Annotated in this window: 47 protein-coding genes, 2 tRNA genes and 1 pseudogene; 35 read left to right on the top strand and 15 right to left on the bottom strand. The window is 66.4% G+C overall.

Annotated features, from left to right (window positions below; translation table 11 throughout):
* The 4 genes and pseudogenes from B1A78_RS03845 to B1A78_RS03830 form a co-directional block, all read right to left on the bottom strand.
* Positions 1-885: pseudogene (locus B1A78_RS03845) on the bottom strand (acetyl-CoA acetyltransferase); the annotation flags it as partial.
* A 1-nt stretch (position 886) separates the two neighbouring features.
* The gene (locus tag B1A78_RS03840; RefSeq protein WP_077145687.1) at positions 887-1690 is read right to left on the bottom strand and encodes an enoyl-CoA hydratase-related protein; all 804 of its coding nucleotides are present in this window, start codon (positions 1688-1690) and stop codon (positions 887-889) included.
* 70 nt (positions 1691-1760) lie between these two features.
* A complete protein-coding gene (fsa, locus tag B1A78_RS03835) occupies positions 1761-2411 on the bottom strand; it encodes a fructose-6-phosphate aldolase (RefSeq protein ID WP_077145686.1) in 651 nt (216 codons plus the stop codon).
* Between the two features lie 47 nt (positions 2412-2458).
* On the bottom strand, positions 2459-3142 hold the full coding sequence (locus tag B1A78_RS03830) for a DUF4197 domain-containing protein (protein ID WP_077145692.1): 684 nt from the start codon (positions 3140-3142) through the stop codon (positions 2459-2461).
* A gap of 55 nt (positions 3143-3197) precedes the next feature.
* Here B1A78_RS03830 and radA point away from each other — a divergent pair, with 55 nt between their 5' ends.
* Genes radA through B1A78_RS03810 form a run of 4 tightly spaced genes read left to right on the top strand, consistent with a single transcriptional unit; the run spans position 3198 to position 7432 of the window.
* The gene (gene radA, locus B1A78_RS03825) at positions 3198-4559 is read left to right on the top strand and encodes a DNA repair protein RadA (RefSeq protein WP_077145685.1); all 1362 of its coding nucleotides are present in this window, start codon (positions 3198-3200) and stop codon (positions 4557-4559) included.
* A gap of 10 nt (positions 4560-4569) precedes the next feature.
* Positions 4570-5127 (top strand): CvpA family protein, encoded by a 558-nt coding sequence (locus B1A78_RS03820; RefSeq protein WP_144037673.1) that lies wholly within the window; start codon positions 4570-4572, stop codon positions 5125-5127.
* Positions 5124-5552, top strand: coding sequence for an iron-sulfur cluster assembly scaffold protein (locus B1A78_RS03815; RefSeq protein WP_077145683.1), 429 nt, complete (start codon positions 5124-5126; stop codon positions 5550-5552). The genes B1A78_RS03820 and B1A78_RS03815 overlap by 4 nt, the downstream gene beginning before the upstream one ends.
* Entirely contained in the window at positions 5549-7432 is a 1884-nt protein-coding gene (locus B1A78_RS03810) for a cation:proton antiporter (RefSeq protein WP_077145682.1), read from the top strand. The genes B1A78_RS03815 and B1A78_RS03810 overlap by 4 nt, the downstream gene beginning before the upstream one ends.
* Positions 7433-7454: 22 nt before the next feature.
* Here B1A78_RS03810 and aroB read toward each other — a convergent pair whose 3' ends face one another.
* Entirely contained in the window at positions 7455-8573 is a 1119-nt protein-coding gene (gene aroB / locus B1A78_RS03805) for a 3-dehydroquinate synthase (protein ID WP_077145681.1), read from the bottom strand.
* On the bottom strand, positions 8561-9151 hold the full coding sequence (locus tag B1A78_RS03800; RefSeq protein ID WP_083733804.1) for a shikimate kinase: 591 nt from the start codon (positions 9149-9151) through the stop codon (positions 8561-8563). Before B1A78_RS03800 ends, aroB begins: the two co-directional genes overlap by 13 nt.
* Before the next feature lie 147 nt (positions 9152-9298).
* Between B1A78_RS03800 and B1A78_RS23050 the strand changes: the two genes are divergently transcribed.
* From B1A78_RS23050 to B1A78_RS03790, 3 genes are read left to right on the top strand one after another with little or no spacing between them, the layout of a single operon-like run.
* Positions 9299-9433: a hypothetical protein gene (locus B1A78_RS23050; RefSeq protein ID WP_256837453.1), complete on the top strand. Its 135-nt coding sequence runs from the start codon at positions 9299-9301 to the stop codon at positions 9431-9433.
* Positions 9430-11238, top strand: coding sequence for a hypothetical protein (locus tag B1A78_RS03795; RefSeq protein ID WP_077145679.1), 1809 nt, complete (start codon positions 9430-9432; stop codon positions 11236-11238). The genes B1A78_RS23050 and B1A78_RS03795 overlap by 4 nt, the downstream gene beginning before the upstream one ends.
* 1 nt (position 11239) lies before the next feature.
* On the top strand, positions 11240-12142 hold the full coding sequence (locus tag B1A78_RS03790; RefSeq protein ID WP_144037672.1) for a tyrosine recombinase: 903 nt from the start codon (positions 11240-11242) through the stop codon (positions 12140-12142).
* Positions 12143-12163: 21 nt separating this feature from the next.
* Here B1A78_RS03790 and B1A78_RS03785 read toward each other — a convergent pair whose 3' ends face one another.
* A complete protein-coding gene (locus B1A78_RS03785) occupies positions 12164-12754 on the bottom strand; it encodes a DUF4291 domain-containing protein (protein ID WP_077145678.1) in 591 nt (196 codons plus the stop codon).
* Positions 12755-12952: 198 nt separating this feature from the next.
* On the opposite strand from B1A78_RS03785, the gene B1A78_RS03780 reads away from it, so the two are divergent.
* Both B1A78_RS03780 and B1A78_RS03775 read left to right on the top strand, forming a co-directional pair.
* On the top strand, positions 12953-13900 hold the full coding sequence (locus B1A78_RS03780; protein WP_077145677.1) for an acetyl-CoA carboxylase carboxyltransferase subunit alpha: 948 nt from the start codon (positions 12953-12955) through the stop codon (positions 13898-13900).
* Positions 13901-14031: 131 nt separating this feature from the next.
* Positions 14032-15522 (top strand): M48 family metalloprotease, encoded by a 1491-nt coding sequence (locus tag B1A78_RS03775; protein WP_077145676.1) that lies wholly within the window; start codon positions 14032-14034, stop codon positions 15520-15522.
* Positions 15523-15624: 102 nt separating this feature from the next.
* Here B1A78_RS03775 and B1A78_RS03770 read toward each other — a convergent pair whose 3' ends face one another.
* Both B1A78_RS03770 and B1A78_RS03765 read right to left on the bottom strand, forming a co-directional pair.
* Positions 15625-15792, bottom strand: coding sequence for a Flp family type IVb pilin (locus B1A78_RS03770; RefSeq protein ID WP_077145675.1), 168 nt, complete (start codon positions 15790-15792; stop codon positions 15625-15627).
* A gap of 147 nt (positions 15793-15939) precedes the next feature.
* Complete coding sequence (locus tag B1A78_RS03765) at positions 15940-16110, bottom strand: Flp family type IVb pilin (protein ID WP_077145674.1); 171 nt, start codon at positions 16108-16110, stop codon at positions 15940-15942.
* A 231-nt stretch (positions 16111-16341) separates the two neighbouring features.
* Here B1A78_RS03765 and B1A78_RS03760 point away from each other — a divergent pair, with 231 nt between their 5' ends.
* Entirely contained in the window at positions 16342-16752 is a 411-nt protein-coding gene (locus B1A78_RS03760; protein ID WP_372236864.1) for a (deoxy)nucleoside triphosphate pyrophosphohydrolase, read from the top strand.
* Between the two features lie 3 nt (positions 16753-16755).
* Here B1A78_RS03760 and B1A78_RS03755 read toward each other — a convergent pair whose 3' ends face one another.
* Complete coding sequence (locus B1A78_RS03755; RefSeq protein ID WP_077145690.1) at positions 16756-17607, bottom strand: methyltransferase type 12; 852 nt, start codon at positions 17605-17607, stop codon at positions 16756-16758.
* Between B1A78_RS03755 and B1A78_RS03750 the strand changes: the two genes are divergently transcribed.
* The 20 genes from B1A78_RS03750 to B1A78_RS03660 all read left to right on the top strand — a co-directional run bounded on the left by B1A78_RS03750 (position 17606) and on the right by B1A78_RS03660 (position 37005).
* The gene (locus tag B1A78_RS03750; RefSeq protein ID WP_256837452.1) at positions 17606-18520 is read left to right on the top strand and encodes a ComF family protein; all 915 of its coding nucleotides are present in this window, start codon (positions 17606-17608) and stop codon (positions 18518-18520) included. The genes B1A78_RS03755 and B1A78_RS03750 overlap by 2 nt on opposite strands.
* Positions 18521-18524: 4 nt before the next feature.
* Positions 18525-18785, top strand: coding sequence for a glutaredoxin 3 (gene grxC, locus B1A78_RS03745; protein WP_077145671.1), 261 nt, complete (start codon positions 18525-18527; stop codon positions 18783-18785).
* Positions 18786-18792: 7 nt separating this feature from the next.
* Positions 18793-19263 carry a DUF1178 family protein gene (locus B1A78_RS03740; RefSeq protein ID WP_077145670.1) on the top strand — a complete coding sequence of 157 codons (471 nt, stop codon included), beginning with the start codon at positions 18793-18795 and terminating at the stop codon, positions 19261-19263.
* A gap of 63 nt (positions 19264-19326) precedes the next feature.
* Positions 19327-19403: transfer RNA gene (locus B1A78_RS03735), tRNA-Arg, on the top strand.
* Between the two features lie 704 nt (positions 19404-20107).
* Positions 20108-20197: a potassium-transporting ATPase subunit F gene (locus tag B1A78_RS03730; RefSeq protein ID WP_077145669.1), complete on the top strand. Its 90-nt coding sequence runs from the start codon at positions 20108-20110 to the stop codon at positions 20195-20197.
* A gap of 13 nt (positions 20198-20210) precedes the next feature.
* The gene (gene kdpA / locus B1A78_RS03725) at positions 20211-21914 is read left to right on the top strand and encodes a potassium-transporting ATPase subunit KdpA (RefSeq protein WP_077145668.1); all 1704 of its coding nucleotides are present in this window, start codon (positions 20211-20213) and stop codon (positions 21912-21914) included.
* A 10-nt stretch (positions 21915-21924) separates the two neighbouring features.
* On the top strand, positions 21925-23961 hold the full coding sequence (gene kdpB, locus B1A78_RS03720; protein WP_077145667.1) for a potassium-transporting ATPase subunit KdpB: 2037 nt from the start codon (positions 21925-21927) through the stop codon (positions 23959-23961).
* Between the two features lie 10 nt (positions 23962-23971).
* Positions 23972-24562, top strand: a complete 591-nt coding sequence (gene kdpC / locus B1A78_RS03715) for a potassium-transporting ATPase subunit KdpC (protein WP_077145666.1) — start codon at positions 23972-23974, stop codon at positions 24560-24562.
* Complete coding sequence (locus tag B1A78_RS03710; RefSeq protein WP_077145665.1) at positions 24559-27231, top strand: sensor histidine kinase KdpD; 2673 nt, start codon at positions 24559-24561, stop codon at positions 27229-27231. The genes kdpC and B1A78_RS03710 overlap by 4 nt, the downstream gene beginning before the upstream one ends.
* Positions 27228-27938: a response regulator gene (locus B1A78_RS03705; RefSeq protein WP_077145664.1), complete on the top strand. Its 711-nt coding sequence runs from the start codon at positions 27228-27230 to the stop codon at positions 27936-27938. Before B1A78_RS03710 ends, B1A78_RS03705 begins: the two co-directional genes overlap by 4 nt.
* An 85-nt stretch (positions 27939-28023) precedes the next feature.
* Positions 28024-28170: a hypothetical protein gene (locus B1A78_RS22530; protein WP_179101968.1), complete on the top strand. Its 147-nt coding sequence runs from the start codon at positions 28024-28026 to the stop codon at positions 28168-28170.
* Positions 28171-28198: 28 nt separating this feature from the next.
* Positions 28199-28471, top strand: coding sequence for a hypothetical protein (locus tag B1A78_RS03700; protein ID WP_077145663.1), 273 nt, complete (start codon positions 28199-28201; stop codon positions 28469-28471).
* A 77-nt stretch (positions 28472-28548) separates the two neighbouring features.
* Complete coding sequence (locus tag B1A78_RS03695; RefSeq protein ID WP_077145662.1) at positions 28549-29220, top strand: TetR/AcrR family transcriptional regulator; 672 nt, start codon at positions 28549-28551, stop codon at positions 29218-29220.
* Positions 29221-29303: 83 nt separating this feature from the next.
* On the top strand, positions 29304-31634 hold the full coding sequence (locus tag B1A78_RS03690) for a TonB-dependent receptor (protein WP_077145661.1): 2331 nt from the start codon (positions 29304-29306) through the stop codon (positions 31632-31634).
* Entirely contained in the window at positions 31631-32617 is a 987-nt protein-coding gene (locus B1A78_RS03685) for an alpha/beta fold hydrolase (RefSeq protein WP_256837451.1), read from the top strand. Before B1A78_RS03690 ends, B1A78_RS03685 begins: the two co-directional genes overlap by 4 nt.
* Entirely contained in the window at positions 32614-33405 is a 792-nt protein-coding gene (locus tag B1A78_RS03680; protein WP_077145660.1) for an SDR family NAD(P)-dependent oxidoreductase, read from the top strand. Before B1A78_RS03685 ends, B1A78_RS03680 begins: the two co-directional genes overlap by 4 nt.
* A 12-nt stretch (positions 33406-33417) precedes the next feature.
* Entirely contained in the window at positions 33418-33936 is a 519-nt protein-coding gene (locus tag B1A78_RS03675) for a cupin domain-containing protein (RefSeq protein ID WP_077145659.1), read from the top strand.
* Complete coding sequence (locus B1A78_RS03670; RefSeq protein WP_256837450.1) at positions 33933-35024, top strand: zinc-binding dehydrogenase; 1092 nt, start codon at positions 33933-33935, stop codon at positions 35022-35024. The genes B1A78_RS03675 and B1A78_RS03670 overlap by 4 nt, the downstream gene beginning before the upstream one ends.
* Positions 35015-35521, top strand: coding sequence for a hypothetical protein (locus B1A78_RS03665; protein WP_077145657.1), 507 nt, complete (start codon positions 35015-35017; stop codon positions 35519-35521). The genes B1A78_RS03670 and B1A78_RS03665 overlap by 10 nt, the downstream gene beginning before the upstream one ends.
* Positions 35518-37005: a long-chain fatty acid--CoA ligase gene (locus B1A78_RS03660; protein ID WP_077145656.1), complete on the top strand. Its 1488-nt coding sequence runs from the start codon at positions 35518-35520 to the stop codon at positions 37003-37005. Before B1A78_RS03665 ends, B1A78_RS03660 begins: the two co-directional genes overlap by 4 nt.
* Before the next feature lie 204 nt (positions 37006-37209).
* Here the strand turns inward: B1A78_RS03660 and B1A78_RS03655 are convergent, their stop codons facing one another.
* Positions 37210-37662: an Lrp/AsnC family transcriptional regulator gene (locus tag B1A78_RS03655; protein ID WP_077145655.1), complete on the bottom strand. Its 453-nt coding sequence runs from the start codon at positions 37660-37662 to the stop codon at positions 37210-37212.
* A 122-nt stretch (positions 37663-37784) separates the two neighbouring features.
* On the opposite strand from B1A78_RS03655, the gene B1A78_RS03650 reads away from it, so the two are divergent.
* Entirely contained in the window at positions 37785-37997 is a 213-nt protein-coding gene (locus B1A78_RS03650) for a DUF6356 family protein (RefSeq protein WP_077145654.1), read from the top strand.
* Positions 37998-38050: 53 nt separating this feature from the next.
* Positions 38051-39199 (top strand): aromatic amino acid transaminase, encoded by a 1149-nt coding sequence (locus B1A78_RS03645; protein WP_077145688.1) that lies wholly within the window; start codon positions 38051-38053, stop codon positions 39197-39199.
* Here B1A78_RS03645 and B1A78_RS03640 read toward each other — a convergent pair.
* The 3 genes from B1A78_RS03640 to B1A78_RS03630 all read right to left on the bottom strand — a co-directional run bounded on the left by B1A78_RS03640 (position 39133) and on the right by B1A78_RS03630 (position 44760).
* The gene (locus B1A78_RS03640) at positions 39133-40494 is read right to left on the bottom strand and encodes a phospholipase D-like domain-containing protein (protein ID WP_077145653.1); all 1362 of its coding nucleotides are present in this window, start codon (positions 40492-40494) and stop codon (positions 39133-39135) included. The genes B1A78_RS03645 and B1A78_RS03640 overlap by 67 nt on opposite strands.
* Positions 40491-43994, bottom strand: a complete 3504-nt coding sequence (locus B1A78_RS03635; RefSeq protein ID WP_077145652.1) for an AAA domain-containing protein — start codon at positions 43992-43994, stop codon at positions 40491-40493. Before B1A78_RS03635 ends, B1A78_RS03640 begins: the two co-directional genes overlap by 4 nt.
* Positions 43995-44547: 553 nt before the next feature.
* Positions 44548-44760, bottom strand: coding sequence for a hypothetical protein (locus B1A78_RS03630; RefSeq protein WP_077145651.1), 213 nt, complete (start codon positions 44758-44760; stop codon positions 44548-44550).
* A gap of 196 nt (positions 44761-44956) precedes the next feature.
* Here B1A78_RS03630 and B1A78_RS03625 point away from each other — a divergent pair, with 196 nt between their 5' ends.
* The 3 genes from B1A78_RS03625 to B1A78_RS03615 are packed head-to-tail and all read left to right on the top strand — an operon-like array spanning position 44957 to position 47359.
* Positions 44957-45223: a DUF3489 domain-containing protein gene (locus tag B1A78_RS03625; RefSeq protein ID WP_077145650.1), complete on the top strand. Its 267-nt coding sequence runs from the start codon at positions 44957-44959 to the stop codon at positions 45221-45223.
* Positions 45223-45666, top strand: coding sequence for a DUF2924 domain-containing protein (locus B1A78_RS03620; RefSeq protein ID WP_077145649.1), 444 nt, complete (start codon positions 45223-45225; stop codon positions 45664-45666). Before B1A78_RS03625 ends, B1A78_RS03620 begins: the two co-directional genes overlap by 1 nt.
* Positions 45659-47359 carry a recombinase family protein gene (locus tag B1A78_RS03615; RefSeq protein WP_077145648.1) on the top strand — a complete coding sequence of 567 codons (1701 nt, stop codon included), beginning with the start codon at positions 45659-45661 and terminating at the stop codon, positions 47357-47359. The genes B1A78_RS03620 and B1A78_RS03615 overlap by 8 nt, the downstream gene beginning before the upstream one ends.
* 189 nt (positions 47360-47548) lie before the next feature.
* Here B1A78_RS03615 and B1A78_RS03610 read toward each other — a convergent pair.
* Positions 47549-47635, bottom strand: a tRNA-Leu gene (locus tag B1A78_RS03610).
* Positions 47636-48119 lie beyond the last annotated feature (484 nt).

The following is a 48119-nucleotide window of genomic DNA, read 5'->3' as shown; positions in this document are numbered from 1 at the left end:
CGTCTCCATGCTGACGCTGCCGTCGTAGCGGTCACGGTGGAGGATGCTCGCGGGCTCCTTCGCCGCGGCGCCCATGCCGACATAGATCAGCCGGTCCTCGGCGATGCCGCGGCGGCGCGCTTCGGCAAGGCTGGTGACGATGAAGCCAGCGCCTTGGTTCACCGACGAATTGGCGACCATCAGCTTCGAATAGGGAAAGGCGATCGGCCGGTTGCGCTCGTCGACCTTTAGGATGTCTGCGGGCGATGCGGGTTTGCGGATCCATGCGCCGTCGTTCGCGGCGGCAACTTCGGAGAAGCGCGACCAGATTTCGGCGCTCTCATATTGCGCGTCCTCAAGGCTCTGGCCCCAAGCGGCGCGCGTCGCATTTTCGTAGAGCGGATAGACGTCGACCGGCGCCGACAGGCCGTGGACCTGCGCATAATTGGGTTCGCGGCGGGTCGCGACCTGGCGGACGGCATTGTAGCTCTTGTCCTCGCCCTTCGCGGCCTTGGCGACGCGACCGGCGGCAGTGCGCAGTGCTTCGGCGCCGACGATGGCGGCGAGTTTGATTTCGCCCGCGCCGATGCGGTTCGCGGCCTCGTTCAGCAGGCGGATCGGGGTGTCGCCATGCGGGGCGTCGGACTGGTAATTGATCTTCGGGGAGGCGCCGATCGCGGCGGCGAGCGGTTCGGGCAGCTTGCCGAGACTGTGGAAGCTGATCTGGTCGACGATCGCGAGGCTCTCGATCTCGCCGAGCGACACGCCGGCATCCGTGGCCGCGACCTCAAGCGCCGCGACCATCAGCCCGAGCGAGTCGAGGCCCTGATCGGGGTCTTCGGGGCGGTCGTTGACCTGGCCGACGCCGATAATGACGGGGATCAATTCGGGATCGGTCACGCTCATGTCAGCGCGCCTTCCACTCGGGCTTGCGCTTTTGCGCAAAGGCGAGCGGGCCTTCGCGTGCGTCCTCGCTGCGCATCAGCATATTGCGTTCGAGCGTATTGGCTTCCCACGCCGCGGCATCGGAGGCGATGCGGCCCTCGTGGATGCCGAGCGCGACGCGCTTCGATACCTGCACCGACAGCGGGGCGTTGGCCGCGATCTTTTCAGCGAGCGCGATCGCAGTGGGCATGAGCTCGGCAGGCGCGACGACGCGGTTGGCGAAGCCGTAGCGGTGCGCGGTCGCGGCATCGAAGGGGTCGCCGGTGAGCAGATGTTCCATCGCGAGCTTCTGCGGCAGCTGGCGCGCGATGCGGAAGGCTCCCCCCGCCGCGGCGAACAGCCCGACCTTGACCTCGGGCAGCCCGAACTGCGCATTTTCGGAGGCGACGACGATGTCGCTCATCAGCGCGATCTCACAGCCGCCGCCGAAGGCGAAACCGTTGACTGCTGCGATGATCGGCTTCGAGATCGGGTGCGCGACCATGCCGGCGAAGCCCCAGGCCTGCTGCGCCTTGTCCGCGGGAAATAGCATCTCGCCGCGCGACACGGCGACGAGATCGGCGCCGGCGCAGAAGCTCTTGTCGCCCGCACCGGTAATGATGACGACGCGGATTTCGGGGTCGTTCTCGGCGTCCTCGAGTGCGGTGCCGATGCCGACATGCACCGCCGCATTGACCGCGTTGCGCGCCTCGGGCCGGTTGATCGTGACGATCAATATATGGCCCTGGCGTTCGCTCAGGACGGCTGCGGCGGTGGTGTCGGTCATCGAATCTCTCCCTTTGTCGGGGAGAGTATCGACGCAGGTTGACGTTTACGTCAACCGTAAACGACCGCTGTTAGATTGACTGGCCGGTCTTCGCCCAGTCGGCGAGGAAGCCTTCGATGCCCTTTTCGGTCAGGATGTGCTTGAACAGCCCCTTGATGACCGATGGCGGCGCGGTCATCACGTCAGCGCCGATCTTGGCGGCTTCGAGCACATGAATGCCGTGGCGGACGCTCGCGACGAGGATTTCGGTTTCATAGCCGTAATTGTCGTAGATCAGGCGGATGTCCGAGATCAGCTGCATGCCGTCGAAGCCATTGTCGTCGTGGCGGCCGACGAAGGGCGAGACGAAGGTCGCGCCCGCCTTGGCTGCGAGCAGCGCCTGCGCCGCCGAGAAGCAGAGGGTGACGTTGACCATCGTGCCGTCGCCGGTCAGCGCCTTGCAGGTCTTGAGTCCGTCGATCGTCAGCGGCACCTTGATGCAGACGTTCGAGGCGATCTTGCGGAGGACTTCGGCCTCCTTCATCATCGTTGCATGGTCGAGCGCGACAACCTCGGCCGAAACGGGGCCGGTGGTCAGTGCGCAGATTTCGCGGGTGACTTCCTTGAAATCGCGTCCCGATTTGGCGATCAGCGACGGGTTGGTGGTCACCCCGTCGAGCAGGCCGGTCGCGGCGAGTTCCTGGATGTCGGCGATTTCGGCGGTGTCGGCGAAGAATTTCATGGCGGGCTTCCTGTTGGGAGGGCGATTCGTGAGATGCCTATAGCGGCCTAGCGGCCGAGGCCAAAGACGGCGGTGAGCAGCGGGCTGCCGGTCTCGCGCGGATTGGCGCGGATCGCGGCTTCCTCGCGGCCGATCGCGCGATAGATGGCGTCGTGCGTCCGGTCGCTGACGTCCTGCACCAGCCCGCGAAAGTCGATGCCCGTCGTAAAGCGCAAGGCTTCGGTCACCACCGCATTGTCGGCAAGGCGCAGGCCCTGATCGATGCCGGGGAATATCGCGCCGACCAGACTGCGCCCCATCGATCGTTCGAGCAGGTCGGTCGCGGCGGTCGGGCCGCCCCGGACGATTGCCGCGGCGTCGGCGATGCTGATCGAGCGGATGGCGTCGGCGACGAGCGGCGCGGCGCGTTCGGCGCCGGCCTTCGCCGCGCTGTTCACCTGCCGGGTCAGTCGGTCCTTGAACACGCCCGATAACAGCACGCGCGATAGGGTCGACGAAGCGCCGGTGCCGCCGAGCTCGGGCGGCAGGTCGATACGCGCGATCTGGCTGTCGTAGAATCCATTCGGCTGCAGCAGCAGCGCGAAGGCGCGCTGCGACGAGAGGCTGAGCAATTCGCGGATCGCGTCGGTCAGGCTGCGGCCCGGCAAGCTGGCGCAGCCGGGAAGGGCGAGCAGCGGCGAAAGCGCGAGGCCCGACAACAGCGTCCGGCGCTCGGTGAGCAGAGCGGTCATCGTCATTCTCCCGAATCTAGTAGCGTTCCGCCTTTGTTCCGATTAAGCGGGCGGCATGGCCAAAGCGAAGCGTCAATATGTCTGCCAGAATTGCGGCTCTGTCACCTATCGCTGGCAGGGACAATGCACCGATTGCGGCGAATGGAACACATTGGTCGAGGAAGCGGGTGAAAGCGTCTTTTCGGCGAAGCATGACCTCAGCAAAGGCGGGCGCAGCATCGCGCTCGAAACGCTCGACGCCGCCAGCATAATGCCCGAACGCATGCTGTGCGGGATCGCCGAATTCGATCGCGCGCTCGGCGGCGGCTTCGTTGCGGGATCGGCGACGCTGATCGGCGGCGATCCGGGGATCGGTAAATCCACCCTGCTGCTGCAGGCGGCGGGGCGGCTGGCGCTCGCGGGCAAGTCGGTCGTCTATATCAGCGGCGAGGAAGCGGCGGCGCAGGTGCGGTTGCGTGCGCAAAGGCTGGGGCTAGGCAAGGCGCCGGTGGCGCTGGCGAGCGCGACATCGGTGCGCGACATCCTTGCGACGCTGGGGAGCAGCGACCCCGATTTCGTCGTCATCGATTCGGTCCAGACGATGCACAGCGATCTGATCGAGGGCGCGCCGGGGACGGTGAGCCAGGTCCGCGCTTCGGCACAGGAACTGATCCGCTTCGCCAAAGACAGCGGCGCGGCACTGGTGCTCGTCGGCCATGTCACCAAGGACGGGACGATCGCGGGGCCGCGCGTGCTCGAACATATGGTCGATACGGTGCTGGCGTTCGAGGGCGAGCGCAGCCACCAATATCGCATCCTGCGCGCGGTCAAGAATCGTTTCGGCGGTACCGACGAGATCGGGGTGTTCGCGATGGGCGAGGGCGGGCTGGGCGAGGTCGCCAATCCGTCGAGCTTGTTCCTGACTGATCGCAGCCGCGACGTGCCGGGGTCGGTAGTGTTCCCGGCGCTGGAAGGTACGCGCCCGGTGCTCGTCGAGGTGCAGGCGCTGACCGTGCGGTTGGCGAGCGGGGCGACCCCGCGGCGCGCCGTGGTCGGCTGGGACAGTGGGCGGCTCGCGATGGTGCTCGCGGTGCTGGAGGCGCGCTGCGGGTTGCAACTCGGCGGCGCGGAGGTCTATCTCAATATTGCGGGCGGTTATCGCCTGACCGATCCGGCGGCCGATCTGGCGGTCGCGGCGGCGCTGATCTCGGCGTTCAGCGAGCGGCCGGTGCCCGCCGACGCGATCGTGTTCGGCGAACTGTCGCTCTCGGGCGAGGTGCGCCCGGTCGCGCACGACGCGTTGCGGCTGCGCGAGGCGGCGAAGCTCGGTTTCTCGACCGGCTGGGGGCCGAAGGGGATGAAGGGCGTCGGCGGGATTTCGGTGACCGGTTTCGCCCGGCTCGGCGAACTCGTTGACCTGATGCTCGGGCGCGACTAGCGACCGGCAAATGGGAAGTTTGACGGCTTTGGATATCATCGTGCTGACGCTCGTCGGCGGCGGCGCGATACTCGGTTTTTCGCGCGGACTGGTGCAGGAGGTGACGACCCTCCTCGCTTGGGTGCTTGCGATCCTCGCGGTGCGCCTGTTTCACGGCATGGTGACCAGCCTCGTCAGCGGCTGGGTCGGGACCGAAGGCGGCGGCGCGGTGCTGGCGTTCGTGATCGTTTTCGGCGGGGTGTTCGCGGCGGCCAAATGGGGATCGCGCGCGATGGGACGGCGCAGCCGTGCCTCGCTCGTCGGCGGGTTCGACCGCGGGCTGGGTGCGGGGTTCGGGGCGGTGAAGGGGCTGCTGATCGCCTCGATCGGCTTCATGCTGGTGACCCTGCTGTATGACATCGGCTACGGCAATGCGCAGCGCCCGGCGTGGATGACCGACAGCCGCACCTATCCGGCGCTTAATGCCACGAGCGCGGCGATGAGCAAAGTGATCGCGGAGCGCCGCGCCGAGGCGCGCGCCGCCGAATCCGATGGCAACAAGGACGCATCCAGCGCGGGCGCGAAATGAGCGCGCCGCTCTATAATCGCGACATCCTGTCGCTCGCGGTCGCCACCGCCGAATATCTGCCGCTGCCCGATGCGGCCTATCACGCCTCGCTGCGCGCGCCGCTGTGCGGGAGTCGGATCATCCTCGATCTCGATACCGACGATGCCGGTTTGGTGAAGGCGATCGGCCTGCATGTTGAAGCCTGCGCACTCGGCCAGGCGTCGGCGGCACTTCTCGCGCGTCATGCGACGGGCAAAGGGCTGAGCGACATCCGCGCCGCGCGCGCCGCCATCGCCGGCTGGTTCGGCGGCGGCGATGATCGGCCCGACTGGCCAGGCTTCGACCTGCTGGCGCCGGCCAAGGATTATCCCGCGCGGCACGGCGCGATCCTGCTGCCCTTCGATGCGGCGATCGCTGCGCTCGAGGCGCAGGTGGCGCGCGCATGATATCGCTCGCGCTCGCGGCGGCGGCCAGCGAGGCGGCGGCGGAAAGGATAACCGATGCGGCGCTGATCGAGGCGACGATCCTGCTCGGAGTCGCGACGCTTTTCGTCCTGTTGTTCCGCCGCCTCGGCCTGGGCGCGGTGCTCGGTTATCTGATCGCCGGCGCGCTGGTCGGGCCGCACGGGCTGGGCTGGGTCGGCGGCGCCGAATCGAAGCTGGCTTTTGCCGAAATCGGTATCGCCTTCTTGCTGTTTCTGGTCGGGCTGGAACTGCATCCGCGGCGCCTGTGGGACATGCGGCGGGCGATCTTCGGCCTAGGCGCCGCGCAGGTGGTGGTCACCGGCATCATATTGTCGGCGCTGATCTTTGCGACGCTTGGTTTCAGCTGGCAGGCCGCGCTCGCGCTCGGCCTGCCGCTTGCGCTCTCCTCGACGGCGCAGGTTCTGCCGGGGCTCAAAAGTTCGGGCACGATCAACTCCCCGTTCGGCGAAAAGGCCTTCTCGATCCTGTTGTTCCAGGATCTGGCGATCGTGCCGATGATCACAATCGTCGCCGCGCTCTCGCGCGCACCGGCGAACCCTGCCGCGCCGCCGGGATGGCAAATGGCCCTCTATACCGTCGCGGCGATCATCGTACTCGTTCTGGCCGGGCGCTTCGTGATCAATCCGCTGTTGCGGATGGTCGGGCGTTACGGCGAGCGCGAATTGTTCGTCGTCGTCGGCCTGTTCGCGGTGCTGGCCAGCGCGGCCTTCATGCACAGTTTCCACCTGTCGACCGCGCTGGGCGCTTTCGTAGCGGGGGTGATGCTCGCCGATTCGCCGTACCGGCACGAGATCGAGGCCGATGTCGAACCCTTCCGCCTGATCCTGCTCGGGCTCTTTTTCCTGGCGGTCGGCATGGTCCTCGATATCGAGGCGGTGATGGCGCGGCCGCTGCTGGTGGTCGCGCTGGCGGCGGGTCTGGTGGCGGTGAAGGTTGCGGTGCTGACCTTGCTCGTGCGGGCGTTCGGCCGACCGTGGAAGGTGGCGCTCGGGCTCGGCCTGTTGCTGAGCCAGGGCGGCGAATTCGCTTTCCTGCTGTTCACCCAGGCATCGGACGCGCTGCTGATTGCGCCCGAGGCGGCCAGCTTGTTCAGCGCGGTGGTGACGCTGTCGATGGTCTCGACCCCCTTTTTGATGCTGTTCGCGCGCAACCTGGAATTCGCGCCCGACACCAGCCGCAAGCTGCTCGAAGATCCCGAACATGCACCGCGCGGGTCGGCGCTCGTCATCGGTTACGGCCGCTTCGGCCAGATCGTGTCGCAGATGCTGCACGCGGTCGATTGTTCGGTGACGCTGATCGACAAGAAGCCGAGCCAGATCGAGCTGTCCGAACGCTTCGATACCAAGGTCTATTTCGGCGACGGGTTGCGGCTCGACCTGCTGCGCCGTGCGGGCGCCGACGAGGTCAAGCTGATCGTCTATTGCATCGACGACCGCAGCGTCGACGCCGCGGCGCTGCGCCCGGTGGCCGAGGCTTTCCCGAACGCGAAGATACTGACGCGCGTGTTCGACCGGCGCCAGTTGCTGGCGATCGACGGATCAGGGGTGAGCGGCGCGGTGCGCGAGGTGTTCGAAAGCTCGATCGCGCTCGGGCTGATGGCGCTGACCCATCTCGACATCGACCGGCGTGAGATCGAGGATGTCGAGGCGGCGCTGCGCCACCTCGACGAGGTCCGGCTGGGCGCGCAGATGGTCGATGGTGATTTGTCGGCGGGCATGGACCATCGGTTCCAGCCGGGCGGGAGCCGCGAGGGGACGAGTATCCTCGAGAAGTTGCGCGAGACGCGGGCTGCGGCGAAGGCGGCGCGCGACGAGGCGGAAGTTGGCGAAGGTGCCGCGTAGCGCGACATCGGTGCGCCGATAGTTATCCAGTTGGTGAAGTGTTCCGCGCGCCGTCGAGGAAGGCGGCGACCTTGTCCAGGCCATAGGCGTCGGTGACGAAGCTCTGCCCGATGCCGCGGGTCAGGATCAGGGGCAGCTTGCCGCCGCGTACCTTCTTGTCATGCGCCATATGGCCGGAAAGTGTCGCGCCGTTGCTGTTGACCCCCGCGCTGGCGAGGCTGTGCGGCAGGTCGACGCTGGCAAGATGGGCGCGGACGCGCTCGGCATCTTCCTTCGAACACAGGTCGTTCGCGGCCGAAAACTGATGCGCGAGCACCATGCCCGCGGCGACCGCCTCGCCGTGGAGCAGCCGGTCCGAATAGCCGGTCTCGGCCTCGAGCGCGTGGCCGAAGCTGTGCCCGAGGTTGAGCAAGGCGCGGACATCCTGCGTTTCGCGCTCGTCTGCGGCGACGATCCGCGCCTTGGCGGCCACGCTGTGCGCGATCGCCCGCGCGCGCGCCGCGCTGTCGCCCGCGAGCAGCGCCGCGCCATGATCTTCGCACCAGGCGAAGAAGGCGGCATCGTCGATCAGCCCATATTTGACAACTTCGGCATAGCCCGCGCCGAGTTCGCGGCGCGGCAGCGTTTCGAGCGTCGTCGGGTCGATGACGACGAGCGCGGGCTGGTGGAAGGCGCCGATGAGGTTCTTGCCCGCGGGGACGTTGATCGCGGTCTTGCCCCCGACGCTGCTGTCCACCTGCGCGAGCAGGGTGGTCGGCACCTGGATGAAATGGCAGCCGCGCTTGACGATACTGCACGCGAAGCCGACGAGGTCGCCGATCACGCCGCCGCCGAGCGCGATGACATGGTCGCCGCGTTCGACACCCTCGCCGATCAGCCATTCGGTGAGGCGCGCGAGCCCCGCCCAGCTCTTGCTGCCCTCGCCCGCGGGAAGGACGAGCGACGAGAAACTGACATTCTCGGCGCCGAGCGAGGCGCCCAGCGGCAGCAGATAATGTTTGGCAACATGCTCGTCGGTGACGATCATCGTGCGCGGGCGCTTCAGCAGCGGGGCGACGTGCTGCCCGATGTCGCGGAGCAGCCCGTCGCCGATCAGAATCGGATAGCTGCGGTCCCCAAGTTCGACGGTCAGGCGTTGCATTCCGGATTGTCCCACTGTGACAGGGCCTCCATGATCGCGCGCACGGTGTGATCGTGCGGGCTCGCCGCCGAACTGACGCGGATATGCGCCTCGGCATAGATGGGATTGCGGACCGCCGCGAGTTCGCGCAGCACCTCGCCGGGGTCGCGGTTCTTGAGCAGCGGGCGGTGGCTGCGGCGGCCGACGCGTTCGACCAGGGTCGGGATGTCGGCATCGAGCCAGATCGACAGGCTGGCTTCCTTGATCAGCGCGCGCGTCTCGTCATTCATAAAGGCGCCGCCGCCGGTCGCGAGGATGAGCGGCTGGCCGGTGAGCAGCCGCGCGATCACCCGGCGCTCGCCGTCGCGGAAATGCGCCTCGCCGAAACGCGCGAAAATCTCCGAGATCGTCATGCCCGCGGCGCGCTCGATCTCGTCGTCGGCGTCGGCGAAGCGCATGCCGAGCCGCGCGGCGAGCCGGCGGCCGATCGTCGACTTGCCCGACCCCATCAGCCCGACGAGCACGATCGGCCGCTCGCGGATCGTGGCGGGCAAAGGCCCGGAGTTCCCTCCGGCCGGGCTTTTCGGGTTTCGCGTCATGCCGGGCGCGGCTATACCCGCTGGGCCGCGCGGGACAATGGTTTTGCTGCGCCGCGCAAAACGGGCTTCGGGTCGGCAAAAGGATCGCATTGGATATTGCGCAGGCAAGGCAGATCGGGGAAAGGCCGCTGGATCGGACGATCGGTCGTGCTGCTGCTGATCCTGCTGGCCTTCTGGCTGCTGCTGATTTTCCTTGGCCGACCGATCGAACCGCGAATGATTGAGGTGGATGTGACCGACCAGATTGCCGCAAGCGCGTTGCCCGAAGGCAAGTCCGAATGAGCAGGAAACTGATCGCGCTGTCGCTCGGCCTGTCGGGCGCCGCCGTCGCTGCCGCGCTGGTGTTGCCCGCGCTGGCGCAGGAATCCCTGCTGCCTGAAGGCTTCGGCAATCCGTCCCCGGCACCGAGCCCGTCGCCGACCCCCGCGCCGACCGCGACGCCGACGCCGTCCGCGACCCCGAAATCGACCGGACCGACCCCGCCGACGGTCACCGCGACGCTGCCCGGCACCGACACGGCAGCGACCGGTGACGACGAAGTCGAGGATGGCGAAGAGGTCGAACCCGGCACGCTGAAATATGACCTGCCGCCGGGCGCCCGGCGCCTGCTCACCCGCATCGGCCCGCTGACCCCAGAAACCGGCGGCCTCGCCCCCGATGCCTTTGGCGTGCGCGGCCAATATGCCGCAGCGATCATGCGCGCGACGCGCGGCCCGATCGCCTCGCGCTGGGGCGCGATCCTGCTGCGGCGCTCGCTCGCCTCGGCGATCGACACCCCCGACACGATCAACGGCGCCGACCTGGCCGCCGACCGCGCCGGATTGCTGCTGCGCATGGGCGAGGCGCCGATCGCGCGTTCGATCGTCCAGTCGGTCGATTACGACCGCGCCAGCCCGCGGCTGGTCGCGACCGCGCAGCAGGTGTTCCTGGCGAACGCCGATCCCGCCGGCCTGTGCCCCTATGTCCCTGCGGGCCTTGCGCATGGCGACGAGCAGAGCTGGCGCCTTTCGGCGGGCATCTGCGCGGGGCTGTCGGGCGAAGCCGGCCCCGCCGGCTGGGCAATGAGCCGGGTGCGGTCGAGCGGCAAGGTGTCGAATTTCGACATATTGCTCGCCGAACGCGTGCTCGGCGCGAGCGGCGCGGGCGGGCGATCGATCACCATCCAGTGGGACAAGATCGACAAATTGACGAGCTGGCGCTTCGGCATGGCGACCGCGACGGCCATCCCGATCCCGACGACGCTGCGCGAGACCGAAACGCCCGCGATGCGCGCCTGGACCGTGCTCGCGCCGATGAGCGCGATGGCCGACCGCATCGCCGCCGCGCCCGACGCGGCGGCGCGCGGGGTGCTGTCGAGCGAAGCCTATGTCTCGCTGCTCAGCGCCGCCGCGGCCGACGAGGATCCGTCGGACAGCCTGACGACGCAGACCGACCTGCTGCGCAGCGCCTTTGGCGGGGCGAGCGGCACCGAGCGCTATGCCGCGATGGAAAGCCTGTGGGGGCAGGGCGCGAACCCGATCGACCGCTATGCGGCAATGGTCGCGACCGCGCGCGCCGCCGCGGCGCTGCCCGTGGGCACCGATGTCGGCGACGATCCGTGGCAATTGATCGGGGCGATGCTCGCGGGCGGATACGACAATCGCGCGATCGACTGGGTGCCGTCGGTCAATGTCGGAAGCCGCGCCTGGGGCGTGCTCGCGGTCGGGTCGCCGCGCCCGCTCAACGGCACCACCGCAAGCGCGGTGTCGAGTTTTTCGGGCAGCGACGACAGCAAGGATTACCAGCGCAGCAAGCTGCTGCTCGCGGGCCTCGCCGGACTTGGCCGCATCGACAGCGGGCAGGCGGCGTCGGCGGCGAGCGACCTCGAGGTCAATCTGGGCAAGCAGACGCGCTGGACGCGCGCGATTTCGGAGGCCGCGCAGCGCGGCGAGCCGGGCATGGTCGCGTTGCTTGCGGCGACGGGCATGCAGGGCGACTGGGCGACGATGCCGCCCTATCACCTTTATCATATCGTCAAGGCGCTGCGCGAAGTCGGGCTGGGGTCCGAGGCGCGGATGATCGCGGCCGAGGCGCTGGTCCGGGTCTGACGTGCGCGACAGCGATGCCGCGCTGATCGACCGTTTCCTCGAAATGATGGCGGCCGAGCGCGGCGCGGCGCGCAACACGCTGTCCGCCTATCGCCGCGACCTTGAACAGGCGGCCGGGCTGGCCCGGTCGGGGCTGGGCGAGGCCGACACCGATGATCTGAGCAAAGTCATGGCGGAATATCAATCGCTTGCGGCGAGCAGTGCGGCGCGCAAGCTGTCGGCGCTGCGGCAGTTCTACGCCTTCCTGCGCGACGAGGGCGAGCGGGCCGACGACCCGGCGCAGGCGCTCGCACGGCCGACAACGCGGCGCCCGCTGCCGCGCATCCTGACGCACGACGATGTCGAACGTCTCTTCGCACAGGCGGGCGAGGAGGCCGGCGGCACAGTGCCGCCTGCCGCCGCGGTGCGCATGCTGTTGCTGCTCGAACTTCTTTACGGGTCGGGCTTGCGTGCGAGTGAACTGGTCTCGCTGCCGCGCCGCGCGATTGCGGGCGAGCGACTATATCTGATCGTGCGCGGCAAGGGCGACAAGGAGCGGCTGGTGCCCTTGTCGGAGCGCGCGCGCGATGCGCTCGACCGCTGGCTGCCGCTGCTCGCCGACGGGTCGGCCTGGCTGTTCCCGTCGGGCAAGAGCCATATCTCGCGCGTGCGGCTGTTCCAGATGCTGCGCGATCTGGCGGGCCGCGCCGGGATCGATCCGACGGCGGTCAGCCCGCATGTGCTGCGCCACGCCTTTGCCACCCACCTGCTCGAAGGCGGGGCGGATTTGCGGGCGTTGCAGCTGATGCTCGGCCATGCCGATATCGCGACGACCGAAATCTATACCCATGTCGACAGCCGGCGGCTGGTCGAGCTGGTGAACCGGCGGCATCCGCTGGCGGCGATGAAGGTCGGCGAAATCTGATCCTGCCGACCAAAGGCGGCGTCACTCTGACACCGGTTGGTTCTGGGGTAAATCGTAAGGCAATTCAAAGGGCAATCTTGCTTTGGCCTCCTCGAACTGGCCGTGGTCGATCAACCCTTTCATTTCATGGGCGAGGCTCGTGATGTCCGTGACCTTCTGGATCCATTGGTTCACGTAGAGCGGCACAGCTTCTCCGCTCAGACCAATTTGTATGGCGCGATGCGGCAGAGGTTGAAGCGCGAGATCCCGTTCCGGGTCCCACTGAATTCGCACCGGCGAGGAGGCTTTGAGTTCATTCCATTCGTCTTTGCTCATCCCCGTTGGCGCGTGACTGAGGCAGCTATGCGCCAGCGCCCAAGCAAAGCCCTCGTGCGTGATGTCCAGTGCGAGAATTCGTTCTTGCCCCTCATCTTTGAAGCCCCAGCCGGCGCGATACATCATCCACAAAAACGAAGGTTTGATCCACGTCATGCGGGTCATGCTGAAAGGCGGCGAAACAAATGTACCTGCTGCAACGGCGGGGTCAGCTATCTGGCGGCTATAGGCCTGATATACACGGATTGTCTTCTCGTCGTAGACGGCGCGAATTTGCTGCTGCGGAATGTCATTCATTGCTGCCGGCATATATCCAAAGTTTCGAGAGCGATAGCAACCCGGGGAGGATTGCGAGTTGGCGATGACGTGTCGATGCAAATATCGTGCGACTATAATTCGAAGGAGCGACCTCTGCGTCAGCTGTGCATCGGTGGTGTGGCCGATAGGGCCGGCGGACGTTGACCTGACGCCGCCATCGGCCTAGCGACGTCCCCCATGACAGCCTTTCTGGACTTCGAAAAACAGGTCGCGGCGCTCGATCGCCAAATTGCCGAATTGCGCGAAATGGGCGACGATCCGTCGCTCGATATCGAGGGCGATATCGCGCGGCTCGAGGATAAATCCTCGAAAATGCTGCGCGACATCTATGCCAAGCTGACGCCGTGGCAAAAGACGCAGGTCGCGCGCCATCCCGATCGGCCGCATTTCAAACATTATGTCGCGGGGCTGTTCGACGACTGGATGCCGCTCGCCGGCGACCGCAATTTCGGCGACGACCAGGCGATCCTCGGCGGGCTCGCGCGCTTTCGCGGCCGCCGCGTGATGGTGATCGGGCATGAAAAGGGCGACGATATCCCGTCGCGAATGAAGCATAATTTCGGGATGGGGAAACCCGAGGGCTATCGCAAGGCGATCCGCCTGATGCAGCTTGCCGACCGCTTCGGGCTGCCGGTGGTGACGCTGGTCGACACGTCGGGCGCCTTTCCGGGTATCCAGGCCGAGGAACGCGGGCAGGCCGAGGCGATCGCGCGCTCGACCGAACAATGCCTTGCTTTGGGCGTGCCGATGGTCGCGACGATCGTCGGCGAGGGCGGATCGGGCGGCGCGATCGCGATTGCGGCGGCGAACCGCGTGCTGATGTTCGAACATGCCGTCTATTCGGTGATCTCGCCCGAGGGCTGTGCTTCGATCCTGTGGCGCACCGCCGACAAGGCGGCCGATGCCGCAGCGGCGATGAAGATGACCCCCGAGGACCTGCTGGGCCTGAAAATCATCGACCGGATCGTTCCCGAGCCCGTCGGCGGGGCGCACCGGGCGCCCGAAATCGCGATCAAGGCGCTCGGCGATGCGATCGCACAGGAACTCGATGCATTGTCGGGCTTGCCGCGCGACGCGATCCTCGCCGCGCGTGAGGAAAAATTCCTCGCCATGGGCCGCGTTTAGCCTCGAGTCCCTCGGAACCCGATTGCGGGGCCGACGTTCTCCCTGTCAATCGCCTGAGCGCACTATTCATGGTGCGTGTCGATGCGCGCCGATATAGGTCAGGCGGACAGAGAAGGACCAAGGGAGGCATTATGGCCCGGACGAAATTGGCGCTGACGGCGCTGCTCGCGACCAGTGTGGCGGTGGGCGGCATCGCCGACGCCAAGACCAAGACGATCAAGACCGCGACCGCGATCACCGCCGCCGAGCGCAAGCAGGGCGACGAGGCGCACCCGGAACTGGTGCGGGAGTTCGGCGGTGCCTATGAAGGGCCGCAGGCGGCCTATGTCGGGCGGGTCGGCCAGAATATCGCGCTGCAATCGGGGCTGTCGAATGCGCGCAGCGATTTCACCGTCACTTTGCTCAATTCGCCGGTGAACAACGCCTTCGCGATCCCCGGCGGCTATATCTATGTCACGCGCCAGCTGATGGCGCTGATGAACGATGAGGCCGAACTCGCGGGCGTTCTCGGGCACGAAGTCGGCCATGTCGCCGCACAGCACAGCAAGAAGCGCCAGTCGGCGGCGACGCGCAATTCGATCCTCGGCGTGCTCGCCGGGGTGCTCGGCAGCGCGATCGGCGACAATGGCGGGCTGCTCGGCGGGCTCGGCGGGCTGCTCCAGAATAATGCCATGAAGGTGGCGCAGCTGGCGACCTTGGGCTTTTCGCGCGGGCAGGAGCTTGAGGCCGATCAGCTCGGCGTCCAATATCTGCGCAAGGCGGGTTATGATCCGATGGCACTGTCGACGGTGCTCGCGAGCCTTGCGAACCAGACCAACCTCGAGGCGCGGCTGTCGGGCGGCGATGCGCGGGCGCTGCCCGAATGGGCGAGCACGCACCCCGACCCCGCCTCGCGCGTGCGCAACGCCCAGACGCTCGCGGCGGGCGCCGGGACCGGCGGCGTGCGCAATGCCGAGGCGTTCCTGACCTCGGTCGACGGCGTGCTTTACGGCGACGATCCGGCGCAGGGGGTGGTCGAGGGCAATGAATTCCTCCACCCCGACCTCAAGCTGAAATTCGCGGTGCCGACCGGCTATGCGATGCAGAATGGCGCGACCGCGGTGTCGGTCAGCGGCAACGGCGGGCAGGCGCAGTTCACCACCGCCGCCTATAATGGCGACATGAACGCCTATATGGCCGCCGCGTTCAAGTCGATTTCGGGCAATACGACGCTGACGCCGAGTGCGGCCCAGCGCACGACGGTGAACGGCATCCCGGCCTATTATGCGACCGCGCGCGCCAACACCCAGTCGGGGCAGGTCGATGTCACGGTCTTTGCCTATGAATTTTCGCGGACGAGCGCGTTCCACTTCGTCGCGCTGACCAAGGCCGGCGGCGGCGGCGTGTTCAACAGCATGTACAATAGCGTCCGGCGGCTGAGCACCGCCGAGGCGGCGGCGATAAAGCCGCGGCGGATCGACGTGGTGACGGTGGCGCGCGGCGACACGGTCGCGACGATGGCGCGGCGCATGGCGTACAGCAATTACCAGACCGAGCGTTTCCAGGTGCTCAACCGGCTGACCGCGGACAGCCGCCTGACGCCGGGGCAGAAGGTCAAGATCGTGGTCTACGCCAGCCGCTGAGCGGGCGGGCGCTGCGAGCGGACAGCAAAAAGGGCGGTGGATCGCTCCACCGCCCTTCTCGATCGGATCACCGCCCGGCGAACCGGGCGGCAGATCGCAATATTATTCGCCGCCGAGCGCGCTGTCGACGTTGTTGAACGTGCCGCTGACGCTCTTGCCGACCGAGGTCATCGCGGTGATGCCGGCAACGGCGATCAGAGCGGCGATCAGGCCGTATTCGATGGCGGTCGCGGCCTTGGTGTCGCGGACGAATTTCTTGAGAAACTTCATGTCTGGTCTCCTGATAAGTCACTTACCCTGTTGACGGTCTGGTCGGGTCAACATTTGCAGTTCTACGGCGAATTGGTTTTGAATTTCTTAATGCGTCGCTTGGTCTTGTCGTCGTTCGCGAGTCCCGAAATCGGACAGGCGAAAGTCTTACATCGCTTCGGTCGAAGCCGAGGACACGTTGTTCCACATGCCGATCGTCGACGATCCCACATTCGTTATTGCTGTCATCGCCGCGATGAAGATGAGGGCCAGTATGAGCCCATATTCGACGGCCGTCGCGGCGCTGGTCGACCGCAGCAGCTTGGCAATCTTTTTCATCGTTCTGCCCCTGCCTTTTTGCCAGGATCAGTCGCCCTGAATTGCCGGACGGAGGTCCATGGCCTTGACGTGTGCGCGACGGGCGCTGGTCCGCGCCGGTGTCGCACCATGGATCCGAGACGATGAAGTCGCTCGAACCTCGGCCGTGCAATTCGGGGATTCTGGTCCTAGAGTTCCCGAGGCCTACGGATTTCGCATATCAGGGTTAATAATTTGTCCTCTGCAGCATCGATAAAAACATCCGAAAACTGTCTCATTGTGGTCGCTGCGGCGATGGTCGATCGCGACGGCCGCGTGCTGGTCCAGCAACGCCCGCCCGGTACCGCGATGGCGGGTTTATGGGAGTTTCCAGGCGGCAAGATCGAGCCCGGCGAAACCCCCGAGGCGGCGCTGATTCGCGAACTGGCCGAGGAACTGGGGATCGAGGTCGATCATGCGTGCCTCGCGCCCGCCTGTTTCGCGAGCGAGCCGCTCGGCGACCGGCACCTGCTGCTGCTCGTCTATGCGCTGCGCAAATGGAAGGGCGTGCCCGAGGCGCGGCACGCCACCGCGCTGCGCTGGGTGCGGCCGGTCGAGCTCTATGGCCTCGACATGCCGCCCGCCGACCGGCCGCTGATCGGGCTGCTCGAGGCCTTGCTCTAGGCCCTAATCCTTCGCTTTCAGCGCGTCGGCGAGCGACGCGGTGCCGCTGCCGCGACGCGCCGGTTTCGGCTGGTCGGGATGCGGCGCCCAGCCGCTGAAATGGACGAGCCGGAACTGTTCGGCGATGCGCCCGTCGGCATCGGCCTGACCCGCGAAGGCGAGCGCGATGCGTGCGACCTCTTCGCGCGTCAGCGGCGGCGGGGCCGGCGACAGACGGCTCGACAGCCCCGCGGCGCGCAGGTCGCGAACGAGCGCGAACCAGTCGCCATAGCGCACCGCGAGATCGTCGACATCGACGACGGGCAGGGTGAAGCCGGTGCGCTGGAGCAGATTGCCCGTCGCCGCGAGGTCGATCTGCGGATGAAGCCGCGCGATCGCGCGCACCCCGTCGGCCATCATCGCGCGGCGCAGCTTGGCGAGGCTGCCGTCGCCGACGAAGGCGCCGAGCAGCAACCCGTCGGGGGCGAGCAGCGCGCGTAGCCGGACGAGCGCGCCGGGGACGTCGTTGACGCCGTCGAGCCCGCCGGGCCAGACGATGAGGTCGAAGCTCGCGAAGGGCAGGTCGATCGAATCGGCCTCGCCCGCGATCGCGCCGGTGGCGGCGGCAAGGCGCGGCCCGGCCTCCAATATCGTCAGTTCGGTGCCGGTCGCGCGCAATCGGTCGGCGAGCGCCGGGTCGTGCGCACCGATCAGCAGGGTGCGCGCGAAGCTGCGCGTGACCATCGCCAGCCGGTCGGCCAGCGTCTCGGCGATGATCGGCGCGAGGAAATCGGCGCCGGCGGGCAGGCGCGCGAGCCGGTCGCGCTGGGCGCGGTGGCGGGCAGACGAAAAAAGCGGGGCGGGGGGCTGCGACATGCGGCGCTTGTGCCGCCTCGCACGATGCTTCACAAGTTCGGACATGGGGGCAGCGGCGCAGGATGTCGAAAGCGGACCCTCGGCAGGACCGGCCGACGCGCTGGCCCGCAACCTCAAACAGGCCGGCCGCGCGATCCTCGATTATGCCTTGCCGCCGCGCTGCCCGGGCTGCGGCGTGATCGTCGGGGGCGACCGGCAATTCTGCCTGACGTGCTGGCAATCGCTCGATTTTCTCGATGGCCCGGCCTGTGCGCGCTGCTCGATTCCCTTGCCGCGCGCGCTGCCCGATGGCGATCTGCAATGCGGCGCGTGTCTCGCGTCGCCGCCGCCGTTCGACGGCGCCCCGGCGGCGGTCGCCTATGGGCCGGCGGCGCGCACCGTCGCGCTACGCCTCAAATATGGACGGCGGCTCGGTCACGCCCGGTTGATGGCGCAGCTGATGGCGCGGCCGCTGGCGACGCTCGCGGGCGAGGGCGATGCGCTGCTTGTTCCGATTCCGCTCCACCGCTGGCGGCTCTGGTCGCGCGGCTTCAACCAGGCGGCGCTGGTCGCCGATGAACTGACCCGGCTGACCGGCATGCCGCACGACCATCATCTGTTGCTCCGGGCGAAGGCGACGGCGTCGCTGCGCGGCAAGACCCGGCGCGAGCGCGAGAAGGTCGTCGCGGGCGCCTTCGCGCTGGCCGAGAATGGCAGGGCGAAGGCGGCGGGGCGCCACCTGATCCTGATCGACGACGTCCATGCGAGCGGGGCGACGCTGCGCGCGGCGGCGAAAGCGCTACGGCGCAGCGGCGCGGCGCGCGTCTCGGCGCTCAGCTGGGCGCGGGTGGTCCCCGACGCGCTGATGACGAGCAACATATTTGACTTTGCCACGTTGGATTCCGATATCATGGACCAGATCATGACAGGATAGGCGCATGCCCAAAATCGAAGTGTTTACGAAAGTCTTCTGCCCCTATTGTTCGCGCGCCAAGGCGCTGCTCGACAGCAAGGGCGCCGATTATCAGGAAATCGACCTGACGATGGATCGCGCCGGCTTCGACGCGATGGTCGCGCGCGCCGGCGGCAGCCGCACCGTTCCGCAGATCTTCATCGACGGCAAGCATATCGGCGGCAGCGACGATCTCGCGGCGCTCGATGCCAGGGGCGGGCTCGACCCGTTGCTCGGCGCCGCCTGAGACCCCCATGATCGTTTTCGATCTTTGCTGCGCCGCGGGCGACCACCGGTTCGAGGCGTGGTTCAACAGCAGCGACGGCTTTGCCGACCAGCAGGCGCGCGGGCTGATCGCGTGCCCGGTGTGCGGCGACAGCGACGTGCGCAAGGCGGTGATGGCGCCGCGCGTCGGCGCCAAGTCGAACCAGATTGCCGCACCGGCGCCGCCGGCGCCGGCGGCAAACCCGGCCGGCGAAATCACACCCGAAATGGTGAAGAAGGTGATGGCGGGAATTGCGGCGCAACAGGCAGAGATGCTGCCGCAGTCGCGCTGGGTCGGCCGCGACTTCGCCGACGCCGCGCGCGCGATGCACGAAGGCCGCGCTAAGGACGATCTGATCCACGGCCAGACCTCGCCCGAAGAAGCGCAAGCGCTGCGCGACGATGGCATCGCGGCGATGCCGCTGCTGGTGCCGTTCGTCCCGCCCGAGGCGGCGAATTGATTGCGGTCGATTGACCGGCGCCGATTGACGCTTTGCGGCCCGCGCCGCTACACGGGCGGCGGCGCACCCGTAGCTCAGCAGGATAGAGCATCAGATTCCTAATCTGGGGGCCACAGGTTCGAATCCTGTCGGGTGCACCATGCTCCATTGCTCTCTTCGGTGCGACATTGCCGGTGGCAGTGCGCTACGATGGTCCTTGGCCCGAGCCTGTCATGCTGCGTTTTTGGGGTGGTTTCCCGCCATTCCCCATATTGTCATTCCCGCGAAAGCGGGAAACCAGGGAAAGCTTGGCCGACGCACGCTCTGGGCCCCGGCTTTCACTGGGGAAGGGGCCTCCTTACCTCTTCGTCGCCCCGGACTTGATCCGGGGTCCCGCTTGGCACCGTCGATCAGCGGGACTCCGGGTCAAGTCTGGGGTGACGATCATGGAACGTCCGCTTCCCACCCCATGTCAGGCGGCCGAGCCTGATCGGGTGTGGCGGTGCTGGAGTGCGAGGCGCAGCCTGGGGCGCTATCGCAAGTAAGTGTCCGCTGACCGAGCGGATCGAGCTGCTCCTTCCGGTCAAGCCCGGCAACCGCCGCGCGATAGCCTGTCAGGGCGCTGCGCCGGGAAAATCCGAAAAATCATACGCGAATACTATGCGTCGGTCGTTTTCGTTCTCTCGAATTCAAACGCGCACCCATCCTATTTGAGCCTCCGCAGACGACTCGCGCCGCCTCCCGCGGCCGGCGTCCTGCCGGAGCAACACCCATGCAGGATCTTCTCTGGATCGGCATCATCCTGGCCCTCCTCGCCGCGAGCCTCGGCTACGCGCGGCTGTGCGACGACGCCTGAGGTGATGCCATGACTCTCGACCTCTGGCTCGCGGGCCTCACCGCGCTCGGCCTTCTTTCCTATCTTGTCGCCGTGCTCGCGCGGCCCGAACGATTCTGAAGGGAGACGCGCCATGACCTTTCAGGGATGGCTCCTGATCATCGCCTTCGTGGGGCTTTTGCTGTTGCTCACCAAGCCGATGGGCCGCTGGCTCTTCGCGCTCTACGAGGGCCGGCGCACCCCGCTGCACCGCCTGCTCGGCCCGGTCGAGGCGGGCTTCTATCGCCTGTCGGGGATCAACCCGGCGGAGGAGCAGGGCTGGCGCCGCTATGCGGTGCATATGCTGATCTTCAACGCGGTGCTGCTGCTCTTCACCTATGGCGTGCTGCGGTTGCAGGGCGTGCTGCCGGGCAATCCGCTCGGCTATGACGGCACGAGCGCCGACCTCGCGTTCAACACCGCGATCAGCTTCACCGCGAACACCAACTGGCAAAGCTATGGCGGCGAATCGACGATGTCGAATTTGAGCCAGATGCTCGGCCTCACGATCCACAATTTCCTCTCGGCGGCGACGGGCATCGCGCTCGCCTTCGCGCTGTTCCGCGGTTTCGCGCGGCGCGAGGCGAAGACGATCGGCAATTTCTGGGCCGATATGACGCGCGTGACGCTCTACCTGCTGCTGCCGCTCTGCCTCGCCTACGCGCTGTTCCTGATCGCGAGCGGCGTGCCGCAGACGCTGGCGGGGTCGGTCGATGTGACGACGCTCGAGGGGGTCAAGCAGACGCTCGCGCTCGGGCCCGTCGCAAGCCAGGAAGCGATCAAGATGCTCGGCACCAACGGTGGCGGCTTCTTCAACGCCAACAGCGCGCATCCGTTCGAAAACCCCAGCGCGCTGACCAATTTCGTCCAGATGCTGTCGATCTTCGTCATCGGCTTCGGGCTGACCTGGACCTTCGGCAAGGCGGTCGGCAACCCGCGCCAGGGCTGGGCGATCCTCGCCGCGATGGTGACGATCTTCCTCGCGGGGGTGACGGTCACATACTGGCAGGAAGCCGCGGGCAACCCGATCCTCCACAATCTCGGCGTAGCCGGGGGCAATATGGAGGGCAAGGAGGTGCGCTTCGGCATCGCCGCCTCGTCGCTTTTCTCGATCGTCACCACCGCGGCGTCGTGCGGCGCGGTCAATGCGATGCACGACAGCTTCACCGCGCTGGGCGGCCTGATCCCGCTGTTCAACATGCAACTCGGCGAGGTCGTGATCGGCGGCGTCGGCGCGGGCATCTATGGCTTCCTGCTCTTCGCGATCCTCGCGATCTTCGTCGCCGGGCTGATGGTCGGGCGCACCCCCGAATATGTCGGCAAGAAAATCGAGGCGCGCGAGGTCAAGCTTGCGGTGCTCGCGATCGCGGTGCTGCCGCTCGTCATCCTCGGCTTTACCGCCATCGCGTCGGTGACCGAGGCGGGGCTGGCGGGGCCGCTGAACAAGGGGCCGCACGGCTTTTCGGAGATTCTCTACGCCTTCACCAGCGCGGTCGCGAACAACGGATCGGCCTTTGCGGGGCTCAGCGCCAACACCCCCTTCTACAACGGGCTGCTCGGCATCGCGATGTGGCTCGGCCGCTTCTTCGTCATCGTGCCCATGCTGGCAATCGCGGGCGGCCTCGCGGCGAAGAAATATACGCCGGCGACCGCGGGCAGCTTCCCGACCACCGGGCCGCTGTGGACGGGCCTGTTGATCGGCATCGTGCTGATCGTCGGCGGCCTGACCTTCCTGCCCAGCCTCGCGCTTGGTCCGATCGCCGATCATCTCGCGATGATCAATGGCCAGCTTTTCTAAGGATATCCATATGGCTCGGTCTGAAACCAAGTCCTTGTTCACGGCAGATCTGATCGTCCCGGCGATCGGCGACGCCTTTCGCAAGCTCAACCCGAAAGAGCTGATCCGCAACCCGGTGATGTTCACCACCGCGGTCGTCGCGCTGCTGCTCACCGTGCTGCTCGTCGTCGGGCAGGACGGGCTCGCCACCGGCTTCAAGCTCCAACTCGTCATCTGGCTGTGGCTCACCGTGCTCTTCGGCACCTTTGCCGAGGCGCTCGCCGAGGGGCGCGGCAAGGCGCAGGCGGCGTCGCTGCGGGCGGCGAAGGCCGAGCTGACCGCCAAAAGGCTGAAGGGCGAGGGCAGTGCCTTTGAGGATGTGCCCGCGAGTGCGCTGCGCGTCGGCGATATCGTGCTCGTCGAGACGGGCGACCTGATCCCGTCCGACGGCGAGGTCGTCGCGGGTGTCGCCTCGGTCAACGAGGCCGCGATTACGGGCGAAAGCGCGCCGGTGATCCGCGAGGCGGGCGGCGACCGCAGCGCCGTCACCGCGGGCACGCGCGTCATCTCCGACGCGATCCGCGTCCGGGTCACGGTGGGTCCGGGGCAGGGCTTCCTCGATCGCATGATCGCGCTCGTCGAAGGCGCCGAGCGGCAGAAGACGCCGAACGAGATCGCGCTGACCTTGCTGCTCGTCGGGCTGACGATCATCTTCCTGATCGCGGTCGGCACCATCCCGGGCTTTGCTTCCTATGCGGGGGGCAGCATCCCCGTCGCGATCCTCGCGGCGCTCCTCATCACGCTGATCCCGACGACGATCGCCGCCCTGCTGTCGGCGATCGGCATTGCGGGCATGGACCGGCTCGTGCGCTTCAACGTGCTCGCGAAATCGGGACGCGCGGTCGAGGCGGCGGGCGACGTCGACGTGCTGCTGCTCGACAAGACCGGCACGATCACCATCGGCGACCGCCAGGCGACCGAGTTCCGTCCGATCGGCGGCCAGTCGATGGCGGTGCTGGCGGAAGCCGCCTTGCTCGCCAGCCTCGCCGACGAAACGCCCGAGGGGCGCTCGATCGTCGCATTGGCGCGCGAAAAGTTCGGCCAGACCGCGTCCGAACTGCCCGCCGGGGCAGAGATCATCGCCTTCACCGCGCAGACGCGCATCTCGGGCATCAAGCTGGGCGAAACCGTGATCCAGAAGGGCGCGGTCGATTCAGTGCTGCGCGCCAATCCGGGCGCGGGCACCACCGCCGCCGCGACCGAACTCCGCCGTATCACCGACGAGATCGCGCGCGCCGGCGGCACCCCGCTCGCGGTCGCGAAGGACGGCCAGCTGCTCGGCGCAATCTTTTTGAAGGACATCGTCAAGGCGGGCATTCGCGAACGCTTCGGCGAGCTGCGCGCGATGGGCATCCGCACCGTGATGATCACCGGCGACAACCCGCTCACCGCTGCGGCGATCGCGGCCGAGGCCGGGGTCGACGATTTCCTCGCGCAGGCGACGCCCGAGGACAAGCTCGACCTTATCCGCAAGGAACAGGCGGGCGGGCGGCTCGTCGCGATGTGCGGCGACGGCACCAACGATGCGCCCGCGCTCGCGCAGGCCGACGTCGGCGTCGCGATGAACACGGGGACGCAGGCGGCGCGCGAGGCGGGCAATATGGTCGATCTCGACAGCGACCCCACCAAGCTGATCGAGGTCGTCGGGCTCGGGAAACAGCTCTTGATGACGCGCGGGGCGCTGACGACCTTCTCGGTCGCGAACGACGTCGCCAAATATTTCGCGATCATCCCGGCGATGTTCATCGCGCTCTATCCGGGGCTCGGCGTGCTCAACGTCATGGGCCTCACCAGCCCCGAGAGCGCGATCCTGTCGGCGATCATCTTCAACGCGCTGATCATCCCGCTGCTCGTCCCGCTCGCGCTGAAGGGCGTCGCCTATCGCCCGATGGGCGCGGGGCCGCTGCTCGCGCGCAACCTTGCCGTCTACGGCCTCGGCGGCCTTGTCGCGCCGTTCGTCGGCATCAAGCTCATCGACCTGGCCGTCGGCGGCCTCGGTCTCGCCTGAGGAAATGACTATGAACAAGGATCTCTCCAGCGCGCTGCGCCCGGCGATCGTCATGACATTGCTGTTCGCGGCCTTGCTCGGCATCGCCTATCCGCTGGCGCTCACCGGCGTCGGGCAGGCGCTCTTCCCGGCGCAGGCCAATGGCAGCCTGGTGCGCGCGGACGGTAAGGTCATCGGCTCCGACGTGGTCGGGCAGGCCTTCACCAGCGACCGTTATTTTCACAGCCGGCCGTCGGCCGCGGGCGACGGCTACGACGGGCTTGCCTCGTCGGGCTCGAACCTCGGCCCGACCTCGCAGGTCTTGGCCGACCGCGTGAAGGCCGATGTGGCCAGATATCAAGAGACGACACCGGGCCGCCCTGTCCCGCCCGACCTGGTGACGACCTCCGCCTCGGGGCTCGACCCCCATCTGAGCCCCGAGGCGGCTTTTTACCAGGTCGATCGTGTCGCGCGGGTGCGCGGGATCGACCCGGCGGCGGTCCGCAAGCTGGTCGCGGACAGCGTCGAGCAGCCTTTGCTCGGCTTCCTCGGCGAGCCGCGCGTCAATCTGTTCGCGCTCAATCGACGACTCGATGCTTTTGGCGCTAAACCCCCCGCGTGACCGGACTCGACCGACCCTCTCCCGAGGCCTTCCTGCGCCAGGCGGCACAGGAAGGTCGCGGCCGTCTGAAAGTCTTCCTCGGTGCCGCGCCGGGGGTCGGCAAGACGTGGGAGATGCTGACCGACGGCCGGCAAAGGCGTGAGGCCGGGGTCGATGTCGTGATCGGGGTGGTCGAAACGCACGGCCGCCGCGAGACCGAGGCGCTGGTCGAGGGCCATGAAATCGTCGCGCGGCGCGCGGTCGGTCATCAGGGGCACAGCCTTGGCGAGATGGATATCGACGCGATCCTCGAACGTCGGCCGCAGCTCGTCCTCGTCGACGAACTCGCGCATACGAACGCGCCGGGCAGCCGGCATCCCAAACGCTATCAGGATGTCGAGGAACTGCTGGGCGCGGGCATCGACGTCTATTCGACGCTCAATATCCAGCATGTCGAAAGCCTGAACGACGTTGTCGCGTCGTTCACGCGCGTGCGCGTCCGCGAGACGGTGCCCGACTCCATCCTCGAACAGGCCGAGATCGAGGTCGTCGACATCCCCCCCGACGAGCTGATCGAGCGGCTGCGCGATGGCAAGGTCTACATCCCGCAGGAAGCGACGCGCGCGCTCGGCCACTTTTTTTCGAAGGCGAATCTGACGGCGCTGCGCGAACTTGCGCTGCGCCGCGCGGCGCAGGCGGTCGATGCGCAGATGCTCGACCATGTGCGCAGCCACGCGCTCGCGGGCAGCTTCGCGGTCGGCGAGCGGATCGTGGTGGCGGTCAGCGAGCTTCCCGTCGCGGCAGGGCTGGTGCGTGCGGGCAAGCGCCTCGCCGATGCGCTGCGCGCGCCATGGACCGCGGTCTATATCGAAACGCGGCGCAGCCGGTCGTTGACCGACGACGACCGCAAGCAGCTCGCCGACACGCTCGCGCTCGCCTCGCGGCTCGGCGCCGCGACCGCGACCGTCCCCGCCGCCAGCGTCGTCGAAGGGCTGCAGGCCTTTGCGCGCGATGCGCGCGCGACGCAGATCGTGATCGGAAAATCGACGCGACCCTGGTGGTTCGAGATGCGCCACGGGTCGGTGGTCGACCAATTGGTGCGGACGATCGACGATGTCGCGGTGCATGTCCTGCCCGGCGAGCCCGAGGCGAAGGCGGTCCAGCGCCGCAGCGACGCGCCCACCCCGGGACGCTGGGGCCGGCCGGCGGACTATATCTGGTCGCTCGCGATGGTCGCCGCGATGACCCTGCTCGGGCGCCTGCTGCTCGAAGTCATCGACCTCGGCAATATCTCGCTGCTCTACCTGATCCCGGTGATGTTCGCTGCGGCGACCTTCGGCGTCCGCGCCGGGCTGTTCGCGGGCCTCGCGGCGAGCCTCGCCTATAATTTCTTCTTCCTGCCGCCGACCGGCACGCTGACCGTCAACAATCCCGAAAATGTCATCAGCATCCTCGTTCTGCTCGGCGTCGCGGTGGTGACGAGCCAGTTCGCAGCGCGCGTCCGCGCGCAGGCCGATCTCGCGCAATCGAGCGCGCGGCAGAATGCGGCGCTCGCCAGCTTCTCGCGGCAATTGACCGCCGCGCCCGACCAGGATGCGCTGATGCAGGCGATCTGCGCCGAGGTTGGCCGCCTGCTCGACGTCCGCGCCGTGCTGCTGCTCCCGTCCGCCGACGGCCCGGTGCTGCGCGCCGCGGTGCCGCCCGAGGATCGGCTCGAACAGATCGAGCGTGCGGCGGCGCAATGGGCGATGGACAATGACCAGCCCGCGGGGCGCGGATCGTCGACGCTCACCGCGTCCGACTGGCTGTTTCACCCGCTGCGCACGACGCGCGGCGTGCTCGGGGTGCTGGGGCTGACCCGCGACGATGCGCGCGAGCCGGTGCGTTCGGACCAGGTGCCACTGCTGATGAGCCTGCTCGACCAGGCGTCGATCGTGCTCGACCGCATGGAGCTCGAGGAGGCGTCGCTGCGCGCCCGGCAGGTCGACGAGCGCGACCGGCTGCGCTCGGCTTTGCTCTCGTCGGTCAGCCACGACCTGCGCACCCCGCTGACGACGATCCTGTCGGCAGCACAGGAAATGCAGCGCCATCCCTCGCCCGAACTCGCCGAAACGGTCGAGGCTGAGGCTAGGCGGCTCAACCGCTTCGTCTCGAACCTGCTCGACATGGTGCGCGTCGAGGCGGGGGCGCTGCCGATGAAGATCGAGGCGACCGACCTGTTCGACGCGGCCGCCAGCGCCGCGCACGACACGCGGGCGTCGTTGGCGGGGCATGAGGTGAAGGTCGATATCTCGCCGAACATCCCGCTCGTGCGCGTCGACCCGGTGCTGCTGCACCATTGCCTGATCAACCTGCTCGACAATGCCGGCCGCTATGCCGACGCCGGAACAGCGATCACCATCCGCGCGCGCCGCACGACCGATGCCATCGAACTGTCGGTGATCGACCAGGGGCCGGGCATCGCGCCGGGCAATGAAAAGCGCGTCTTCGAAACCTTCACCCGGCTCGAGGGCAGCGACCGCGCCAAGCATGGCACCGGGCTGGGGCTCGCGATCGTCAAGGGCTTCGCCGATGCGATGGGGCTGTCGGTCGCGGCGGGCAACAACGCCGATCCGCATGGCGCCTGCTTCACGATCCGCATTCCCGAAGCGCTGATCATCACGACCCTCACCGACAAGGACATCCCATGAAGCTGCGCCACAAGGTGCTCGTCGTCGACGACGAACTCCATATCCGCCGCCTGATCCGCGCGGCGCTGGAGCGCGCCGATTATGCGATCGTCGAGGCCGAAAACGCGCGCGAAGCGGCCGATCGGCTGCGCCAGGAGCGTCCCGACATCACCCTGCTCGACCTCGGGCTTCCCGACCGTGATGGGCTCGAACTCGTGCCCTTGTTCAAGCAGCAGTCGGACACGACGCTGATCGTCGTTTCGGCGCGCGACGCCACGGAAGAGAAGGTCGCGGCGCTCGACCTCGGCGCCGACGATTATCTGACCAAGCCCTTCGACACCGACGAACTGCTCGCGCGCGTGCGCGTCGCGTTGCGCAACCGGCTGACGCGCGAGGGCGGCAACCTCACCCTCGCGGTCGGCGACGTGACGATGGACCTCATCGCGCGCACCGTGACCCGGGCCGGCAAGGAGGTCCACCTGACCCCCAAGGAATATGCCGTGCTGGCGCAGCTCGCGCGCTTCCCGGGCCGCGTGATCACCCACAAGCAGATCATGGCCGAGGTCTGGCCGCACGAGCATGACCATCATGTCGAATATCTGCGCGTGCTGATCCGCACGCTGCGCCAGAAGCTCGAGGCCGATCCGCAGCACCCGCAGATCATCAGCAACGAACTCGGCATCGGCTATCGCCTGCGGGTGCCCGACGGGGGCGGGCAGGCGGTGTAATTTCGCGTAAATCCTACGCAAATACTACGCCTGCGGCCGCCCGCTCCTCTCGATTTCAAACGCCGTGCGATCCTATATTCGGGGCATGACGACCTCCAAGACCGACCGCCCCGCCGCGCGCCTGCACGACCATGTCGTCGACTGGCTCGGCGCCCAAGGCGCACTGATGCTGAGCCTCTACATGTGCGCGATCATCGCGCTGATCGCCTTCGTGATCGAAGCGGTCGGCTGATCTGCCGTACCGGCACCGGGAGCTTCCCATGACCTATTGGCATGAAAATCGCTTCGCCGGCATCGGCCTGCGCGCCGGCGGCCTCGCGCTGCTCGCGCTGGGCGGCATGGTCGCAGTGCGGCTCCATCATATGGCGCTCGTCACGCCGGCACGCGACGCAACCTCTTTGACGCTGCTGCTTTCGGCAATCGCCTTCCTGTGCGGCAGCGCAGGTAGCGCGCTGCTGTTCGCCGGCCCGGGGCTGTGGGAGACGGTCGAGGTTTCGGAGCGTTGGCGACGTCTGCGCGCGCCCGATTTTTGAAGCGACGGTCGGTCATCGCGGCGATTGCCTGTTGATCGCAGGTTTGACCTTTGGACCGCCTGCGGTCAAATGGCCCGATGAGCGATGCCATTTCCCTGCCTGTCGATGGCCGGCCGCGACGCCTGACGTCGCGGGGGATCAGTGCGCGCGAGAAGATCCTCGACGCTACGATCAAATGCATCGTCCGGTCGGGGTTCACCGCGACGACGATCGAGCATGTGATGGCCGAGGCGGGGTTGAGTCGCGGGTCGGTTCTGCACCAGTTCCCGAATCGCATCGCGTTGATGGTCGCGGCCGCCGAGCGCGCGATGCGGCGCGTGATGGATGCCGCGGGGGTGATGGCCGCGGCGATCGAGGATCCGTTCGAGCGCCTGTCCGATTATGCGCGCATCTCGTGGGAAAGCCATTCGGCGCCCGAGGGGCTGGCGCTGACCGACATCCTGCTCGCCGCGCGCTGGGATGCCGAACTGATCGCGGGGCTGCAGCCGGTCGCGAGCCAGGTCGAGCAGGAGATCCACGACGAGTTCATCAAGCTCGCCAGCGACGCCGGATTCGAGGACGCCGAGGCGCTGGTCCCGCATGGCTGGTTGCTCATCGCAAGCGTCCGCGGGCTGATCATCGAGCATAGCCTGGGCTATGAACGCCCGATGATCCTCGCCGCGATCGACCGGATGATGGAGCGGCATCGGCGGTTTTGCGCCAATCTGGCGGCACGAAATCGCGAGGACGATAAAAATAGTCAAATCTGATTAGTCGATCTTGACTAGTTTGAGGCAATCTGATTTCCTAATGGAAAGTCGGCACCGATAAGCCGGCCCATCAGGAGAGTGATATGCCTAAGGGATTTGCGGCGCGGCTGTGCGCGGGTGTTACGTTTTTCGCGCTGATGGCTGCCGCGCCGGCGATGGCGCAGACCGAAACCGGTGCGCCGGACGGTGCCGCCGAAGCAGCCGACAGCGCGTCCGACAATACGAACGAGATCATCGTCACCGCGCAGCGCCGCGAACAATCTTTGAACTCGGTGCCGATGTCGATCACCGCGATCGGCGGCGACCAGCTCACCGCGCAGGGGATCAGCACCGTTGCCGACCTCGCCAAGATCGTTCCCGGGCTGACCTTCACCCAGAGCCAGATCGCGACCCCGGTCTATACGATCCGCGGCGTCGGCTTTTACGAATCGACCCTCGCCGCGTCGCCGGCGGTCAGCGTCTATGTCGACGAAGTGCCGCTGCCTTTCGCGATCCTGACGCAGGGGGCGGCGCTCGACCTCTCGCGCGTCGAGGTGCTGAAGGGGCCGCAGGGCACGCTCTATGGCCAGAACGCCACCGGCGGCGCGATCAACTATATCTCGGCCAAGCCGGGCAATGATTTCGAGGCGGGCGCCGATGCGAGCTATGGCCGTTTCAACGCGTTCGAACTGTCGGGCTTCGTCAGCGCGCCGTTGACCGACACGCTCGGCGTGCGGCTGAGCGCGCGCGTCGACGAGGGCGGCGCCTGGCAGCAGAATTACACCCGCAACGACAAGCTGGGCAGCGCGCGCCGCATCGCCGGCCGCGCGCTCGTCGTGTGGAACCCGACCGACACGCTGGAATTTACGCTCAACCTCAATGGCTGGCGCGACAAGTCCGACGTGCAGGCGCCGCAGCTGACCGCGCACACGCCGTACAACCCCGCCGGCGCCTATCCCTATGTGCTCGCGACGCCGCTCGCGCCCGAAAATGCGCGCGCCGCCAACTGGTCGGCGTCGACCCCGATGCGCCGCGACGATGATTTCTACCAGGCGTCGCTGCGCACCGACCTCGACGTGTCGGACGATATCCGCCTGACCTCGATCACCTCGTGGATTGAATTCAACACCGATGCGACGCAGGACCTCGACGCGACGCAGTGGCGCCAGCTCGACAGCTATACCCCGGGCAGCGTCAAGAGCTTCTTCCAGGAACTGCGCCTGACCGGTACCAGCGGCGATGCGCGCTGGATTCTGGGCGCCAACTATTCGCACGACAAGGCGAGCGAGCAGCAGATCCTCCAGACCAACGACCTCAGCAGCAACGTCATCATCCCCGGCCTGCCGATCCTGACCACGTCGGCGGTGTTCACCAACCAGAAGGTGACCACCTATGCGGGCTATGCAAACCTCGAATATGACCTGACTCCGAACCTGACCGCGCAGGGCGGCATCCGCTACACGCGCAACGAACGCAGCTTCAACGGCTGCGGCTATGACGGCGACGGCACGACCTATCTGAGCTTCAACGTGCTCACCGAGCTGTTCACCGGTGCGCCGCCGATCAACCCGATCGGGCCGGGCAGCTGCCTGACCTTCGATCCCGCCTTCCAGCCGTCGCTGATCGTCGACCGGCTCGACCAGGACAATATCTCGTGGCGCGGCGGGCTGACCTACACCTTCGACAATCGCGCGATCGTCTATGCCAATGTCTCGCGCGGGTGGAAGGCGGGCGGTTTCCCGACCGTTCCGGCCTCGTCCTTCACCGGTTTCCTGCCCGCGACGCAGGAATCGCTGCTCGCCTATGAGGCCGGTTTCAAGCTGCCGCTCGCCGACCGCACGCTTCAGTTCAACGCCGCGGGCTTCTATTACGACTATTCGGACAAGCAGGTGCGCGGCCGCATCCTCGACCCGATCTTCGGGCTGCTCGAACGGCTGGTCAACATCCCCAAATCGCACATCTATGGCGTCGAGGCGGCGATCGACTGGCGCCCGGTCGAGGGGCTGAGCGCGAACCTGTCGGGCACCTATGTGAAGAGCCGCATCGACGAGTTCACCGGCTATAACGGCACCGGCGTATTCGCCGACTATGAAGGCTCGGCTTTCCCCTTCACGCCGAAGTGGCAGGCGACCGCCGACGTTCAGTATAAATGGCCCGTCAGCGATCGCTGGAACGCGGTGATCGGTACCAACGTCAATTACAACAGCGCGACCAATTCGACCTTTGGCGACCCGGCGATCCTGCGGATCAATGCGCGCACGCTCGTCGATCTGCGCGCCGGGGTCGAAACCGAGGATGGCAAGCTGCGCGTCCAGCTTTGGGGCCGCAACATCTTCAACGAATATTACTGGAACTCGACCTTCCAGGCCGACACCGCCTGGCGCATGGCGGGCCGCCCGGCCAGCTACGGCATCTCGCTCGGCTGGCGCCTGTGATCCAACCCGCGTTCCGGACGATTGCCGCCAACGGTATCAACCTGCGTGCGGCGGTCGCCGGCGAGGGGCCGTTGGTGGTGCTCGTCCACGGCTTTCCCGAAAGCTGGGCGGCCTGGCGGCATCAGATCGGGCCGATCGCAGAGGCGGGCTATCGGGTGTGTGCGATCGACTGTCGCGGCTATGGCGGCAGCGACAAGCCCGATGCCGTCGAAGCCTATGATCTGGAAAATATGACGGCCGATATCGCGGGGGTCGTCGATGCGCTGGGCGACGGCGAACCCGCTATCCTGATCGGCCACGACTGGGGGGCGTATCTGGTCTGGCATACCGCGCTGCTGCATCCGGACCGGGTGCGCGCGGTCGCTGCCTTGTCGGTGCCCTTCATCGGCGTTGCCGAGGTGGCTTTGATCGACGCCCTGAAACCCGTCCACGCCGATCAGGGCCGTTTTTTCTACCAGGACTATTTCCAGACGCCGGGTGTGGCCGAAGCGGAGGCCGAGGGCGATCTCGACGCCTTTGTCCGCCGCTTCTATTTCTGGCTGGCGGGGGAGGCTCCCGACGGACTGGGGGACGACCGGTCGGCCGACTCGCGCCTGCTCGACGGACTGCCCGGTCCCGACCCCTTTCCCGCATGGCTGCCTGATGCGGACATTGCGTATCTGGTCGACGAGTTTCGCGCCGGGGGCCTTCGCGGGCCGCTGAACCGGTATCGCAACCAGCATCGCGATGTGGCCTATCTGGCGCCCTGGCGTGGCCGGACGATCGACCAGCCGGCTCTCTATATCGGCGGTACGCGCGACATCGTGCTGTCGATGTTGCCCGGTTTAGACATGATCGCGGCGATGCGAGCCCAGGTACCCCGGCTGTTCGATGCGATCCTTCTCGAGGGATGCGGGCATTGGACACAGCAAGAGCGCCCTCATGCGGTGACCGCAGCGCTTTTGACCTGGTTGAAGCAAGTGGAAGAAGGACAGGCGAAATGAGATTTGCAGGCAAGACCGCCATCGTTACCGGCGGCGCCTCGGGCATCGGCGCAGCGTTCGTGCGCCGCTTCGTTGCCGAGGGCGGATCGGTGATGATCGCCGAACTCGACGCCGAACGCGCGGCGGCCTTCGTCGCCGAACTTGGCGAGCAGGCGGCGTATGAATTCGTAGATGTTGCCGACGCCGACGCCTTTGCCCCGCTTGCCGACAAGACGGTGGAGCGCTTCGGCGGTATCGATATCCTCTTCAACAATGCGGGGATCGGCAATTTTGGCATGACCCCCGACATGGACGTCGAGCAATGGCGCCGCTGCATCGCGGTCAATCTCGACGCCGTATTCTATGCCTGCCGTGCCGTCATCCCCCATTTGAAAGCGCGCGGCGGTGGAGCCATCGTCAACACCGCATCGGCCTCGGGCATGGCCGCCGACTATGGTTTCACGGCGTACAACGCGGCCAAGGCGGGGGTGATCAACTACACCCGCTGCCTCGCGATCGACCATGCGCGCGACAATATTCGCGCCAACTCCATCTGTCCGGGCCCGGTCGATACGCCGCTGCTGACCAGCGGCGTCGACGAGATCGAGGGGCTGCGTACCGAATGGGAGCGGGTCGTTCCGTCGGGTCGCTTCGCGCGTCCCGAAGAGATCGCCGCCGTCGCGCTGTTCCTCGCGTCGGACGACGCCAGCGGCATGACCGGCGCGACCGTCCCGGTCGACGGCGGGCTGACCGCGCATACGGGCCAGCCCGACCTCCGCGACGTGCTGGGCGCCGCGGGCCAAGCGTGAAAGGATAAGGTGATGACTGCCAAGAAACCGAGCTTTGAAGTCTATCGCGCCGCCGACGCGCCGCCGTACAGCGAGACGTCGTGCATGGAATATTCGGGCATCACCCCGGTGATCGAGGACGGCATCGTGCGCGCGACCGCCGAAGGCGCCGACGACGGCAATGAAGTGAAATTGCTCTTCTCGATGCCGGGGATGAGCCTGACCTATGCCTGGTTCAAGAGCGGCTTTCCGCTGCCGCTGCACAGCCACAACGCCGATTGCCTCTATTATATCATCGCCGGCTCGTTGAAGCTCGGCACCGAGGAGCTTGGCCCCGGCGACGGCTTCTATGTCGGCACCGACGTCCCCTATACCTACAAGCCCGGTCCCGAGGGGGTCGAGGTGCTCGAATTCCGCACCGCCGATGCGTTCGACATCCGCTTCCGGGGCAATACCACCGCCTTCTGGGACAAGATCGTCGACGGTCTGCGCAAGGAAAAGCCGGGCTGGGAAGGCCAGCGCAAGCCGACCGAACTCGCAGGCGCAAAATGAGCGGTGCCACGATGCGCGCCGCGGTCCGCCGCGGCGCCGCGCTGACCGTCACCGACGTTGCCGATGTCGTGCCCGAGGCGGGACAGGTCGTCGCGAAGACGCTGGCATGCGGTATCTGCGGGTCGGACCTCCACGCCGTCCATCACCTCGAACATGGAGTCGAGATCGGCCGCCGCTGCGGCGCGCCCGACACCATCGATCCGGCGCAGGACCTGGTCCTCGGCCATGAATTCTGCGCCGAGATCCTCGACCATGGACCGGGCACCGAAAAGCGCTTCGCGGCGGGCACGCGCGTCGTTTCCACCCCCTTCGCCTTCGGGCCGCTCGGCGCCGAACTGATCGGATTTTCGACGCGTTATCGCGGCGCGCTCGCCGAGCGCGTCGCGCTGACCGAGGCGTTGCTGTTGCCGGTGCCGAACGGGCTCGCGTCGGAGATAGCCGCGCTGACCGAGCCGCTCTCGGTGGGCACGCACGCGGTCGCGGTCGCCAATCCCGGTCCGGGCAGCGTCGCGATGGTCATCGGCTGCGGCCCGATCGGGCTTGCGGTGATCGTCGCGCTGAAGCGCCGCGGCATCGGCCCGATCATCGCCGCCGATTTCTCGCCCGCGCGCCGCGCGCGCGCCGAGAAACTGGGTGCCGACATCGTCATCGATCCCGCCGCGACCTCGCCGCACGATCATTGGGAGGCGCTCGACGTTCCCGCGACACTGACCTCCTTCGGCGCGGCGCAGCTGTCGGGCCGCTCGATGCGCGACGCGATCGTCTTCGAATGCGTCGGCGTGCCCGGCATGCTGCAAAACCTGCTCGAACAGGCGCCGCCGCTCGCGCATATCGTCATCGTCGGCGCGTGCATGGAGGATGATCGCATCCTGCCCGTGCTCGGCATCAACAAGCAGATGCGCTTCAGCTTCGTCTGGGCCTATTCGCCCGACGAGTTCGCCGAGACGCTGCACGCGCTGGGCGAAGGCGCGATCGACGGCACCGCCTTCCTGACCGATCAGGTCGCGCTAGCCGATGCGCCCGCCGCCTTCGAACGGCTCGCTTCGCCGGGCGACCAGGTCAAGATCGTCGTGGAGCCATGGCGGTGAGCGACCAGCCCGCCCCGGCAATGGGCGGCGGCATGGCCGCGATCGTGACCGGCGGCGTCGTGCTGCTGATCGCGGGCTTCATCGCGCTCGGCCTGCTGCTGGGGCTGACGCCGCTCTATGCGGGCTTCCTGCTGCTCTGGTACTGGGGCAGCGTCGACATGGTCGCGCGCAAGGCGCTGGCGCCGCTGCTGATTGGCGCGTGCGGCGGCACCGCGACGGCATGGTTGCTGCAATATGGCGCGGTGCACGGCGGGCTGGCGGGCGTCGCGCCGGTGCTCGGGCTGATCGTCGCGGCGATCTATTTCCAGCTTCGCGGCTGGCTGCCGTTGCTGATCAACCGGCCGTACATGCTGTACCTCACCGTGATGGCGGCCCCGCTGCTGCAGGCGGGTGAGAGCTTTGCGCATGTCATGGCGTCGATCGCCCTCGCGACGCTGTATTTCGGCGGCATCGTAACCCTCGGCCAGATCATTGCGGCGCGGCGGGCGGCGGCATGACCGGCCTTTCGATCACCCAGCCGCTGCACCGCGCGGCGCGCGAAACGCCTGACCGCATCGCGACGGTCGATGGCGGGCGGCAGCGCAGCTGGCGCGAGATCGCGTCGCGCTCGCGCCGCGTCGCCGCGGTCCTGACCGACCTCGGCGTCAGGCCGGGCGATCGCGTCGCCCTGCTCGCGCCCAATGGCGACCTGTTCGTCGATGTCCTGTTCGGCAGCCTGTGGACGGGCGCGGTCGCCTGTCCGGTCAACACGCGCTGGACCGCAGGCGAGATCGCATATGCGCTCGCCGATTGCGGGGCGAATATATTGATCGTCGATCCGGGGTTCCGGTCGATGCTGGCCGACATCCGCCGCGAGGCGCCGGGGGTGCGCGAAGTCGTGATGGCCGGCCCGGTGTTCGAGCAACTGATCGCGGCGGCGGGCGAACCCGACGAGCATCTGCGCCATGGCGACGATCTCGCGATGATCCTCTACACCGGCGGCACGACCGGGCGGTCGAAGGGCGTGATGCTGTCGCACCGCGCGCTGATGGCCTATGCGCTGTGCCTTGCGGGGGCGGGCGATGCGGCGCCCGGCGCGTGCATGCTCCACACCGCGCCGCTGTTCCACGTCGGCGCCATCTCGGGCTTCCTCGCCTGCCTGCTCGGTGGCGGGCGGCACGTGTTCGTTCCGGCGTTCGAGGCCGAGGCGGTGATGGCGGCGATCGCGGGGCAGGGGGTGACCGATATCTTCCTCGTCCCGACGATGCTGCAGGCGCTGCTCGACCATCCGCGCTTTGCCGAGCACGACCTGACCAGCGTCGAGCGCATCTATTATGGCGCGGCGCCGATGCCGCCCGCGCTGATGGACCGCGCGATCGCCGCGATGCCGCGCGTCGGTTTCGTCCAGGGCTATGGCATGACCGAGACCTCGGGCTCCATCTCGCTGCTTAAACCGGCCGACCATCGCGACCCGGCGCGCCGCCGCTCGGCCGGGCGCGCGGTGATGGCGATCGAGGCGCGCATCGTCGACGCCGACGATAACGAAGTGCCCGTCGGCGAGATCGGCGAGATCGTCGCGCGCGGCGAGGCGGTGATGACGGGGTACTGGAACCGGCCCGAGGAAAGTGCCGAGGCGCTGCGCGGCGGGTGGATGCACACCGGCGACGTCGGGCGGATGGACGAGCATGGCTATATCCATGTCGTCGACCGGTTGAAGGACATGATCATCACCGGCGGCGAGAATGTCTATTCGGTCGAGGTCGAGGCGGTGCTGTCGCAGCATCCTGCGGTCGCGCAATGCGCGGTCGTCGGCCAGCCCGACCCGCACTGGGGCGAGCGCGTTCATGCCGTGGTCGTGGCGCGGTCGGATGCGACGGCCGAAGAGGTCATCGCGCATTGCCGCGACCGCCTCGCCGCCTATAAATGCCCGCGATCGGTCGAGTTCCGCCGCGAATTGCCGCTGTCGGCTGCCGGGAAGATCCTCAAGGCGGCGCTGCGCTAGGCGGCGACACGGCGCCGACCATTTTTAATGAGGCAAAAAAGGAGCCGACGGGCTTTCGCTTAATATCGTTCGAGATCAAGGCAGCCTTGTTTGGCTACACTGTCGATGCCGTTGTGACACGGGCTTGCGGTAGACCTGCAGGACCCCGATGAAGGCAAAGGCCTTGCTGGGGCGCTGGGAGGCGTTTTGAGCCGCTGCGGCGCGCTAGATCGGCAGCGCCGTCGTATATTTGATTTGCTCCATCGCGAAGGAAGAACTCACGTCGGACAGTTTCGCGCTGCGGATCAGCTTGCGATAGATGCGATCATAGTCGCCGATGCCCGAACAGAGAATCTTGAGCAGATAGTCGACCTCGCCGCTCATTCGATAGAATTCGACCACCTCGGGGATTTCCGAGATGGCCGAGGCAAAATCGGCGAGCCATTGTTCATCATGCTGGTTCGTCCGGATGCTGACGAAGACGGTGACGCCGAGATTGAGCTTCTCCCTGTCAAGGAGCGTGACCCGGTCCGCGATATAGCCTTCGGTCTCGAGGCGCTTCACCCGCTTCCAGCATGGCGATTGCGACAGGCCGATGATCTCGGACAGTGCCGCGAGAGAGAGCGTCGCGTCGGACTGAAGCGCGGTCAATATCTTCCGATCGAAGCTATCCAGCATATTTTTCTCTCATATGGCCAAAATGTGGAATATATGTTCTGCAATATGCCAAAAATACGGAAAATTGGAAAATAATTTCTGATGCTGCTGGAATATAGGGGCGGTCCGGAAGGAGCTTGTCCATGTTTCAGAAGATTTTCCGCGATCACCCGGCCGATGTCGGCGAATCCTATGTCGAACACTTCGTGTCGGCGGCGAGCTTTTCTTTCGCGATGTTCGTCGGAGCGATCGCCTGCCTCGTCCATGCTCTCGTGCCCGCGCTCTGCGTGAAGACGGGCAGCGGGATTATCAATCGTCTCCACGACCGGATGGTCATCAACCGCCACGCGCGCTGAAGCCGTGTGACGCCGGGCGCCGGCCCGCCGCCTTTCTCTGTTAGGATTATATGATGCTGGAAGCTGCCGCCCGGCTCCCCGTCGACGCGCTGGTCGAGGTCGGAAAGCTCCTGCGCGCCGATGGCCGTGCCGACCTGATCGATCTCGGGGTCGGGGTCTATCGCAACGAACATGGGCGCACCGATGTGCCCGGCGTCGTCAAGACGGCCGAACGCTATCTTGTCGAGAACCAATCAACCAAGGCCTATGTCGCACCCGACGGCGATCCCGAGTTCAATGCGCGCGTAGCGACGATGCTGCTCGGGGAAGGCGCGCGCGGTGGCTCGGTCGTCTGCGCGCAGGCCCCGGGCGGGACGGGCGCGCTGCGGCTTGCCATGGACCTGATTGCGCATGCATCCCCGGGCGCGACGGTGCATCTTGGCGTTCCAAGCTGGCCCAATCATGCGCCGATGCTGGCCGCGGCGGGTCTTCGGGTTGAAGTCTACGACTATTATGACCTCGAAAGAAATGCTCTCGCGTTCGATGCGACGATCGCGGCGCTTCAAGCCGCGCGGCGCGGCGACGTGGTCCTTCTTCACGGCTGCTGCCACAATCCCTCCGGCGCCGATCCGGAGCGCGCCCAATGGGAGCAGATCGTCGAGATCATGGCGGCGCGGGGGCTCGTTCCGCTCGTCGACATGGCCTACCAAGGTCTTGGCGAAGGGCTCGACGAAGACGCAGCGGCGATTCGGATGATCGTCGAGCGCTTGCCCGAGGCGCTTGTGGCCGCTTCCTGCTCCAAGAGCTTCAGCCTCTACCGCGAGCGCGTCGGCATGCTGCTCGTCAAGACCGACGGGGACAAGGCGGCAGAGCTCGCGCGTTCGAATATCCAGTCGCTGGCACGGCTCAACTATTCGAATCCACCCGATCACGGCGCGGCAATCGTCCGTACGATTCTGGGCGACGCCGAGCAAAGCAGGCTTTGGCGCGAGGGCCTCGACGGCATGCGCCTGCGCATCAAGGATGTCCGGCGCCGGCTCGCGGGCGCATCGGGCGGCGCGTTCGATCTTTCCTTTATCGGAAAGCAGAAGGGACTGTTCGCGCTGCTCCCCATCGGAGCTGAGGACGTCGAGGCATTGCGCCGCGATCACGGAATCTACATGGCGCGCTCGGGGCGCATCAATCTTGCCTCGTCGCGCGCCTTGCGCACACAGGCGTGGTGATCGGTATCGACGAGAAGCGAAAGCTGATGCTCGCCGACCTCTTCCCGCCCTGCCGCGCGCCGGCGCGCCGCGCCCCAGGCGCTATTGATGCGCCGCGCCTGATGCGACCAGCCGCCGACGGCGGGCTGCTGGGTCGTGGTGAGCCAGGAAAGCAGCTTTGCAGCGATCCCGTGGCTGCGAGTGCGCAGCGATACGTCGAGCGCGTCGAAATTGGTCGACAGCAAATTGCAGCTGCCGATCACGCTGACCCAGTTTCCGGTCTCCGCGTCGTCATAGACGATGAGCTTGGCGTGCGAACCCGAGGTCCTTGCCGAAAGCGTGATATATTGCCGCTCGTCGAACGGCAGAGCATCGAGCAGGCGCCGCGCCTCGACGATCGACGCCGGCGGCCCGCTCGCCTCGTCGTCGCGCTGCAAACCCCACAGCAATTCGACCTTCACCTTCCGCTTCGCCGCCGCGGTGAGATCCGGAAGGATCGCCGCCAGCGTCTTAGGATTGACGAAGCAGCTGTGAATGATGATCGCCGACCCGGCCTTTTGCAGCGCTTCGCGCAGAAGCGCGCGCTGCGCCGGGCCGCCGACGAAGATATCGCCGGCCTCGATCGTATCGCGGTAGCGGCTGGCCGTCCGGACCTTCGGCAGCGCCGCGCCCTCGTCGTTCGCGGCCTTCCTGCCGCCTGCCGCATCGAGGATCGCACGCCTCAATTTCATCGGGGCATAATCGGGAAGCCCCGCGATGGCTTCGTCCGTGACCTCGAAACGGGCGTAAGGCCTTGCGGGCGTGCGCAGCCGCGGCTCGTCGGGTTCCAATGTTTCGAGCGGCTGGAGATAGAGGAGATCGCGAAAATCGCCATCGGCGGCATTGAAATTCTGATAGCGCGCCTCGAGCGGGCGCGCGCTGGTCGGCAGATCGCGCTCATAGACGACGTCGAGATCGTCCGAGCGTAGCCAGCTCCCGGTCACGCGGTCGAAGCAAAGTGAGGTCCATTTCTCACCGCGCTCGACATGATCGGGCAGGGTCTGTTCAGCCGCCCGGCGCTTGCCCGCCGCGGTCGCGGCGAAATAGGCGCCCGCGTCGCTGGCCCGCATTTCGATCCAGTTCGTCCGCAAGAGATTGATCAGCGCTTCGACGACCAGCCGGTCGGGAAGATCGGAGGCGGCCGCAAGCTCGGCCACGGTGCGCCGTTCCTCGACAAGGTCGAGGAGGATCATTTGCTCGAGGATCGTCCATCGCCGCCCGAAGCTCACGCTGTAGGTGACCGCGGTCCGTAGGACGGGCAGGAAGATGACGCTCATGCCGGCGCCCTCACGCGCGCGAGTTCACCCTGAGCCTCGGCGTCGGCCATCACCGCCATCATGCGGCGCATATAGCTGTAGTCGACGTCCTCGTCTGTATGCGCGTCGCAGCGCGATGCAAAGAAATCCCAGCTGCCGACGATCACCAGCTTGTGGCGCGCGCGGCTCAAAAGCACGTTCATCCGGTTGGCCTCGCGCAAAAAGCCGACGCTCTTCCAGGGAACGAGCGCATTGTTGCGAACGAGACTGACCACGACCACATCGGCCTCGCTTCCCTGGAATTCATCGACGGTCGCCCCCATCCTCTTGCCGCCGCGCAGGGAGAAGGGTGGCTTCGCCATATGCGCGAGTTCTCCCGCGAGCCCTGCCCCGATGGTTGAGCGGAGAAGACCGAGCTGGTCATTATAGGGGCTCAAAATCTGGCACTCGCAACTTTCCGCCGACCCGGCACGGAACTGGGTCAGCGTCTTGACGACCGCGTCCACCTCGACGGGCGACCGGAACAGCCCGTCGACCTCGCCTTCGGAGAATTTTTCCTTCTGGAGCCAGTCGACATCGACCCAGACGATGCGCTGCGCCGGCAACCAGGCATTTTCGACGAGCTCGTAGGGCGGCTGCTCCTCGAATCGCTCGCGCGCCTCGTCGGGCGTGTGGATGAGCGTGCCCGACGCACTGTCCGGGTCGGGATAGAAGATGCGCCCCACTACCGAGGCGATCGCCGGGTGCATGCGATGCTGGTCGGTGAGCGTCGCGGCGGGGCCGGGACGCCCCTCCTCCTCGGAGAAGCTGCTCGTGAAAATCTTGGCGAACAGATCGACCATGCCGCGCCATCGTTCGCAGCGTTCGCCGAAGGGGACGCGGTCCTCATCCTCCTCGACGATCGTCGAATCGACCAGCCCGGGCGCGAAGCCGGCGCCCTTCGAGAGCGCGGCGCGCACGCGAAGCGGGTCGCCGAGCAGCCGCTTGAAGAGCTGGGCGTTGAACGGCGGCAGCTGGAAATGATCACCGATCAGGAGCAGGCGGTGGCTCTCCTCGAGCGCCACCGCCATGTCGAAGCCATGCGCCTTCCCGGCCTCCTCGATGATCGACCAATCGAAGCGCCGGCCGCGGTCGGCAAGCTCGGCGAGTTCGCCCGCGTTGGAGGTCGCGAAGGTCAGGTTGGCGGCGTCCTGGACGAGCAATTGCATCGGCCTGAGATGCAGATCATTGGCGTTGCCCGCAGCGCTCGCCTGCGCGGTTTCGGCCATGCGGCGGCGTAAAAACTCGGGCATCCGCACGGCGAGCGCGCTTCCGGCAAGGCGCGCGAGAAGCTTGTCGGTAACCGCCGGGGCGTCGTGCTCGACGCGCCCGCGCGCGCCGAGCCGGAGCAGGATCGGCCGTTCCTTTTCGGGAAGATTGCCGAATGTCTCGTCGAGCTTGCGAAGGACATCATCCACCGTGTGGTGCGAATGCGCGGTGACCAACAGTTGGGCGCTTGGGTCGGCGCTCATCAGCCGGTCGGCGAAAGCGCGGATGAGCGTCGTTTTGCCCGTGCCCGGCGGCCCCTGCACCGCGAAGGAGGGCTGCATGCGCCAGAGCTGGTCGAGCGTGTCGGTCTTCGACTGGTCGAGCTTCAGCGGCACGCGCCCCTCGGGCGCCGCTTCCTGGTCGCTATGGCTCGCGCGCAGCGGGTCGTCGATGAGGCGGAGCAGGCTCTCGTGCGAGCGCATTTCCTCGATCGCTTTCTGCCGCCGACGTATCTGCGCGATCGTGCCGCCGAAATTGCGCGCGAGATAGCGCGTGGCGCCCTCGGCGAGCGGCGGACTGCCCGAACAGGTAAAAAGATAGCGCGGACCCGAAGGATGCGGGGTGGCGCCGACGAAGGTCCAGTCGGCCTCATTATTGGCGTCGGACTTGATCGTGCGGCGGCTGAGCAAGGTGTAGGTGTCGCGCCGCGGGTCGTCCTCATCGTCGGTGGTGACCTGCTCGGCGCCGAGCTTGAACCAGTCGCGCAGGCGGTCGGCGGGCGGCTCGAGTCCGAGGGCCTGCGCGAGATCGTTGCGGTCGGGCTCGCTGAACGGGGTGACCTCGACCTCGGTATCGCTCTCGGTGCGGTGGACCCGCAATATTTCGACGGGACAGATTTCGGCGACGGTGACGACGGTATCGAGCTGCTGGGTGACGCGAAAGAAATCATGAACGTCGCGCAGATGCGGCTCGAGCGCTTCGAAGGTCTGACGAAAGGGGAAGATGCGGTCCCAGGGCGCCGCGCGGTCGCGGATCGTCTGCTGGCTGTTGCGGACCTTGGGGTAGAGGATGATCTCGATATTGCGGTCGCCGCGACTGAAATATTGATCGTGGATCGTGGTCCGTGGAACGGTCTCGACGGCCTCGCAATAACCGATGCTCCAGGTTGACGAAGCGCCGATAGTCCATTCTTTGACGCGGTAGCTCAGCTGCTCGCCGCGCAGGATATAGTGCGGGCTCGCGGCGCCGCGCGCGATGATCCGGATATCACCCCGCAAGTCGCGCTCGATCCAGTTGCGCTGCGCCATCGGCATGTCGGCGGGTGCCTCGCCTTTCGACGCGAGTTCGACCGCCTGCGCGAGATTGCCTCCTTCGAGGATCCGCACGGCGAGCACGAGGCTGCGGCCGCTCGCGCCGCTCGATATGCTGAGCTCGTTGGTGATGTTGCGCAGCGCGAAGAGCACCGCCTTGTCATCGTTGAGGCGGTCCTCGGCGCTTTCCGCGAGCAGCTGCAGAATGAACTCGCGCTCGCCGCGATTGAGCGCCGAAAGCCGTTCGACATGCGCGCGCAGCGAGTCCCGCTTGCGGTGCTGTTTCGGATCGATGCCGAAGACATGCGCCGCAAGCACCCCGAAATCGAACCAGTCGGTCGCCGTCGAATATTCGCCGCTGCCGCGGTCGAGTTCGGCGGCGCGCAGCCCGTCGCGGTTCGCGACTTTCGGGGCAGCGCCGTCGCGTCCCGCCACGCGAAGCGACCATTCGAAACCGCTCAGCCGGAAGTCGCCGAGACCCTCGGGAGCGGTGAAGATCGAATCGGCGGAGAGCGAGCGGTGGAGCGTGCCCTCGCTGTGGAGCAGGGCAAGGCCCTCGGCGATCCGCCGCAGCCCTTCCCACAGCGAGCGTCGCCGGTTGAGCTCGGCGAGATTCTGCAGCCAGTTGTAACGGGCGCGCTCCTTGAGCACCGCCGACAGCAGCAGGCGGCGGCCGCCGTCGAGCACGGCATAATATTGGCGCTCGTCGGCGCCGAGCTGCTTCAGGCGCACGAAGAGCTCGCCCGCTCCCGGATAGCCCTGCAGGCGCATGAGACCGCGCACTTCGCGGTTCCAGAGCGCTTTGACGTCGCCCTGGTCGCCGCTCCCGCGCCGCCATACTTTCACGAAATAGACATCGCCGGTGTCTTCGGCCGCCCACAGGTCGGGCACGCCTCGCTGCGGGTCGCCTGGGATCAGCTTGCGGCGAAGCCTGTACCGATCGTCTATATATTGATCCGCCAAGGCTCTCTCCCCCAAACCGCTGCCATGCGTAGCGCATTCACAACTAAGGGCAAGGCGAAGGCGCGCGTCTTTACTGAGTATTGGTTCAATATGGTTTGATTGGCATTGCGAGAGACAGCCTCACGGCATCTGGAAGGCTACTAAGTGATAATATCTTTATCCCGCGGGAAGATCGCGCACGCGGGCGTTGCCATAAGAATGGCGATCTCGAGCGCCCCATTTATGGCCGGAGGATAGACGTCTGCTTTCGGCTCGGGTAAACGGCTCTCGCAACGACCGAGATCGGGCGCAAAGCGGACGCACAAAAAAGGCGGCCCCGAAGGCCGCCAAGTTTTGTGATGAAGGAGCTCCTCCATCGGGTCGCGCGGCGGCCAATACAGCAGATCGTGCGGACCGCGACGAAATTCGGCAGCGTGTCTGTCGAATGGACTATGACTGATGCTGACGTGCAACACGTTGTAAAATTTGAAACTTTCAGGCCGGGCACTTTTTTTCTGCAAATTGCACGTGAAGCTTTTAGCGATCGAATGAAAAAGCGATTGCACGGCGAAGGCTAGATGAGAGCGGCCCGGACGCTCCCGATGCGTTGCAGTGCGAGACAAAGCACATTCTGCAGTTCTCTCCCGATGGCTCGGTACTCTTCGGCCGTCAGCTTGGCGTCTTGCCCCTGGACCGCGATCTCATGCGCATCTTCGATCAGCGCTGTGATTTCGGCGAACAAGGGGGGCATCTTCGTGCCGGGTGAGGAGTGGCTGTCATGTGCCATGCGGCGACCATGCTCGACCGCCCGCACAAGTCGATATCCATCTTTCTGAAATTAGTTCGCCAATCGACTGGACTTGCCGCGCCGCGCAAGCATTGCTGTTCCCGCCAGCCAAGCGCTGGCCCGGCCGATACGCATGGCGCGTAAGTGGCCTCGGATCAGTGGGCCCGGATGAACCGGGTCTGCAAGGAGATCCGACATGACCACAAAGACCGATACTAACGAAGCGCCGGGCGCCACCAATCCCACCAAATCGACCGCGGTAGCGACGCTGCTGACCCGCAGCGAAGGCGCCACACTCGAAGACCTCACCACGGCTACCGGCTGGCAGCCGCACAGCTGCCGAGCCTATCTGACGGGCCTCCGCAAAAAGGGCTGGGCTATCACCCGCTCGAAGTGCGAAGGCGGCGCATCGGCATGGCACGGGATGGCACCGGCCATCACGGCCGGGGCGGGCGAGGCCTGATGTCGAGAATTGACACCGTCATCGCGGCTCTGCCCGCGATGCCGCGCCCCGCGGTCGAAGCGCATTGGACCAAACTCGGGGCAAGGGGGGCGCCACGTCTCCCCGATCCGCTTTTCCGGCGCCTGACCGCGCAAATGCTGCAGGAACGCCGGTACGGAGAAGTCCCTGCGATCATCCGGCGGGAGCTTGCGCGGGTTAGCAACCTTTCGACCGGCGGCTCAGAGCAGGGCCAGCCGCCGGTGGTCATGCCGATCAGGCTTGCAGACGGCACCCGCCTGATCCGTGAATGGAATGGCCGGACCGTCGAGGTACTGGTCCGTGACGGCGGCTGCTTCGAGTGGGAAGGGCGGCCCTACAAGTCGCTGAGCCATATTGCCCGGGAAGTAACCGGCGCGCATTGGTCGGGGCCACGCTTTTTCGGCATGAGGTCGCGCCGTGGCTGAGCGGGTCATTCGCTGCGCCATATATACGCGCAAATCGACCGACGACGGCCTCGAACAGGAGTTCAACAGCCTCGACGCCCAATATGAAGCCTGCGCCGCCTACGCCGTTAGCCAACGCCACGAAGGATGGAAGGTGGTGCCCGACCGCTATGACGATGGCGGCTTCTCGGGCGGGAACATGGAGCGGCCAGGACTGAAGCGGCTGATGGCCGACGTTGCCGCCGGAAAGGTCGACGTCATCTTGCTCTACAAGATCGACCGGCTGACCCGCAGCCTCTCGGACTTTGCCCGGATCGTTGATGTGCTTGATAACGCGGGTGCCAGCTTCGTATCGATCACCCAATCGTTCAACACCACGACCAGCATGGGCCGGTTGACGCTGAACATGCTGTTGTCCTTTGCGCAGTTCGAACGCGAAGTGACCGGTGAACGCATCCGCGACAAGATCGCTGCCTCGAAGCGGAAGGGCATGTGGATGGGCGGTCCTGTTCCGCTCGGCTACATCGTCCGTGACCGAAAGCTTATTGTTGAACCGAAGGAGGCCGAGCAGGTTCGTCATATCATGCGGCGCTATCTTGTTCTCGGCTCGGTCCGAGCGCTAGCTGACGAGCTTACCGCTGACGGATATCGTACCAAGGTGCAGATCAGGTCCAGTGGCCCGCACAAGGGCGGCTGTCCGTTTCGCCGCGGCACGATCTATCACCTGCTCGCCAACCGGATGTATCGGGGCGACATGGTCCACAAAGGAGAAGCTTTTCCTGGCGAGCAGGAAGCCATCGTCTCGGAAGAGCTGTGGGATGACGTCCAGCGTGCGCTCGCCGCGCGGTCGCAGGGCGGATCGAGCCGTCAGCCCGCGCGCAGGCCGAGCTTGCTAATCGGCATGCTGTATGACGGGGAGGGGCGTCCGATGTCGCCTAGCCATTCGTCGAAGACCGTGTCCAACGGCAGGGGCGGCACCCAGAAGCGGCGCCACCGTTATTATCAAACTCGCACAGACGCCGAGGGTGGAGTGGCATGGCGGGTGACGGCGACAGACATCGAACCGCTGATCCGTGCCCGGCTCGCGACCTTCCTTGAGGACCAGCAAACGATCGTCGCAATGTCGGCGGATCGCAGCGCCGAGATCATCAATGCGACACTATCGTCAGCGCTGGCAATGGCTGCAAAGCTGCGCTCGGATGCGATGGGCGAATGCCGAGACGCGATCGTTCAAATAGTCAGCCGTATCGATCTCGCACTCGATGACATCGCGATCCAGCTCGATGTCACGAAACTGAGAGAGCAACTCGGCCTTCCCCAGGCACCGGAAGAAGAAGAGCCCGCCGATCTTGTCCTTCATTGTCCGGTAATCAAAGTTCGGCGTGGCCATGCGCTGCGTCTCGTGCTCCCGCCATCCGCTCCGGCGGTGCCGCCACGGCAGCGTGATGAGAAGCTGGTGCAACTCGTTGCTGAGGCCCATGCGGCGAGAAAGCTGGTGATGGAACGACCGGCCCAATCGATCGCGGCCATCGCGGCCGAGCTTGGTCGTTGCCGAACGCGGCTGACAAAGCTTGTTGCTTTGTCCTGCCTGGCTCCTGAGATTGTGACGGCGATCGTCGAGGGACGTCAGCCGGCGAAGCTCACCGCACCGATGCTGACGCGCATCGAGCTGCCGATGCACTGGCAGGAACAGAAGGTCGCGCTGGGGTTCTAAACAGCGATATCCACTGCAGTCACTCTTATGCCCGGCCGAGACCGGGCTTCTTTTTGCTCTCGCGATCGACGGAACTTGGACGTCTCTGACTGCAGGTCGGGATTGCTCCGCCGCGAATGGCGCAGAACGGCGCGCCCTTGCGGGGCGGCCATGCATTTATGCTGATTTTTGTAGTCCTACCGGACTGTCTGGTGCGGTCGAGAAGACTCGAACTTCCACGGCCTTTCGGCCACAACGACCTCAACGTTGCGCGTCTACCAGTTCCGCCACGACCGCACATCATGATGGTCCGGATCGGGTCCGGCACCAGGTAGGAGCGGGCGCCTAGCAAAGCTTGCCGAGCGATGCAAGCGACCATGACCGCATTTATTTTTGCAGCTGCGAAGAAGCTGCATGACGCGCTTGGGCGCGTGTCATGAAATCGACTCCGAAGAGTCACTCAACTGTCATCGCTCTGGCGTCAGACCGTCACCGAATCACCCTAGTGGCGGCGTCACCGGGGGTGTGGCGGGACGATCCCTTCGCGCTGGCCGGTGATTTTTCAGCAGGGGCGTCGCTCGACCGTTTGAGCGCGCACAGCGGATAACGGAGAATTTCATGGCGGCTTTCGCGCGCGTTCGTTTGGTCATGCTCAGCAGCGTGGCCTGTTCCATCCTGGCCGCGTGCGGTGCCGACGGCGTCGCGTCGCCCGGTGAAGGCGTGATCGTGATTCCGGCGCCGACGCCGACTCCCACGCCGACCCCGACCCCCACGCCGACCC

Origin of the sequence: Sphingopyxis sp. KK2, from assembly GCF_001990265.1 — a bacterium.
Taxonomy (GTDB): Bacteria; Pseudomonadota; Alphaproteobacteria; order Sphingomonadales; family Sphingomonadaceae; genus Sphingopyxis.
Note: the sequence above shows the minus strand (reverse complement) of the source record. Positions and strands in the feature narration are given on the sequence as shown.

Excerpts from the sequence above, each read along its gene's own strand:
- B1A78_RS03840 (WP_077145687.1), bottom strand. The coding sequence starts at position 1,690 with ATGACCGACACCACCGCCGCAGCCGTCCTGAGCGAACGCCAGGGCCAT.
- fsa (WP_077145686.1), bottom strand. The coding sequence starts at position 2,411 with ATGAAATTCTTCGCCGACACCGCCGAAATCGCCGACATCCAGGAACTC.
- B1A78_RS03830 (WP_077145692.1), bottom strand. The coding sequence starts at position 3,142 with ATGACCGCTCTGCTCACCGAGCGCCGGACGCTGTTGTCGGGCCTCGCG.
- radA (WP_077145685.1), top strand. The coding sequence starts at position 3,198 with ATGGCCAAAGCGAAGCGTCAATATGTCTGCCAGAATTGCGGCTCTGTC.
- B1A78_RS03820 (WP_144037673.1), top strand. The coding sequence starts at position 4,570 with ATGGGAAGTTTGACGGCTTTGGATATCATCGTGCTGACGCTCGTCGGC.
- B1A78_RS03815 (WP_077145683.1), top strand. The coding sequence starts at position 5,124 with ATGAGCGCGCCGCTCTATAATCGCGACATCCTGTCGCTCGCGGTCGCC.
- B1A78_RS03810 (WP_077145682.1), top strand. The coding sequence starts at position 5,549 with ATGATATCGCTCGCGCTCGCGGCGGCGGCCAGCGAGGCGGCGGCGGAA.
- aroB (WP_077145681.1), bottom strand. The coding sequence starts at position 8,573 with ATGCAACGCCTGACCGTCGAACTTGGGGACCGCAGCTATCCGATTCTG.
- B1A78_RS03800 (WP_083733804.1), bottom strand. The coding sequence starts at position 9,151 with ATGACGCGAAACCCGAAAAGCCCGGCCGGAGGGAACTCCGGGCCTTTG.
- B1A78_RS03795 (WP_077145679.1), top strand. The coding sequence starts at position 9,430 with ATGAGCAGGAAACTGATCGCGCTGTCGCTCGGCCTGTCGGGCGCCGCC.
- B1A78_RS03785 (WP_077145678.1), bottom strand. The coding sequence starts at position 12,754 with ATGAATGACATTCCGCAGCAGCAAATTCGCGCCGTCTACGACGAGAAG.
- B1A78_RS03780 (WP_077145677.1), top strand. The coding sequence starts at position 12,953 with ATGACAGCCTTTCTGGACTTCGAAAAACAGGTCGCGGCGCTCGATCGC.
- B1A78_RS03775 (WP_077145676.1), top strand. The coding sequence starts at position 14,032 with ATGGCCCGGACGAAATTGGCGCTGACGGCGCTGCTCGCGACCAGTGTG.
- B1A78_RS03770 (WP_077145675.1), bottom strand. The coding sequence starts at position 15,792 with ATGAAGTTTCTCAAGAAATTCGTCCGCGACACCAAGGCCGCGACCGCC.
- B1A78_RS03765 (WP_077145674.1), bottom strand. The coding sequence starts at position 16,110 with ATGAAAAAGATTGCCAAGCTGCTGCGGTCGACCAGCGCCGCGACGGCC.
- B1A78_RS03750 (WP_256837452.1), top strand. The coding sequence starts at position 17,606 with ATGCGGCGCTTGTGCCGCCTCGCACGATGCTTCACAAGTTCGGACATG.
- B1A78_RS03755 (WP_077145690.1), bottom strand. The coding sequence starts at position 17,607 with ATGTCGCAGCCCCCCGCCCCGCTTTTTTCGTCTGCCCGCCACCGCGCC.
- grxC (WP_077145671.1), top strand. The coding sequence starts at position 18,525 with ATGCCCAAAATCGAAGTGTTTACGAAAGTCTTCTGCCCCTATTGTTCG.
- B1A78_RS03740 (WP_077145670.1), top strand. The coding sequence starts at position 18,793 with ATGATCGTTTTCGATCTTTGCTGCGCCGCGGGCGACCACCGGTTCGAG.
- B1A78_RS03730 (WP_077145669.1), top strand. The coding sequence starts at position 20,108 with ATGACTCTCGACCTCTGGCTCGCGGGCCTCACCGCGCTCGGCCTTCTT.
- kdpA (WP_077145668.1), top strand. The coding sequence starts at position 20,211 with ATGACCTTTCAGGGATGGCTCCTGATCATCGCCTTCGTGGGGCTTTTG.
- kdpB (WP_077145667.1), top strand. The coding sequence starts at position 21,925 with ATGGCTCGGTCTGAAACCAAGTCCTTGTTCACGGCAGATCTGATCGTC.
- kdpC (WP_077145666.1), top strand. The coding sequence starts at position 23,972 with ATGAACAAGGATCTCTCCAGCGCGCTGCGCCCGGCGATCGTCATGACA.
- B1A78_RS03705 (WP_077145664.1), top strand. The coding sequence starts at position 27,228 with ATGAAGCTGCGCCACAAGGTGCTCGTCGTCGACGACGAACTCCATATC.
- B1A78_RS22530 (WP_179101968.1), top strand. The coding sequence starts at position 28,024 with ATGACGACCTCCAAGACCGACCGCCCCGCCGCGCGCCTGCACGACCAT.
- B1A78_RS03700 (WP_077145663.1), top strand. The coding sequence starts at position 28,199 with ATGACCTATTGGCATGAAAATCGCTTCGCCGGCATCGGCCTGCGCGCC.
- B1A78_RS03695 (WP_077145662.1), top strand. The coding sequence starts at position 28,549 with ATGAGCGATGCCATTTCCCTGCCTGTCGATGGCCGGCCGCGACGCCTG.
- B1A78_RS03690 (WP_077145661.1), top strand. The coding sequence starts at position 29,304 with ATGCCTAAGGGATTTGCGGCGCGGCTGTGCGCGGGTGTTACGTTTTTC.
- B1A78_RS03680 (WP_077145660.1), top strand. The coding sequence starts at position 32,614 with ATGAGATTTGCAGGCAAGACCGCCATCGTTACCGGCGGCGCCTCGGGC.
- B1A78_RS03675 (WP_077145659.1), top strand. The coding sequence starts at position 33,418 with ATGACTGCCAAGAAACCGAGCTTTGAAGTCTATCGCGCCGCCGACGCG.
- B1A78_RS03670 (WP_256837450.1), top strand. The coding sequence starts at position 33,933 with ATGAGCGGTGCCACGATGCGCGCCGCGGTCCGCCGCGGCGCCGCGCTG.
- B1A78_RS03665 (WP_077145657.1), top strand. The coding sequence starts at position 35,015 with ATGGCGGTGAGCGACCAGCCCGCCCCGGCAATGGGCGGCGGCATGGCC.
- B1A78_RS03660 (WP_077145656.1), top strand. The coding sequence starts at position 35,518 with ATGACCGGCCTTTCGATCACCCAGCCGCTGCACCGCGCGGCGCGCGAA.
- B1A78_RS03655 (WP_077145655.1), bottom strand. The coding sequence starts at position 37,662 with ATGCTGGATAGCTTCGATCGGAAGATATTGACCGCGCTTCAGTCCGAC.
- B1A78_RS03650 (WP_077145654.1), top strand. The coding sequence starts at position 37,785 with ATGTTTCAGAAGATTTTCCGCGATCACCCGGCCGATGTCGGCGAATCC.
- B1A78_RS03645 (WP_077145688.1), top strand. The coding sequence starts at position 38,051 with ATGCTGGAAGCTGCCGCCCGGCTCCCCGTCGACGCGCTGGTCGAGGTC.
- B1A78_RS03640 (WP_077145653.1), bottom strand. The coding sequence starts at position 40,494 with ATGAGCGTCATCTTCCTGCCCGTCCTACGGACCGCGGTCACCTACAGC.
- B1A78_RS03630 (WP_077145651.1), bottom strand. The coding sequence starts at position 44,760 with ATGGCACATGACAGCCACTCCTCACCCGGCACGAAGATGCCCCCCTTG.
- B1A78_RS03625 (WP_077145650.1), top strand. The coding sequence starts at position 44,957 with ATGACCACAAAGACCGATACTAACGAAGCGCCGGGCGCCACCAATCCC.
- B1A78_RS03620 (WP_077145649.1), top strand. The coding sequence starts at position 45,223 with ATGTCGAGAATTGACACCGTCATCGCGGCTCTGCCCGCGATGCCGCGC.